The organism is Amycolatopsis regifaucium, from assembly GCF_001613935.1.
GTDB classification, from domain to species: domain Bacteria; phylum Actinomycetota; class Actinomycetes; order Mycobacteriales; family Pseudonocardiaceae; genus Amycolatopsis; species Amycolatopsis regifaucium.
On the sequence record NZ_LQCI01000008.1, the window covers coordinates 56,022 to 113,692 of the forward strand.

Here is a 57,671-nt window from a genome sequence, read left to right on the forward strand (position 1 = left end):
TGCCCGACCTGACCGCTGTCGAACTGGTCGCCCAGTACCGCGCCGGGACGCTGTCGCCGGTCGAGGTGACCGAAGCGGTCCTCGCGCGGGTCGAGACGCGCGAACCCGAGCTGCACGCGCTGTACGCGTACGACCCGGGCGCCGCGCGAGAAGACGCGAAGGCGTCCGAGAGCCGCTGGCACACTGGGGAACCGCTCGGGCCGATCGACGGCGTTCCCTTGACGCTCAAGGAGAACATCGCGACCCGCGGTACGCCGGTCCCACTCGGCACGGCCGCTTCTGAATTGACGCCGGCGTTTCAAGACGCCCCGGCGGCCGCCCGCGTGCGCGAGTCCGGCGGTGTCCTGCTCGGCAAGACGACCATGCCGGACTACGGAATGCTGACGTCCGGGCTGTCGAGTTTCCACACCGCGTCGCGGAATCCGTGGGACCTCGCGCGCACACCCGGCGGTTCCAGCGCCGGAGCCGGTTCCGCGGCCGCCGCCGGTTATGGCCCACTGCATGTCGGCACCGACATCGGCGGCTCGATCCGATTGCCCGCCGGATGGTGCGGGCTGGTGGGACTGAAGCCGAGTTTCGGCCGGGTGCCGGTGGATCCGCCGTTCCTCGGCCGCGTCGCCGGGCCGATGACGCGGACCGTGGCCGACACCGCGCTGCTGATGAGCGTGCTGTCCGGTGTGGACGGTCGCGACCACCTTTCGCTGCCACCCGCCTCGCTCGACTGGACCACGTTGTCCTGCGAGGTCAAGGGGCTGCGGGTCGGGCTGCACCTCGACCCGGACGTCGGACTCCCGGTGCTGCCGGAGACGATCGCCGCCGTTACCGAAGCCGCGAAGCTGTTCGAGAGCGCGGGTGCCGTGGTGGAGGAGGTTTCGTCGTTCCTGCGCCGCGAAATGCTCGACGGGCTCGACACCTTCTGGCGCGTCCGTGCCTGGTCGGACCTGTCGGAGCTGCCCGAAGAGCGCCGCGCGAAGGTGCTGCCGTACATCGCCGACTGGGCCGCCGGCGGCGCCGACGTCAGCGGCGTCGACGCCTACCGCGGCTTCGCGCAGATCGACGCCATCGCCGTCGCGACCCTGCGCGCCACCGAACGCTTCGACGTCGTCCTGTCGCCGACCTGCCCGGTCTCGGCCCCGCCCGCGGAATGGCCGTCACCGACCAACGACCCTCGGCGGCCTTTCGAGCACATCGCGTTCACCGTGCCGTACAACATGTCCGGCCAGCCCGCGGTCTCGATCAACTGCGGCTACACCGGCGACGACCAGCCCATCGGCCTCCAGATCAGCGGCCGCCGCTTCGCCGACCTCGACGTCCTACGCGCCGCTGCCGCCTACGAAACCCTTCGCCCCACACCCCGCCCCTGGCCCTGACCCCGTTTCGTCCTCTGAATGCGGTACTTGCGTGTGCAACTACCGCATTCAGAGGACGAAACGCGTCACGCCAGGGAGCCGAGCGTGGCCAGCCAATCGGCGAAGTGCGGGCACCGGGCTCGGAGGCCTTCGATGCCCAGATCGGCGATCGCCAGCGGTCCTTCGAGCGTCTTCGTATAGCCAGGGCAGTATCGGGCGAGGCGTTTCGAGGGTGCGTTCTTCGGGTCGTCGTTGACCAGCTCCGGCCCGCCGGATTCCGCGCAATCTCGAGTGATCCGCTCGGCCACCGTCGGGTCGTCGCGGAGTTCGGCGAGCTGGTCCCCGGCGGCGAAAACCCACGACTCCAGCTCATGCTGCACGAGGTGGGGAACGAATCGGTGATCGCCGATCTCGGTCTTCATCGCCTTTTCGACGTGCTCGACCTTGGCGGTGGCGGTTCCCGCCGGTCGAGTGGCCATTCCCGGTGCGTCAGTGGGGAAACCGTAGTAGTCGAACAGCGTCGTAAGGACGGTGAGGTGTGCGCTCGCGAGTAGTTCCTTGAGCTCTCGTCGTAGCTTCGGCCACGACGTGACCCCACCTCGATAGGTCTTGGACGATGTCTGCGTGCGGACGGTCGAGTAGGTGACGAGCCAGCCTTGGCGCTGTAGGTGGCCAGAGAGCACATCGCGGACGACGGTCGCCTCCGTCTGCCCCTCCACCAACAGGTGCAGACGCTTTTGGTCAGGCATCGAGAACGCTGCCCAACGATCCCGGCTGGCCACCGAGGAGGTTCTTCTCCCAGAGCTCACCGAGCGAGTACTCGTCGAGCCAATTCTCCAATGCCGCCTTGTTCGGCCGGGTGAAGACCGAGTTCCCGGCTCGTTGTTCGACGACGATCAGGTCTTCGGCGGAGAACTGGTTCATCAGCGTCACCGACTGGGTGGCGATCAGGACCTGACTGCGAGTGGATGCCGATCGCAGCATGTCCGCCAGTTGGACGATGGCGAACGGATGGAGGCCGAGTTCCGGCTCGTCGAGCACGACGAGTGCCGGAAGTTCCGGTTGCAGCAACAGGGTTACCAGGCAAACGAAACGAAGTGTTCCGTCGGACATCTGGTTCGCCGAGAAGATCGTCTCCGAACCTTGCCGATGCCAGCGAAGCAGAATGCGGTCGGTGCTGTCGGGCTGGAGGACGAAGTCGCGGAAGAACGGGGCGACCAGCCGGATCGCGCCGATGATCCGGCGGTACGCGGCCTTGTCCGCCGGATCTTCGCTGTCCCGGAGCCGCAGCAGAACCGCGGCGATGTTCGCCGCGTCCGCCCGCAGCGCGAGATCGTCCGCGGTCGGAGTCAGCCTTTTCACCGGCGCGTCAGCGCTTGTGTCGTGGAAGTGGTAGACGCGGCAGCCTTTGAGCAGCTCAGTGATGTGCGAAGCCACCGAGTTCGTCCCGCGCTCTTCAACGACCTCGCTAAGGCGGCTTTCCCGGTGTCCACGTCCGATCGATTTCGACCACGGCTGCTCGTGGCCAGGGCCGTGGTACGAAATCACTTCTTCGTCGAAGATCAGTTCTTCGCCGGGTGCCGCCGCCAGATGGGCTTGGTAGCTGTTGGGCGGCGCATCCAACTTGAGGCTGATCCGCATGGTGTCCGCGGCGTCGTTGATCAGCGCCGACGCGCCGCCGTTGCGTCCCACGAACAGGTTCAGCAGATCTTCGCTGATCCTGCCCAACAGCTCGAAGGCCTGGACGAAGTTGCTCTTGCCCGCGCCGTTCGCGCCGATGAGCACGTTCATCGCGCCTAGTTCGACGCGCGCCGAACGGATCGAGGTGAACCCCTCGATCTCGATCGACGTGAGCTGCTGGCGGGTCATGTGCACAGCTTAGGCAGGCGTCCATATGAGTTGCCTACTTGAACACGCAACTACCGCATTCAGAGGACGAAACGCGTTACTTGCCGATCGCGTCGGCGAGCGCCAGGATCCGCCGCGCGTTGTCCACGTGCAGGTTTTCGATCATCCGCCCGTCCACGGTCACGACGCCCTGTCCGGCCGCCTTGGCCTCTTCGAACGCCGAGATGATCTTCCGCGACCGTTCGATCTCCTCCTTCGACGGCGCGAAGATCCGGTTGCACGGTTCGAGCTGGGCCGGGTGGATCAGTGTCTTGCCGTCGAAGCCGAACTGGCGCCCCTGAACGCATTCGGCCTCGAAGCCTTCGAGGTCCTGGACGTCGTTGTAGACGCCGTCGAGGATCGCCTTGCCGGTCGCACGTGCGGCCAGCAGCGCCAGCGAAAGCCCGCCGAGCAGCGGCGCGCGGCCGGGGACGAACTCGGCATGCAGTTCCTTCGCCAGGTCGTTCGTGCCCATGACCAGCACGGTCAGCCGTTCGGACGCCGCCGCGATCTCCTCGGCGTGCAGCATCGCGACCGGCGTCTCGACCATCGCCCAGATCTTCGTGTGGTCGGGTGCGCCGCCGAGTTCCAGCGCGCGCTCGATGTTGTGCACCTCGGCGGCGGAATTCACCTTCGGCACCACGATCGCGGCCGGACCGGCCTGTGCGGCGGCACGGAGATCCGCGTCGTGCCATTCGGTGTCGAGGCCGTTCACGCGGATGGTCACCTCGCGCGAGCCGTACTCCTTCGACGACGCGGCCGCGCAAACGCGTTCACGTGCGGCTTCCTTCGCGTCGGGCGCGACGGCGTCTTCGAGGTCGAGGATGAGCGCGTCCGCGTCCAGCGTCTTCGCCTTCTCCAGCGCTCTTTCGTTCGCGCCCGGCATGTACAGCACCGAGCGGCGGGGCTTCAAAGCCGCGGAAGTCATGAGAGGGCCTCCTTGGTGGCCGCGTCGTAGGCGGCGGCGAGTTCGGGGTCGTCGGCGGCCAGTGCGTCGGCGAGTTCGGCGACCACGCGGCATTGCTTCACGGACGCGTCGTCCTGCATCTTCCCGTCGATCATCACGGCACCGGTGCCGTCACCCATCGCGGCGATCACGCGCCGCGCCCAGGCGACGTCCTCGGGGGACGGCGAGAACACCCTTTTTGCGATGTCAATCTGCACCGGGTGCAGGCTCCACGCGCCGACGCAGCCGAGCAGGAACGCGTTGCGGAACTGGTCTTCGCAGGCCACGACGTCGCGGATGTCGCCGAACGGCCCGTAGTACGGCAGGATCCCGTTCGCCGCGCAGGCGTCGACCATCCGCGCGACGGTGTAGTGCCAGAGGTCCTGCTGATACGTCGTGCGCCCCTCGTTCAGGTCTTCGCCGGTCGGGTCCGTGCGGACGAGGTAACCGGGGTGTCCGCCACCCACCCGGGTGGTCTTCATCCGGCGGCTCGCGGCGAGGTCGGCCGGGCCGAGGGAGATGCCCTGCATGCGGGGGCTCGCGCCGGCGATCTCCTCGACGTTCGCGACGCCGCTGGCGGTCTCCAGGATGGCGTGCACGAGCAGCGGTTTCGTCAGGCCGGCCCGCGCTTCGAGCTGCGCGAGCAGCCTGTCGACGTAGTGGATGTCCTGCGCGCCTTCGACCTTCGGCACCATGATCACGTCGAGCTTGTCGCCGATCTCGGTGACCAGGGTGATCAGGTCATCGAGCACCCACGGCGAGTCGAGGCTGTTGACGCGGGTCCACAGCTGCGTCTTGCCGAAGTCGGTCGACTTCGCGATGGAGACGAGCCCGTTCCGCGCGGCCTCCTTGCGGTCGGCGCGCACCGCGTCCTCTAGATTCCCGAGCAGGACGTCGACCTTCTTGGCGATGTCCGGGACCTTGGCGGCCATCTTCTCGTTGCTGGGATCGAAGAAGTGGATCATCCGCGAAGGAGGCACGGGGATCTGGCGGAGCGGTTCCGGCGCCCCCACCGCGAGCGGGGCGAAGAAATCCTTCGGCGAACGCATCGTTCCTCCATCGCAACGGGCCAAGTGACCGACGAGTAACCCTAAACCCGGAACCCGGGGAACCGCTGCGGCGCAGCTCACCTCCAAGGGGACACGATCGGGCATCGCGGAGGATTCTGTGGACGACTGGGCCTTGCCGGGTTTCACCGAGATGGGGTCGCTGGGCGAGGGCGGTTTCGGCCGGGTCGTGCTGGCGCGGCACGACGAATCCGCCCAGGTCGTGGCCATCAAATACCTGTACGCGAGGTTCGCGGCGGACCCACGACGGCTGGCTGAATTCCGCCATGAGGCGCAGATCCTGAGCCGCGTTTCGGGGCCGCACATCGCCCGTCTGCACCAGTTCGTGGAAACCCCGCAAGGTGCCGCGATCATCATGGAAGCGGTGCACGGGATCTCCCTGAAAGAGATCCTGGGTCGCCAGGAGAAGCTCGAACCCGAAGCCGCGCTGGCCATCCTCAAGGGTTCGCTGCTCGGCCTCGCGGGCGCGCACGCCGCGGGCACCGTCCACCGCGACTACAAACCGGCCAACGTCCTGGTCACCCGAGAGGGGCAAAGCAAACTCGTCGACTTCGGCATCGCCGTACTCGCCGGGCAGACCGGTGTCGCCGCGGGCACACCCGCGTACATGGCACCCGAGCAGTGGTCCGGCGGGGTCGCCACCCCCGCCACCGACGTCTACGCCGCGACCTGCGTGTTCTTCCAGTGTGTCGCCGGGCACCGGCCGTACGAGGCCGATCAGACCGAAGTGCTGCGCACGCTGCACGAATACGCGCCGATCCCGTTCGGTGAGGTCCCCGAACCGGTACGCGACCTCATCGCGCGCGGCATGGCGAAGGACGTCGCCCAGCGGCCGTCGGGTGCCGCCGAGTTCGTCACCGAACTGGAGACGTCCGCGCGGAAGGCGTACGGCGACGACTGGGAACGCAACGGCTGGCACTGGCTCGCCAAGGGCGCCGGTGTCCTGGTCGCCCTGTCCCCGCTGGCCTTGCTCGGGGCCGGGACCGCCGCCGCGCCGGTCATCGCGGGCGGCGCGGCGACCACCGGCGGCGGGATCGCGCTCGGGCTCAAGGTGACCGCCGCGATCGCCGCCGTCACCGCGGCCGCCGTCGGCACGGTCGTGGTGGTGAACGCCAACGGCGACGACCAGGCCTCCGCGCCGCCACAGACGACGACACTCGCCGCGATGCAGGTCGACCTGCTCACGCGCACCGAGAAACTCGACGGCTACGACTACAACGGCAAGTACGTCCGGATCAGCGGGTTGAAGGACAAGGCGGCGGAAGAGCGGGTCAACAAGGCGCTGATGGCGCCCATCGACGGCTGGCTCGAGAACTTCTGGCCGGACAGCTACCGGCCGCAGAAGGAACCCGACGGCGACATCCCGCACATGAAAACCGAGGCCGAGATCCTCCGCAAGGACGACAAAGTCCTCTCGGTCGTCTACAAACGCTCGATCGACTCCATCCAGTTCGGCAACCACGGCGGGTTCAGCATCCGCCCGATCGTCATCGACCTGACGAAGGGTGAGCAGATCTCCACCGCGCATCTCTTCGACAACGTCGACGGCACCGCCGCCCGGATGCGGATGGTGGAAGACCAGATCCTGGAGGCCGCGAAGCCGGGTGACTGCCTCACCGGGGCACGGAACGACGTCGAGCACCTCCCGGTGGACGCGATGTCGGCGCGCTACACCTTCGACTACGACTCCATCGTGCAGGCGGTGCCGACCGCGAACGGCATGCGGTTCTTCGTCTACGGTTCCGCGCTCGGCTTCCCGCGCGCCTGCGATCCGACAGAGGTCACCGTCGACTATGCCCGCCTGTCCGGTCTGTTGAGTCCGACCGTCACGAACCTGCTCGGCCTCACCGGCGGCGGCACGCAGGGCAAGCGGACCAAAGAGGACAACGTCGGTCCCTTCACCATCACCACGCCGGAAAAATGGTGGCTGCTCTCCAGCGCTCCCATCGAGCGTTACCTGGTGACCGACGATCAGTGCTCGAACAGCGGCACGCAGCCTTTCCACTGCGCGGGCGTCCTCTTCAGCGACAACTCGCGCGTGGACCCGGCCACTCCGGCGTATGAACCGGGCAAACCGTACAACCGCTCGTTCGGTCCGCGTCCGTGTCATTCGATCGGGGCGCCTGGCGAATCGCAGGGTTCACCCGTCTTGCAGAAGAAGGAGCTGCGGCCGGTAGGAACGAAGAGAGCCGCGTACGAGGAGTGGCGGCTCACGTGCACTGGCGGCGGTACCGTCACCCAGCGGGTCTGGTTCCTGCCGAAAACGCAGCTCGTGATCGTCGACGAGTGGAACACTCCAGGTCTCGACAAGATTCTGGAAGAGGCACGGTGGAACTGAGTGACGAGTGGAGACTGCCCGGCTTCACCGAGCTGGAGCAGCTGGGCACGGGCACCTTCGGCCGCGTGGTGCTGGCCCGCCAGGACAACACGGGTCATGTCGTCGCGATCAAGTACCTCTTCTCCCGCTTCGCCGCCGACCCCGCCTACCTGACCGCGTTCCGGCAGGAGGCACTGGCGCTGCACCGGGTGACGAGCCCGCACGTCGTCCGCCTGTACGAATTCTTCGAGACACCGCAGGGCGCGGCGATCGTGATGGAGGCGATCAACGGCGTCTCCCTGCTTTCCGTGCTTCGGGCCGAAGGCGCTCTCGAACCCGAAGCCGCGCTCGCGGTGCTGAAAGGTTCGCTGCTCGGCCTGGCCGCGGCGCACTCCGTCAACGTCGTCCACCGGGACTACAAACCGGGCAACGTCCTCGTCGCCGACACCGGCGAAAGCAAACTGGTCGATTTCGGCACGGCCGTCCTGGCGGGTGAACGGGGCCCCTCCGTCGGCACCCCCGCCTACATGGCGCCCGAACAGTGGGCAGGTGGTCAGGCCACTCCCGCCACCGACGTCTACGCCGCGACCTGCGTGTTCTTCCAGTGCGTCGCCGGGCACCGCCCGTACCAGGCCGAAGAAACCGAGATACTCCGGACGCTCCACCAGCACGCGCCCATCCCGTTCGGCGAGGCTCCCGACCCGGTGCACGAGATCATCGCGTTGGGAATGGCGAAGGACCCTTCGAAGCGGCCGGCCGACGCGCTCACCTTCGTCGGCGAACTGGAACGCGTCGCTCGCGCGGGTTACGGCGACGACTGGGAACGCAAGGGCTGGTCACGGCTGGCGAAGGCGACGGGCGTTCTCGTCGCGGCGACACCGCTGGTCCTGCTCGGTGCCGGGACGGCGGCCGCGCCCGGCGTCGCCGCCGCCGGAACGGGCGCGGTCGCCGCGTCGACCGGCGGGATCGCGGCCGGGCTGAAGATCGCCGTCGGCGTCGTCGCTGCGACAGCGGCAGTGGTCGGCTCGGTGGTCGTCTTCTCCGACGCGAGCACGCCGCCGCCATCGCCGCCGACCACCCAGCAGGCTGTCGCGCTGAAGGTCGCCATGAAGACCAAGACCGGGACGGTCCCCGGTACGAACATCGCCTACAGCGGCGACTACCCGGAAGTGACCGGGACCACCGACCAAGCCTGGTTGAAGCGGGTCAACGACGCACTGGCGGCCCCGATCGACGAATGGAACCGCAAAACCGGCCCCGGCGCCGCCAAACTGGAGCCGGAACGCGGTCCGTACACGCTCCTCACGAAGACCGACGTGCGCTCGCAGAACGAGCGGTACCTCTCGGTCCGCTACTCGCACGATCTCGCGAACAAACCGCATCCGACCTGGGGTTACGGCCGGGCCACGGTGACGATCGACCTGAAGGCGGGTAAGGCGCTCGCCCCCGAGGAGCTGTTCGCCCCCGGGAAGTTCACCGACGACGGCCTGCTGGCCCTCACCGAACGGATCTGGCCGGACAAGGAACAGTGCGGTCCCGTCAGCACCACCTTCCCGTACCGGCCGCTCAAGGCGGCGGATCTCACCGACCAGCGGAAGGCGTGGCTCGCCTTCACGCCGACGGCCGTCGAGGTCACCGTCAACCTGACCGATCTCGGCTTCTCCACCGCCTGCGCCGTTCAGGACTACTCGCTGCCCTACGACAAGGTGGCGGACCTACTGAACCCGGACCTCGTCGCGGGCGTGACCGGCGGAAAGCCGCTGAAGGCGACGTCGTCCGCGCCGCCCGCCCAAGGACTCACGGATGTCTCCGTCGGCGCGCTGACCCTGCACCTGCCGCCTGGGTGGTCGGTGCAGTCGCAGGGACTCGAGAAGGTCATCGTCGACTCGAGCTGCCCGGACTCGAAGAAGTACTTCAACTGCCGGTACTTCCTGGTCACCGACAACACGCAGGAGTCGGCGGAGCAGCCGTCGTATCGGCCGGGCGGGTTCTACCGCCGCAGCGCGGGAGGCCGCGCCTGCAATGCCGCCGGCCGCAAGGACCTCCGCCAAGAGGGTGACGCCGTGCCCACGGTTTCCGCCACCGCGCCGATCGGGACCGCGACGGCGACCTACGAGGAGTGGATCGTCAACTGTGTTCCTCGTGGACAGACCGGGGGGAGCGGCGAGGCGAAGGTGACCCAGCGGATCTGGTTCCTTACGGAGAAGCAGATCGTCGTCATGGACGAATGGCAGACCCCCGGGCTCGAAGAGCTCCTCCGGACCGCGACGGTCTCCTGAGGCTGACCTGCGACGGTCCACAGTGGAATGACCATTCACTGAGCCGAATGGCGCAAGGCACTACGTCCGTCGCCGCGACTGTGTTCGGTGGCGGCCTGTCCATACCTGTGACCGTTCGAAGACGCCGGGTAACACCACTTACCTCGCTCTCACTCGGTTGGCGGCACGGTCGGACTGAAGTCGGATGACCGCCCACCGACCGGTCACCGATCGCAAGGCGCCGCCGATCGCAGCCACTCCCGTTGTCCGGCGCCGCCGCCTTCCGGCCCTGTTAGACAGTTCATGTGCCGCTTCCATCGAGGTGGCACAGGATGAAGAGCCTTAGGGAAACCAGGTTCGAAGGAGGCGGAACGTGGCGGCTACACCGAACATGGAGAGCTCGACGGTCGCCGGTGGCGCGAAGCGCAGCCGGTCACTGCCGAGCCGGGTGGTGCCGCCGATCGAACTGCCCGCGAGCGTCGAGGAGCTTTCGCGCAAGGCGGCGGTCCTGCTCGGCTGGAACGGCATCGTGTTGCCGGAGACCACCGTGCTCGGCCGCAAGATCTGCGTGGTCGCCCGGCTCCGTACCGACGTGCACGCGGAGCGCATCGCGATGGGCATGGGTCCCGTCGTCGATCGCGCCACCGTCGACACCTGGACATGGCCAGAGCTGGCCGCGACCGCACCCGCGCCGGCCGCCGAGATCATCGGCGTCCTCGCGGTCGCCCGGCACTGGCGCACCGCGATGGCCTCCGCGGTCCCGTTCGCACGCTACGGCGAGGCCGCGATGGTGCTCCCATCGCCAGCCGTACTGACCGAGGACTACGTCGGCAACTGCCTGCCGCGTGCCCGCGCCTACGGGCTCGCCATCGTCAGCGCCGACCCCAACGCGGTCACCGACCTCGACCTCGAGGGCCACAACGAGCGCATGATCCTGGACGAGGACCCGGTCTCGCGCCTGGTCAACGAGATCGTCTACGACCAGCTGCTGCGTGCCACCGAGCTCCCTGCCGAAGTGGACTGAACGCACTACTCTCGGTGCCATGCGAGTCGTCATTGCGGGTGGACACGGACAGATCGCGCTGAAGCTGGAGAAACTCCTCGCGGCGCGCGGTGATCAGGCGGTGGGGATCGTGCGCAATCCCGATCACGTCCCCGATCTCGAGGCGGTCGGTGCCGAAGCCGTCGTCCTCGACCTGGAAAAGTCCGATGTGGACGCCGTCGCCAAGGTGCTCGACGGCGCCGATGCCGCCGTCTTCGCCGCGGGCGCGGGCCCCGGCAGCGGCACGGCCCGTAAGGACACTGTGGACAGGGCCGCCGCGGAACTCTTCGCGGCGGCCTCCGAACAGGCGGGGGTCCGGCGGCACATCCAGGTCGGCTCCATGGGCGCCGACAACTGGGAGACCGCGGACGTCCCGGACGATTTCCGCGTCTATCTCAAGGCCAAGAAAGCGGCTGAGGACGATCTGCGCGCCCGGGATCTCGCCTGGACGATCCTGCGACCGGGACAGCTCACCGACGACGACGGCACCGGCCGGGTCCGGATCGCCGAAGCGACCGGCCGCGGACCGATCCCACGGCAGGATGTCGCCGCGATCCTCGTCGCGTTGCTCGACGAGCCGTCGACGGCGGGGCGAGTCCTCGAAGCGATTTCTGGTGATACTGCTATCTCTCAGGCCGTTTCCGCTTTGTGAAACCATAGTGTGTGGACGTAATCCGTCTTTTGACTGAACGGAGTAGGTCCTTGCGCGAGGACATCGCGGTCTTCAGTGGCAGCGCACATCCCCAGCTCGCCGAAGAGATCTGCACTCATTTGGGTGTCCCGTTGCATCCCGTGCGGGTTCAGCGGTTCGCCAACGACTGTCTCGAAGTCCAGCTTCAGGCGAACTGCCGCGAGCGTGACGTCTTCCTGATCCAGCCGCTGGTGCGGCCGGTGCAGGAGCACCTCGTCGAACTGCTGCTGATGCTGGACGCCGCCCGGGGCGCGTCGGCGAAGCGGATCACTGTCGTCATGCCGCACTATTCGTACGCCCGATCGGACAAAAAGGACGCGCCGCGGATTTCGATCGGCGGCCGTCTCGTCGCCGACCTGATGGCGACCGCGGGTGCCGATCGCGTCCTGGCGATGACCCTGCACTCGCCGCAGGTGCACGGCTTCTTCAGCGTCCCGGTCGACCACCTGCACGCGTTGCAGGAGCTGGCCAAGCATTTCCGCCAGTACGACCTTTCCGCGACCACCGTGGTCTCGCCGGATCTCGGCAACGCCAAGGAGGCCGCGCATTTCGCCCGGCTGCTCGGGGTACAGGTCGCGGCGGGTGCGAAGCAGCGCTTCGCCGACGACAGGGTCGAGATCAGCTCGGTGATCGGTGAGATCACCGGCCGCGACGTGATCGTCCTCGACGACGAGATCGCCAAGGGCAGCACGGTGCTCGAACTGCTCACCAAGCTGCGGGAGCTGAAGCCGCGCTCGATCCGTGTCGCGTGTACGCACGGGCTGTTCTCCAGCGGCGCGCTCGAGCGGATCGGCAGCCAGCCGGACGTGCTGGAGGTCGTCTGCACGAACACGGTGCCGATTCCGCCGGAGGAGCAGAGCCCGAAGCTGCGCGTCCTGTCGATCGCGCCCGCGCTGGCGGAGGCGATGCGGCGGATCCACAACGGCGAGTCGGTCAGCGCGTTGTTCGAAACGGCCTAGACGGTGCCGAGCACCCGGTCGAGGTACGTGTTCGCGAAGACCCCGGCCGGGTCCACCTCCTTGCGGACCCGCGAGAAGTCGTCGAACCGCGGATAGCGCGAGCGCAGGGTCGCGGCGTCGAGGTCGTGCATCTTGCCCCAGTGCGGGCGACCGCCGACCTCGCCGACGATCGAGGCGAATCCGGCGAAGTACTCGCGGTAGGGCATGCCGACGAACTGGTGGATCGCGATGTAGGCGGAGTCGCGGCCGTTCGCGGTCGAGAGCCAGATGTCGTCCGCGGCGGCGACGCGCACCTCGACCGGGAACGCGACCGGATTCTCCAGTTTCGGTACCAGCGCGCGGAGTTCGGCGAAGACGTCGAGCAGCGATTCACGCGGGACCGCGAACTCGGACTCGACGAACCGCACCCCGCGATGGGTCACGAAGACGCGATGCGACGTGTCGCTGTACTCGCGGGCGGAGAGGACGTTCGAGGCGAACCCGCCGAGCGGTCGCACGAGTCTCGGCACCGCGCGGCCGAGGCGGCACAGCCCGCCGAACGCGACGTTCTCCGTGATCTCGTAGTCGACGAATTCCTTCAGCTTGCTCAGCGGACGGCGTGCGCTGCCCGCCGGAAGCCGGTTGTTGCGTTTGACCAGGGCGTTCTTGCCGTAGGGGAACCAGTAGAACTCGAAGTGGTCGTTCTCGTCGGCGAACTGGTCGAAGCCTTCCAGAACCTGTTCGAGCGGTTCCGGTCTTTCCTGCGCGGCCAGCAAAAACGACGGTTCACACTGCAGGGTGACGGTGCTGATGACGCCGAGCGCGCCGAGGCCGACTCGCGCGGCGGCGAAGAGCTCGGGCCGCTCGTCCGCCGAACAGGTGACCACGGTGCCGTCCGCGAGGACGAGTTCGAGGGCGGCGATCTGCGTGGCGATGCCGCCGAGCCGGGCGCCGGTGCCATGGGTGCCGGTCGAGATCGCGCCCGCGACGGTCTGCGCGTCGATGTCGCCGAGGTTGGTCATCGCCAGCCCCAGGGCGTCGAGTTCGGCGTTGAGCTGCTTGAGTGTGGTGCCCGAACGGACGGTGACCAGGCCTTTGGCGACGTCCGCCGACGCGATACCCGTCCAGCCGGTCAGGTCCATCGCGTCCGAATTCGCCGCGGCGATCGCGGTGAACGAGTGGCCGCTGCCCAGCGGGCGCAGGCGGCGTCCGTCCGCGACCGTACGGCCGATCGCTTCGGCGATGCCGTTCGTGTCACGCGGTCGATGCACGCGCAGCGGCGACGCCGTCGCGGTGCCGGCCCAGTTGCTCCACCGTGTCATGCGCCCACCTAACCCGTGGTGTTCTTTCGAGTGCCGAAACAGTAAGTGAATAGTATTCGCGTTTCAAGTCCTTCTGTCGTACCTTAGTTCGGGTGACCAGTGCGACGGTGTACGACTTGGCGACGAAGGACCTGGATCCTCCGTTCGCGGTTGTCGACTTGGATGCTTTCGACGCGAACGGCGCCGACCTGCTGCGGCGGGCGGGCGGTAAGCCGATCCGCGTGGTCAGCAAGTCCGTCCGCTGCCGGTATCTGCTCGACCGGGTGCTCGCACGGCCCGGCTTCGAGGGGCTCATGTGCTACTCGCTCGCCGAAGCCGTCTGGCATGTCGAGCAGGGGACGACCGATGACATCGTCGTCGCGTATCCGACCGCGGACCATGGCGCGCTGCGGCGGCTGGCGGCGAACGACCGCGCGCGGGCGGCGATCTCGATCATGGTCGACTCGCCGGACCACCTCGACCTGGTCGACGCCGCGCTCGGACAGGACCATCCCGAGATCCGGGTCTGCCTCGAACTCGACGCTTCGTGGCGGCCGTTGCCGGGCGTGCACGTCGGCACCAGGCGCTCGCCGGTGTTCAGCCCGCGGCAGGCGGCGGATTTGGCGCGAACCATTTTGTCCCGCAAGGGTTTTCGGCTCGTCGGGATGATGGCGTACGAAGGTCAGATCGCCGGGCTCGGTGACGCGGCGGGCAGCGGCGTCAAGAACTCGATCGTCGGCTGGATGCAGCGGAAGTCCATTGTGGAAATCGCGAAGCGCCGCGCGGCCGCTGTCCGGGCGGTGCGGGCGTTGACGGAGCTGGAATTCGTCAACGGCGGCGGCAGCGGCAGCGTCGAGTCGACCGGTGCCGAGGAAGCCGTCACCGAGATCGCGGCGGGCTCCGGCCTCATCGGGCCCACGCTCTTCGACGGCTACGCGCACTTCTCGCCGCGACCGGCCGCGATGTTCGCGCTCCCCGTGGTCCGGCGCCCCGCGCCGAAGATCGCGACGCTCTTCTCCGGCGGCTACATCGCTTCGGGCCCGGCAGAATCCTCGCGACTCCCGACGCCGTACCTGCCCGAAGGGCTTTCACTGCTCGGCTTCGAAGGCGCCGGCGAAGTCCAGACCCCCGTCGCCGGCGAAGCCGCCCGCCACCTGCGGCTCGGCGACCGCGTCTGGCTGCGCCACGCGAAAGCCGGCGAACTCGCCGAACGCTTCACGCACTACCACGTCGTCATCGGCGACCGCGTCGACCGGACCGTCCCCACCTACCGAGGCGAACACCAAAACTTCGGCTGACCCGCGCAACCCCACCCCCCACCCATCCCTGGGGGGCGCGCCCCGCACCAGCGTATCGGGAGGGGGCGTCGGGGAGCGGGTTTCCGAGGAGTGCGGGGCGAGGTTGTCCACAACTGTGGGTGGGTGTGGACAACTTATGTGGACAACCCCATAGGCGCAGGTCAGAGCCCGTCAGGTCGAGGCTGTTGGGGGTTGTGTGACTGCTGGGGCACCGGATTCTGTCGTCGGCGGACACGAATGGAGTAGGGGACATCGGTGACGCGAAGGCCCCTTGGAGGACTCCGGTGTGGGGTTGCCGGTGCGAGCTTGATCAACGGAAGATTGGGGACGTTGAGTGTCCCGGATCTTCCGTTGATCAAGGTGTGAGACCGGGCGATGACGCTCGCGGAACCGCCACCCTCGTGCAGGTCAGGCGTAGGTACGACAGAGAAGCCGCACTGAGTCTTGACTGTCCACAAGGGATGGTGGCGACCGATCGTCCGGTCCGCGCGGGGTTCGGGTTATCGAGCGGACGGTCGAACGTGTCGTGCACAAACGCGGGACCGTCAGTCCTCTCCGCTGTCGGCTCAGGCCTCGCCGAACTTGCTCGCCAAGTACCCCTTCACCACCGACTTCGCCTCCGCGACGATCCGCTCGTCCCCGCGCGGATCCCGACGGAACGCGAGCTTCAACAGCGCGTCGGCGGTCTCGTTCGCGATCGTCAGCGCGAACCGGATGTCGTCCAGCGGCGACGAGATCCGCGCCGAAAGCACCTTGGTGAGCTCGTCGACGATGACGGCGTTGTTGTCGCGCGTCTCGTCCAGGAGCTGCCGGTCCACGACGTCACCGAAGTGGACCTTCGAGAATCCGGGGACCTCGCGGTGCATGGTGAGGTAGATGTCGAGGATCGAGTCCACGACGTCCCACCAGTGCTCGGGCGCCAGCTGGTTCAGCGTCTCCGACACCGAGGCGACGAACCGTTCGAGATTGCGCTGCGTCAGCGCCTGCACCACGGCCCGTTTGTCGGGGAAGAACTGGTACAGCGACCCGACGGCCACTCCGGCGCGCTTCGCGATCAGTGTGGTCGTCAGTGCGTCGTAGCCGAGTTCGTCGATCAGCTGTGCGCTGGCGTCGAGCATCTGCTCCACCCGCTTGGCGCTGCGTTGCTGAACGGGCTGCCGCCGGAGCGGAGTCGTCTCCGCCGGCGGTTTCGCGGCCTGGATGTCGGACACTCGGGCTCCTCCTTCGCTGATCTGCGACTTTATCGTGCCGACGGGGTTCCCCACGCTCGAGTGAAGGCATAGTATCTGAGAACTTTTCATGTTCGGCCGTGTCTCCGGAGAAAGGTGCGTAGCCGGTGGAAAAATCGATCTTCCCGTCCGAATTCCTCTGGGGTGTTTCGACCTCCGCCTTCCAGATCGAGGGGGCGACCGGGGAGGGCGGCCGAGGACAGTCCATTTGGGACACATTCACCGAAACGGAGGGAAAGATCGCGCGGGCTGAGCACGCAAAGGTAGCCGCCGATCACTTCCACCGCTACTCCGAGGACATCGCGCTGATGGCCGACCTCGGTGTCGGCGCCTACCGGATGTCGTTCGCCTGGCCGAGGATCCAGCCCGACGGCGCCGGAAAGCCCAACGCCGAAGGCCTTGCCTTCTACGACAAGCTCATCGACGAGGTCTGCGCCGCCGGAATCGATCCGGCGGGGACGCTCTTTCACTGGGACCTCCCGCAGGCGCTCGAGGACAAGGGTGGCTGGCTCGCCCGTGACACCGCAGAGCGGTTCGGCGAATACGCCGCCATCGTGGGTGAGCGATTCTCCGATCGGGTGAAAATGTGGATCCCGCTCAACGAGCCCATGGTCATGTCGATCTTCGGCTACGCGATCGGCGAGTACGCCCCCGGCAAGACCCTCCTGCTCGACGCCCTGCCCACCGCGCACTACCAGAATCTCGCCCACGGTCTCGCCGTCCAGGCCCTGCGCGCGGCAGGCGCCCGCAACGTCGGCACCGCCAACAACCATTCACCCATCTGGCCCGCCTCCGATTCTCCAAAGGACAAGGCCGCGGGCGAATGGATCGACGCCCTCATCAACCGGACGTACGCGGACCCCGTGCTGCTGGGCCGTTATCCCGAGCAGGTCGTCCCACATCTCCCGGCGGGCTTCGCGGAAGATCTCGCCACCATCGCGCAGCCGCTCGACTTCTACGGGGTGAATTACTACGAGCCGCAGGGGGTCGCCGCGCCGGGTGAAGGCAATCCGCTGCCCTTCGAGCTTCGCGCGATCGAGGGATTTCCCATGACCACCAACGATTCGCCGATCGTCCCGCAGGGCTTGCGCGAACTGCTGGTCGGCTTCCACGAGCGCTATCGGGAACATCTCCCGCCCGTCTACATCACCGAAAACGGCTGCAGTTTCGACGACGTCGTCGCCGAAGACGGTCGCGTGCACGACCAGGAGCGCATCGACTTCCTCGAAAGTCACCTTGTCGCGGTCCGCGAAGCGATGGACGCCGGGGTCGACGTCCGCGGGTACTTCGTCTGGTCGCTGATGGACAACTTCGAATGGTCGAAGGGCTACCGGCCGCGGTTCGGCCTGGTGCACATCGACTACGGGACACAGCGGCGGACCCCGAAGGATTCCTTCGGCTGGTACCGGAAACTGATCCGGCATGAGTGAGGTCAGGGAGCTGCCCGAGGCACTCGCCGAGCCGGTCGCCAGGGTCCGCGCGGGCTGGATGAGCCTGTTGTTCTTCGCGAACATCGCGCTCTGGCTCGGGGTTTACGCGCCCATTCAGGTTCTCCTGCCGAAACAGGCCGAGATTCTGGACGCCGCCGGCAAGGAGGCCGTGTTCAGTCTGGTCACCGGGATCGGCGCGCTCGTCGCGCTGATCGCCAATCCCGCCGTCGGCCTGCTCTCGGACCGGACCTGTTCTGTCCGCGGCCGCCGTCATCCGTGGACGGCGGCCGGTGCGGTGGTCGCCGCGGCCGGGCTGCTCGTCCTCGCGTTCGCGCCGAACATCGCGGTCATGGTGCTCGGCTGGTGTCTCGTGCAGGCCGGGCTGAACGGGATGCTCGCGATGCTGGTCTCGGCCATCGCGGACCGGGTGCCCGTGCCCCAGCGGGCACAGGTCGGCGGGCTGGTCGGCATCGCCCAGATGCTCGGGACCGTGCTCGGCGCGGTGGTCGTCGTCGTGCTGCTCGACGTCGCGGGACTGCCGCTGGGCTACGCGGTGTGCGCGGCCATCGTGCTCGCGGGGGCGGCGGCGTTCGTCCTGCGCACGCCGGACGCGCGGCTGCCGGTCGCGTTCCGGCCGTCCGTCCGGACCCGGGACGTGCTGGCGAACCTGTGGATCTCCCCGCGTAAGCATCCGGACTTCGCCTGGGCGTGGGGCTGCCACTTCATGATCAACCTCGGCAACGCCTTCGGCACGCTGTACCTGTTGTTCTTCCTCAAGGACGCGGTGCGTTACGAAGATCCGGACACCGGACTGCTGATCATGATGGGGCTCTACGGGGCGGCGCTCATCGTCGGCGCGCTCATCGCCGGGCATTTCTCCGACAAGTCCGGACGGCGTAAACCCTACGTCCTGGCGGCGTCGGTGGTGATGGCGGTCGCCGCGCTGCTCCTGGTGATCTGGCAGAACTGGACGGCCGCGCTCGTGGCGTCACCGCTGTTGGGCATCGGCTTCGGTGCGTACATGGCCGTCGCGCTGGCGATGCTCACGCAGGTGCTGCCCGCCGCGCAGGACCGGGCGAAGGATCTCGGGGTCATCAACATCGCGAACTCGCTGCCGCAGGTGGTGGCGCCGATGCTGACCGCGCCGATCCTGGCCTACCTGGGCGGCTACCCGAGCCTCTTCGCGGCGTCGGCGCTGTCCACCGTTCTCGCCGCGGTGCTGGTCACGCGGGTGAAAACGGTCAGCTGAGAGAAGGTTGGAGACCGCGGACCGGTGCCGGTCGGGGGAGGGGAGTGCAACGGCACCGGCCCGCGGGGTTCGGGGGATGGCAGCGCGGAACCGAAGGAATCTCGCGTTGCGTTTGTGATCTTCAACTTAGCGACCGATTACAGCGTTCGCTGGGTGTTCTGCTGACAATTTTCGATTAATCGCGGTGGGGACCGGGGTGATTACCGAGAGCCGCTCGTCACGTTCGGGGGTACGGACGAACCGCTTGCGGCGGAGGCGAGATCGTGGCGTGGTTGCCCGAGAGGGCGCTCGGACCGCCGTTCACTCGCCGACATCTTCTACGCTGTATTTCTCAAGCCGAGTCAGGTTGCGGCATTCTTTCAAGCGTGCACGCCACCGATGGCGGGCCTGCGCGGGTTGACCAGCGCGTGCCTGCCGGTGGTTTCGGCGGGAGTCGGGTGCGCGCCGCGGGCCTGGCCGGGGACGAGGCGACGGCTCTGCCGCCGGTGGTCCTGGGCGGCCGCGGTCTGCTGGGGGGCGAGGCCGCCGGCGACCAGATGCTCGTGCGCCACCTGCCAGACCGAGCAGGGGGCCTTGCACTTGTGCCAGCGGGTCGAACAGGTGGGGCAGTCCCCGCGCTCGTCGGGCTCGTGCGCCTGGAGCATGGCGCGCCAACCCTCGGTCAGCCGGGGGAGCTCCGAGCGGGCGACCGACACGAGCGACTGCGCGTCGGCCCGGTTCGCGAGATCGGAGAGCATGTCGAGGCGTTCCCAAACCGCGTTGCGGAGGACTTGCCCTAGGACCTGATCCACGGAGAACTCACCGTTACCTTTCCGCCATCTTGGCGGCTTCGTTGAGCGCGGCCCTGAGCTGTCCGAGCTGGCCGGACGTCAGGCGCGCGGTCTCTCCTGGCGGCGAGACGAGAACCACCTGGTTGTCTTCGACGAACACGGTGACGGCACGCTCGCGGCTGATGAGATCGCCGCACTGCACCCGCCAGACCAGTTGTCCGCCTTCATAACGGCGCACGCTCGCGGTACGGGGGTCGACCGGGGCGGACGGGGAGACCGGACGGTTGGCACCGGGGACGACGGCGACCGCCTGCTGACCGGCGGGGCCGGTCGCACGCAGGTGGCGCGTGGCCATACCGGGCCGTCCCGCGGTGATGGAGCCTGTTGCGATCGAGTCCACGAACTCCACTGGCTCTTCTCCGCTCTCTCGTTCCACGTCGTCTTCGTAACCGCGTATCCGCACCTGTAGGGGGTCCGGAGACTGGTAGCTCTCTGTGATCGGTGCCGGTGGCCGGTAGGTCACGGAGATCTGACAACTACAGTGATGTGAAACGGAGTTCGATAGAAGGTCGATCCGCCGTCATAGCGGTGACCGGACGAGGTTTCACGGTGAGCGGTCAACCGACTTCTGCCGGGCCGATCACGACGGGCATTCCGGTGTTTCGCGCGGTTGAATAGGTATGCCTACGCTGTTTCTCGACCCCAACGGAACTGTGAGGGGGCGCAATGGACGCCAGTATCGGTGGCGGCGCTGTCGCCGGCTCGGACACGAGTGTCAAGGGCCGCCAGAGCCACCCCGTGCCGCCGGATGCCTGGGAGCAGCCGGAGATGCGAGCCGCACTGGCCAGCCGGGAGATCTCTTCGGTGTACCGGCTGTTGCGCAAGCACGGTGTTTCGCAGCGCCAGATCGCCGCGATGACCGGCCAGTCGCAGTCCGAGGTGTCCGAGATCCTCAAAGGTCGCCAGGTGATGGCGTACGACGTGCTCACCCGCATCGCTGATGGCCTTGGTGTCCCCCGGGGATACATGGGTCTCGCCTACGACGAGGCGACAGCGATAAAGGTCGTCGGCGCTGCCGACGGCCAGCAGGCGGAGGAGGACGAGTCCGTGAAGCGACGGAGGTTCCTCGCGCACGCCGCCCAGGTCACGATGGGGGCGGCGGTGTTCGGTCCGGAATCGGGTACGTGGTCCGCGGGACCGGCGAAGACGCCCGCACCCGGGCGGATCGGCATGACCGACGTCCGCCAGGTGGAAGCCGCGACCAGGGCGCTCCGGTCCCTCGACTACCAGTACGGCGGCGGTTTCTGCCGCGACGCCGTGGTCGCCCAGCTGTCCTGGGGACAGCAGATGCTCGAGTCCAGCGGCACCGAAATGGTCAAGAACCGCCTGTACGTCGCGCTGGCCGACCTGCACAGCCTGGCGGGCTGGACCTCCTTCGACACCGGCCTCATGGACTCCGCCCGCGGACATTTCGCGAACGCGCTCGACCTGGCCAAACAGGGCGACAGTCACCCGCTGGTGGCCAACGTGCTGTACCGGATGGGCCGGGTCTACCTGCACAACGACGCTCCCAACGACGCGCTGAAACTGTTCCAGCTCGGCCAGATCGCCGCCCAGGAATCGGGCTCCGAACTGGCGGTCGCCGTGCTCTGCGCCAACGAGGCGTGGGCCTACGCGATGATGGGCAACGAGGAGCAGGCCACGAAGCTGCTCGGCCGGAGCAAGGACGAGTTCGCCCGCGCCGATCTGGCCGAGGCCGAGTCCTGGGTCAAGTTCTTCACCGAGACCGACGTCTACGCCATGATCGGCACCGTGCACACGGTGCTCGCCGCGAAGAACGCCGAGCACACCAAGTACGCGATCCCGGCGCTGACCAAGGCCGTCGAGTCCTACGACGACGACATGGCCCGCAGCAAGACCTTCATGCTCAGCGCGCTGGCCACGAATCACCTGCTCGAAGGTGATCTCGATCATGGCTCCAAGGTGGGCTCGAAGGCCGTCGACTGCGCCGAAGGCATCAAGTCGGAGCGGGTGAAGGACCGGATGCGGCCACTGCAGGTCGAGGCGGAGCGCCGTCGGAACAACGCCGACGCCCGTGACCTCGCCGATCGCCTCAATTCCTTCTACGCCGCCTGAGCCGACCGGTTTGGACGGCCGGTTCACGCCCGGCAAACTGCACGATGCCCTGCGGCGGACATGCGAACTGCTGGGCGTGGACGCCGAAGGCGCCCGGCTGCTGAGGTTCACCAACAACGCCGTCTACGAACTGGCGAGCGCGCCGTTCGTCGTCCGGATCGTCGGCTCCACCCTGCTACGGCACCGCGTCGGCACGGTCGTGCGGGTCGCGCGTCATTTCGAACGGCACGGGGTGCCTGCCATCCGCCTGCTTCCCGGCTTCGAGCAACCCATCCCGGTCGGCGGACATCTCGTGACGGTGTGGTGGAAAGTGCCGCCCACCGGCCGGATGGCCAGCTCTTCGGACCTCGCCGCGTTGCTGCGCCGGGTCCACGCGCTCGAGCCGCCCGACGGGCTTCCCGAATGGGCGCCGTTCGCCGCGGTTCGTGCCCGGGTTTCGGACGCGGAGGAGCTGGCCGACGGCGACCGGCGGTTCCTGCTCGAACGCTGCGCCGAGGTCGAGTCCGCGCTCGCGACGCTCGACTTCCCGCTGCCGAGGGGCCTGATCCACGGCGACGCGCACACCGGGAATGTGATCACGGGACCGGGCGGACCGGTGCTGTGCGATTTCGATTCCTCCTGTGTCGGACCGCCGGAATGGGATCTGACCCCGCTCGCCGTCGGCCGTGAACGGTTCGGTGATCCGCCCGCCCGCTATCGCGTGTTCGCCGAGCGGTACGGATTCGACGTGACCACGTGGTCCGGTTTCCCGGTGCTGCGGGCGATCCGTGAACTGAAGCTCACCACGAGTGTTCTCCCGATTCTCCGCAGTCATCCCAACGTGCGGGATGAGCTGCGGAAACGGTTGGACGATCTCCGGAACGGGCGCACCGGTGCCCGGTGGAACCGGTATCGGTGAGTCAGTAGGAACGGCCGACTTGCACGTGCATTCGCCGACGGCAAATGACCGTTCGTCGCTTGCCCGAAATGGCTCATCAATGAGTGACTAATTCGGTTCCGCTAATCACTTCCATTGGCTCAGCGCTCCCCCGAATGTGCAAGTTGCAGCTACGCTCCGTTATTCGGCACCCCGGACTCACCTCGTCGTGGTGCTCCATGGTGGCGCGGGCGGGTTCGAGTTCGGCGATCGCCGCTTCGGGCTGTCCGGCCTTCGCGAATTCGACCAAATGCGGCCAGATGGAGCAAGGTGGGTAACAGCTAGCTGGTCGGCACCACCGGCGCGCGAGTCAGGACGACGGCGAAACCGAACGCCAGCCCCATCACGGTCAGCTCCAGCGTCGCCCAGGCGGCCAGCGCCGTCCGGTTGTGCCGGATGATCCGCGGCATCAGTTTCCACCGTGTGTAGCCGCCGAGTCCCGCGATCACGCCGGTGCACGACAACTTGAGCAGCACCAACTGCCCGTACGGCGTGGTGAACAGGCCTTCCCAGAAGCCGAGCGACGGGTTGAGCGTGATCTCGATCAGCCCGTTGAACAGTCCGGTCGCCGCGCCGAGGAGCAGGCACAGCGTCGCCAGTTTGGAGAATCGCGGCAGCGCGTGCGCCAGCAGCGTCCGGTTCCCGATGAGCAGCACCGTCATCGCGCCGAGTCCGCCGGTCCAGGCGACGGCGCTCATCACGTGCAGCTCCATCGAGATCATCGTGTAGTCGTGGTAATTCCAGTTCGACGCGTGCCCGGTGACCGGCAGCGGGAGCAGCGCGAACAACCCGAGTCCGACGCGGACCTCGGCGGGCACCTTCTCGCCGTGCTTCAGCGCCAGGATGCCGAGTCCCGCGTGCAGCAGCGCCAGTACCGCGACGATCAGCAGGGCCTTCCCGGCGCCGACGTCGGCGATGTAGCTCCCGACGTCCGACATCGACAGCGTGCTGGAGCCAGGCCGGTACTCGGCGGTCTGGAGGATCAGCGCGACGAGCGCGGTGGTCGCCCAGACCAGCGCGGCCGCGACGCTCGCGGGCCGCGCGATCCGCATGATCGGCTCGGAAAGCTTCGGCCGGTCGTAGCCGACCAGTACCGAAAGCAGCGCCAGTCCGATGGTGACGACCGCCGAGATGTCCAGCAGCACCCGCACGATCGGAATGGAGACCGAGACCACCTCGCTGACCTGCGCGACCCCGGGGACCGGGGCGGTCGCCGTCAGCGCGACGCCGATCAGGACGCCGACCATCGCCGCCGTCGCCACGCAGAACAGGACGGCGACGCGGGCGCGCGAGGTGGTCTCGGCCTGTGTCATGACCCGCTCTTCTCCTTGTCGCCCGCGCCGGTGCGCAACGCGACGGTCAGTCCGACGGCGAGCAGCACGACGGCACCCGCGATCCACACCCAGATCGGCACCCCGGACGAGCCTTCGCCGCCGGTCGCCGGGGTGTTCGCCGATTCGCCGCCACCGCTCCTGGCGGCGTCGACGGACGCCGGAGTCCCGGTGCCCGCGGCGGTGAGGGTGAACGGCACCTCGCCGGTCACGGCGTGCCCGTCCGCGGACAGGATCCGGTAGCCGATCTTGTACTCGCCGGCCGGGCCGAGCGGACGCAGCGGCACGGACACGACGCTGTCGCGGACCTCGACCTGTCCTTCGGCCCACTGACCGCCGCCCGGTCCGATGACCGCGATCTGATTGACGTTCGCGTTCTGGACGTACTGGTCGAACGTGAGCGTGATCTTCGCCGGCCCGGCGGCGAGCGAAGCGCCCTTCGCCGGGTCGGACGAGATCAGCACGTTGTGCGCCAGCGCCGGGGTGGCGGTGGCGAGCCACGCCACCCCGGCGATCGCCAGCGCGATGAGCGCCTTACGCATTTACTTGGTTCCCTCGGTGTTCTTGGTGGCGGCGGCCGCGGTGGCGCGACGGGCGCGCAGGGTGGCCCCGGCGCCGACGCCGAGTCCCAGGGCGCCGACGACCAGACCGGCGCCACCCAGCCAGCGGGCGGTGTTGTCGGACGACGAAGAAGCGTGCGATTCCTCGGAGGTCTTCGCGTCGGAGCCGTGGCCGCCGCCGTGCCCGTCACCGCTCTTCTCGGCGAGCTTCACGCTCGGCGCGGGGTGTTCCGGCTCCTCACCCGAGGCCGGGGTCGGCTGGTTCCAGTCGACGACCTTGCCGTTCTCATACGTCTGGGTGGCCGGGAACTCCAGCGCGTCGACGTTGGTGGGGAACTGGCCCGCGCTGATCTGGAACTCCTGGAATTCGGTCGAGCCGGCGGCGATCTTGGTGCCGGGCTCCGCGGTCCAGGAGACCTTGGTGACGGCCTCGGTGATCTGCGTGCCGGACGCGGTGGTCACCGGGGTGGGCAGCTTCGACTTGACGACTTCGGCCTTCCAGCCGGGGATCGGCTTGGTGCGCACGGAACTGAGCGCGTACTCGGGTTTCACGGCGACCTCGACCTTGATCGTGCCGGCGTCCTTCTCCTCGTTGGGGACGCGGAAGAAGATCGACCCGTAGCCGCCCTTTTCGGGCTGGGGGCCGTAGACGTTGGCGGTGACGTGGGCCGAGGCGATCCCGGCCGAGAGCAGACCGGTGATGCCGACGGTGGCGGCCAGGACACCGGCGCGCTTGAAGACGTGCTTGGACACGAAAACTCCTGAACGTGACTGTGACGGCGGGTTCGGGGACCTCGCCGGAGTACGGGGGATGAGCGGGGGTTCAGGAGAAGAGCGGCGGGCCGCGTCTGCCGTGCACCCGGCGGAGGTCCACGCGGACGAGGTGACCGGGGCCGGCGGGACGGGCGAGCACCGGCGCCGCCGGACGGGCGGGCACCGGGAGCGCGTTGAGGATGAAGGGGACCAGCGCGCGCAGGCAGGCGAGGACGCCGAGCAGCAGTCCATCGGCCTTGGCCAGCAGCAACGCGGTGACCAGCGTCGCCACGACGTGGGCCGCGGTCATCGCGAGCCCACCCGAAACGGGGGCGGGTCCGCTGTGCGGTTCGTGACTGCTCAGCGAGCTGAGCACGAGATGCATCACGACCTGACCGGCGCCGAGATCGACGATCGTCGCCAACGGTCCGCGAGCCTTCGCGGCGAGCGCGGCGGCGTTCCAGCCGATCAGCACGGTGAGCAATACCGTCATCGCCGTATCGGGGAGGTCGCCGTCCCCGATCATGTGCGCGGTCACGGCCAGCGCCGCGGAACTCACGCCGAGCAGCCCGCCACGTACAGCGCGTAATGCGCTTCGGTGGTGGCTGCCTTTACTCACGGGTGAAGCGTATGCGACGTACTGGCGACTGGTCGATCTCCTCCCGGCTGTTGAGCAGTGGGAAAGACACCGTTGGGACGGCGCGTGCGTTTGCCCATTTAGGCCGAATGGGGAACGGTTGTGGGAAAGAAGCGGTAAACCGGGGTTTGACCGCACACTTTTTGGGTAGTCAGGCTCCCGATACAGCTACTCCGAATGGGTGAGGACTCTCACTCAGAGGCGGCGGGAGAACCAGCACGCGATGAACCTCTTCGAGTACATCTCGGATCGGTGGGACAGACTCGCCCTCCAAGGGCTTCTCCATGTCAGCGCCGTCGTGCAGTGCACGATCCTGGCCGCCGTGCTCGGCGTGCTGATCGGCGTCGCCGTCTATCGCAGCCCGATGGGGTCCGCGGTGGCCACGGCACTGGCGAGCACGATCCTCACTGTCCCGTCCTTCGCCCTCCTCGGCCTTCTCATCCCGGTCTTCGGCCTCGGCGCGAACACCACCGTCATCGCCCTCGTGCTCTACGCGCTGCTGCCGATCGTGCGGAACACGATCGTCGGGCTCAGCGGCGTCGATCCGGCGGTCAGCGACGCGGCGCGCGGGATCGGCATGAGCCGGTTCGGTGTGCTGACCAGGGTGGAGCTGCGGCTCGCCTGGCCTGCCATCCTCGCCGGGATGCGGGTCGCGACGCAGATGCTCATGGGCATCGCGGTCATCGCGGCCTACGCGAAGGGCCCCGGCCTCGGCTCGGAGGTCTTCTCCGGGCTCACGAACGCGGGGAGCACGAACTCCCTCAACCAGGCATTGACCGGGACGCTCGGCGTGGTCGTCCTCGCGCTGGTCCTCGACGCCGTTTACGTCCTGATCAACCGTTTGACCGTCTCAAGGGGTGTCCGTGGCTGACCACGCTGAAACCGTATCCGGCGTCGAAATCGAGCTGGAGAACGTCACGAAGCGCTACCCCGGCACCCGTGAGCCCGCGGTCGACGACTTCTCGATGGTGGTGCCCGCCGGCAAGATCGTGGTCTTCGTCGGTCCGTCCGGCTGCGGCAAGACCACGACGATGCGGATGATCAACCGGCTGATCGAGCCGACGTCGGGCCGGATCACCATCGGCGGCGACGACGCGCTGAAACTCGACGTCGACACCCTGCGCCGACGCATCGGCTACGCGATCCAGCAGGCAGGTCTGTTCCCGCACTTCACCGTCGCGCAGAACATCGCGGTGGTGCCGGGGCTGCTCGGCTGGGACAAGAAGAAGGTCAACGACCGGGTCGAGGAGATGATGGACCTGGTCGGGCTCGACCCGGCCGACTTCCGCGACCGCTTCCCGCGTCAGCTGTCCGGTGGACAGCAGCAGCGCGTCGGCGTCGCGCGGGCGCTCGCGGCGGATCCGCCGGTACTGCTGATGGACGAACCGTTCGGCGCGGTCGACCCGATCACCCGCGGCAACCTGCAGGACGAACTGCTGCGGCTGCAGACCGAGCTGAAGAAGACGATCGTCTTCGTCACCCACGACTTCGACGAAGCCGTGAAGCTCGGCGACAAGATCGCGGTGCTCGGCAACCAGTCGAAGATCCTCCAGTACGACACCCCGGACGCGATCCTCGCGAACCCGGCCGACGACACGGTCGCCGGTTTCGTCGGCGCCGGAGCCTCGCTGAAGCAGCTGACCCTGCTGCGGGTCCGCGACGTCGAGCTGAAGCAGGACGCGCTGACGGCGACCGTGAGCGAAGCGCCGTCGGAGGTGCGCGACAAGCTGATCAAGCAGCGCAAACATTTCGTGCTGGTGCTCGATCAGCGCCGTCGTCCGATGCGCTGGGTCCACGTCCGCGAGCTGACCGCGGCCACGTCGCTGGCCACCGCGGGCAAACCGCTGCGCGACTCGGTCAGCCTTCAGTCGACGCTGCAGGACGCGCTCGAAGCGATGCTCGCCGAGGGCGGCAGCGTCCCGGTGACCGGTGCGCGCGGTGAGTACGCCGGGACGATCGAACTCGACACCGTCATCTCGACGATCCAGCAACTGCGCGAGGAGCACTCGGACGACAACCCGGCGGAAGGTGTGACCGCATGACGGCCGTCGATACCGGGTTCTCCACCGAATCCTCGTCGAGAAGCGCCGAGCGGGTCCGGCTGTTCGCCCAGCCCGCGGTGGTGCTGCTGATCGTCGCCGGGGTGCTGATCTGGGTCTTCGCCGGCGACCTGACCGCGACGGAGAAGGAGACGCTCAACGCCGCCGGGTTGCTCGCCGCGCTGCGCGACCACCTGGCGATGACCATCGTGGTGACCGCGATCGTGGTCGCCGTCGCGGTGCCGCTCGGGGTGCTCGTGACGCGGCCGTGGGCGAAGTGGGCGGCGCCGGTGTTCCTGGCGGTCGCGAACATCGGCCAGGCCGCACCCGCCCTCGGTGTGCTGGTGCTGTGGTTCATCGTCACCGGCGCCACCGGCGGGCTGTGGGTCGCGGCGCTGCCGCTGGCGTTCTACTCGCTGCTCCCGGTGCTGCGGAACACGATGGTCGGCCTGCAGCAGATCGACCCCGCCCTGATCGACGCGGGCCGCGGCATCGGCATGTCGGCGTCCGGCGTGCTGTGGCGGGTCGAATTCCCGCTGGCCATTCCGCTGATCCTGGCCGGTCTGCGGACGTCGCTGGTGCTGGCGGTCGGCACGGCGACGTTCGGCATGTTCGTCAACGCCGGAGGCTTCGGCCTGCTCATCGACACCGGCTACAAGCTCAACCTGACGAAGGTGCTGATCACCGGCTCGGTGCTCGCCGTCGCGCTGGCACTGCTGGTGGACTGGCTCGGCGCGGTCGCGGAACAGTTCTTCGGACCGAAGGGACTGCGCTGACATGCGAGTGAAGGCCATTCTTGGCGCGATCCTGTTGTGCGGCACGCTTTCCGCGTGCGGACTCGAGGTCAACACCGCGCTGCCGTACAAGATCGAACCCGGTTCCATCCAGCCCATCGAATCGCTCAAGGGCGTCGAGGTGACGGTGGGGTCCAAGGACTTCACCGAGAACATCATCCTCGGCTACATGGCCGAAATGGCGCTTTCCGCGGCGGGCGCGGACGTCATCGACCTGACCGACATCAAGGGCTCGAACTCGTCGCGGCAGGCACTGCTCGCCGGCCAGACGGACGTCACCTGGGAGTACACCGGCACCGGCTGGATCAACTACCAGGGCAACGAACTCCCCGTCCCCGGCGGGGAACAGGCCCAGTACGAAGCCACGAAGGCGGCCGACGAGGCGAAGTACGGCGTCACCTGGCTGAACTACTCGCCGCTCAACGACCAGTACGCCTTCGCGGTCACCGAGGCCTACGGCGCGGCGAACAACCTGAAGACGACGTCGGATCTCGCGGAGTTCCTGAAGCGGAAACCCGACCAGAACGTGTTTTGCCTGGAAACCGAATTCACCAGCCGCCAGGACGGTTTCCCCGCCGCCGTGCGGGCGTACGGGTTCCAGAACCCGGTGATCAAGAACTTCGGCATCGGCACCATCTACTCGGCCGTGGCGAGCGGGACCTGCCCCATCGGCGAGATCTTCACCACCGACGGCCGCATCGCCGGACTCAACCTGCGCGTCCTCGAAGACGACAAGAAGGCATTCCCGCAGTACAACGCCGTGCCGACGCTGCGGACGGACTTCCTCAAGCAGCACCCGGAACTCCGCGGCCCGCTCGACGCCGTCAGCGCGGCGCTCGACAACGAGCAGATGATCGAACTGTGCAAACAGGTCGACGTCGACGGCCGTGACCAGGGCGAGGTCGCCTACGAGTGGATGAAGAAGAAAGGCTTTATTTCTTGATCGAGCGCTGACGTGAACGTGCCGAAGGGGCGTGCCGCTTCCACCTCACGGTGGAAGCGGAGGGCGCCCTTGGGGAGACCTCTCGGCTGAGTTCGCCGCCGTCCCTGTCCGCTTCCGGCCTCGGCTTCGGGCCCCGCGCGTGCAATGAAAGCGTCCTTCATTGCAAAATTTGCTATGAAAGGCCCCTTCATTGCGCTTGCGGGGCACCGAACCGCAGCCCGTTCACACGGATGCGTCAGACGCCCAGGCGGTGCAGCAGCTTCCCCTCCAGCTGGTCCAGCTCCCCGGCAACGGCCCGATGCGCCGCCTTGCGCCGCGCGGCGGGCATCCGCTCCGCGGCACGGACGGTCGCCGAAAGCTGCTCCAGCGTCCCTTGGGTGTCCTTCGCGAAGCTCACGTCGGCGTCGGTCGCCTTCGCGGACTTCTTCAGCTCCGCGAGCCCCTGCGTCAGCCCCGCGATCCGCGCGTGCAACGCGGCACCGCGTCCGCTGAACTCGCTGAGCTGGTCGACGGCGACGCCGAGCTTCTTCGCCTGATAGCGGTCGTATAGCTCCCGCGCGGCACCCGCCGCTCGAACGGCGTACGGCGCGATCACCGGCAGTACGGCCGGTCCGAGTACTTTGGCCACCGCGACGGCGTTTTTCGCCTTCTTCGGGGTGAACCTGCCTTCGCCCTCGATGGCTTTGGCCTTGCGCGCCATGGCACCTCCCACGCTGTGTCACAGACGAACTTACTGGTCCCCGAAGTGGCGGGCATGTCGGCTTGCCGGTCGCCTTCTAGAGTGTTGTCTGTGAGTAACGAGGTGCTACTGGACGCGGGAGCGGTGAGCCGCTGCCGGCGTCGCGTGCACCTCGAACACGATCCGGCGATGCGCGAGGTTCCGCTCGCCCCGCCCGACCCCGCCGCGCAGCAGCGGATCGCCGACGCGTCGGCCCATCGCGAGGCCATTGTGCAGCGCTTGATGGACGCGACCGGCCCGGACGCGGGCTGGGTCAAGATCGCCCGCGACCTCCCGGCCGCCGAGCGCGTGCAGCTCACCGAAGAGGCCCTTGCCGCCGAAGCGCGCTACATCTGGGGCGCCCTGCTGCCGGTGGATCACGCCGGTCATCGGCGTGGCGGCTCCGAACTCCTGGTCCACACGGGCGCGGGGTACGTGCCGGTGCTGGTCGTACGGCACCGCATCACCGATCGCGGCGCGGGCGCGCCGACCACGGTGATGACCGACCTCGATCCGGCGAACCGGCTGCCCGACCCGACGCGAAAGGTCCGCTCGCAACCGCGGGACCAGATGCGGCTCGCGCACCTCTATCGGATGCTCGAAGCGCTGGGGAAGAGCGAGGGGCATCGCGCGATCGGTGGCGTCATCGGTCTCGACGCGGACGTCGTCGTCTGGCACGACCTGTCCGCGGGCACCTGGCCGGGCGGCCGAAGCGCGCTGACGGAGTATCAGAGCCGCTTCGCCGACAGACTCGCCATCGCGACCGCGGCAGCCGAAGGCGAAGAGCCGCTCGCCGAACCGTCGCGTGTCCTCGAATGCCGTCGCTGTCCCTGGTGGCCGACGTGCGAGGTCATGCTCACCGAGACCCGCGATGTCAGCCTGGTCGTCCGCGGCGAGGACGCGATGGAACTCCGCCGCGCGGGGGTGTCCACAGTGGACAAGCTGGCGGCGCTCGACCCGGCCGCCGAGCCCCCGCCGATGAACTGGACCGGTGGCACCTTCGCCGACGCGATCATCCTCGCGCGTGCCTGGCTCGCCGATCTCACGCTGGTGCGCAAGGTCGACCGCGTCGAGGTCTCCCGCGGCGACGTCGAGGTGGACGTCGACATGGAGAGCTTCGGGGATTCCGGCGCGTATCTGTGGGGTTCGCTGCTGACCGGCGCCGACATCGGGATGGAGCAGGGCTACCGGGCCTTCGCGACCTGGGAGCCGTTGCCGACCGCGGACGAGGCCCGGTCGTTCGCCGAGTTCTGGGCCTGGTTCAAGGAAGTCCGGGAGCGCACCCTCGCGGCCGGGCTGACCTTCCGCGCCTACTGCTACAACGCGCTCGCCGAGAACCGCTGGCTGTTCGGCTCCGCGGAACGGTTCGGTGACTACCCCGGCGTTCCCACGAAGGCCGAGATCGCGTCCTTTGTGGACTCCGAGGAATGGATCGACCTCTTCCGCAGCGTCACCGACCAGTTCCTGTGCTCGCACGGCAAGGGACTCAAGGTGATCGCCCCGGTCGCCGGTTTCGCCTGGCGCGATCCGGAAGCGGGCGGCGAGGCGTCGATGAGCTGGTATCGCGACGCCGTCGGCATGGACGGCGGCATCCCGGACGACGTCCAGCGTGAGCGTCTGCTGCGCTACAACGAGGACGACGTACTGGCCACGCACGCGCTGCGGAACTGGATGACCGACCACGCGCAGACGTCCGTGCCGTACATGAACGACCTCTGAGCTCAACTCATGAACGGGACTTTCCTCGCGAAATTTGCGAGGAAAGTCCCGTTCATGACACGGCGAGGCTCAGCGAGGAGCCATGCGCAGTGAGCCGTCCATCCGGATGACCTCGCCGTTCAGGTAGTCGTGGTCGATCAGCGACAGCGCCAGCTGCGCGTACTCGTCCGGCCGCGCGAGCCGCTTCGGGAACGGAACGCCTTCGGCCAGCGAAGCGCGGAACTCCTCGCTCACCGTCGCCAGCATCGGGGTGTCGACGATGCCCGGCGCGATGGTCAGCACCCGGATCCCGTGCGACGCGAGGTCGCGCGCGGCCGGCAGGGTCATCCCGACGATGCCGCCCTTGGACGACGAGTACGCCACCTGCCCGATCTGGCCGTCGAAGGCCGCGACCGACGCGGTGTTGATGATGACGCCGCGCGCGTTGTCGGCGAGCGGTTCCGTCTTCGCGATGGCCTCGGCGGCCAGCGTCAGCACGTTGAAGGAGCCGATCAGGTTGATCTGGACGACCTTCGCGTACAGGGCGAGGTCGTGCGGGCCCTTCTTCGAAAGGATGCGGGCGGACGGCCCGATCCCGGCGCAGTTCACCACGGTCCGCAGAGGCACGCCGGACTCGGCGGCGGTCGCGACGGCGGTCCGTACCTGCTCCGGATCGGTCACGTCGGCCTCGACGTAGGTGATGCCCTCGACCTGCTCGGCGTTGGCGATGGCACCGGCGAGGTCCAGCGCGAAGACCCGCGCGCCCTTCGCCGCGAGCGCCTTCGCGGTCGCACCGCCGAGCCCGGACGCGCCACCCGTGACGAGCGCCGCGGTATCGGTGATCTGCATGTTCTCCCTTTCGTCGACAACCGGGTCCAGGTTAACGCTCGTTCGCATCGGTGGGGTGGGTGTGCTGGCTCACGTCGGTGCGAAGCATGTCGTGAGGAGTATTCGGGCCTGAAGCGTTCCGTTCGCTTCCAGGTCAACTCCGGCTGTCACCTTCAGCAGCATGAGCACTGCTCGGATCGTGGTGGTGGGGACCGGTTACGTCGGATTGACCACGGGGGCCTGCTTGGCCGGCCTGGGGCATCGAGTCACTTGTGTCGATGTCGACCAGGCGAAGGTCGCAAGGCTCTCCGCCGGACGGGTGGACATCCTGGAGCCGGGATTGTCCGAGCTGGTGTCGAGGGGGCTGACCAGCGGAAGACTCACTTTCGTGGTCGGCGCGCGCGACGCGGTTCGCGACGCGGAGGCCGTCTTCCTCTGTGTGCCGACGCCGATGGGGGCGGGCGGCTCGGCGGATCTGCGCGCGGTCGAAGCGGTGACCAACGAGATCGGCGACGTCATCCCGCCGGGGTGCGCGCTGATCACCAAATCCACCGTTCCGGTGGGCACGTCGAAGCGCATCCAAGCGACGCTCGGCCGCCCGGACGTGCCGGTCGTGTCGAATCCGGAGTTCCTGCGCGAGGGCACCGCGGTCGAGGACTTCCTCGGCCCGGACCGGATCGTCGTCGGCTCCGACGACGTCGCGGCCGCCCGCTGGGTCGGCGATCTCTACGCCGATCTGGCCGCCCCGGTCGTCATCGCCGACGCGGCCAGCGCGGAACTGGTGAAGTACGCGGCGAACTGCTTCCTCGCGATGAAACTGTCTTATGTGAACTCGATCGCCGAACTGTGCGAACGCCTCGGCGCGGACATCGACCTGGTCACCGAAGGCATGGGCTACGACCGGCGGATCGGCCGTTCGTTCCTGAAGCCCGGCCCGGGTTGGGGCGGCTCTTGCCTGCCGAAGGACACCAGCGCGCTGGTCAAGGTCGCCGAATCCGTGCAGTACGACTTCACGCTGCTGACCTCGGCGATCGAGGAGAACATCGCGCAGCGGGACCGGATCGTCGCGAAGATCGCCGGCGCCGTCGGCGGCACGCCGGCCGGTGCGCGGATCGGCATTCTCGGCCTGGCGTTCAAGGCCGGGACGAACGACCTGCGCGACTCGCCCGCGCTGGCGGTCGCGTCCGTGCTGGGCGCGCTCGGCGCGGAACTGACCGCTTACGACCCGGCCGTCGGCGGCCAGATCGCCGGGATGACCGTGGTCGACGACCCGTACCAGGTCGCGAAGGCTGCCGACGCCGTCGTCGTGCTGACGGAATGGGACGAGTTCAACCGACTCGACTGGCACTACATGGCCGAGCAGATGGACGGCGACTCGGTCGTCGACACGCGCAATCTCCTGGACCCCCAGCGGATCCTGGGCGCCGGTCTGTCGTGGCAGGGCGTCGGGCGGCCGCGGGCGGCGCTGCGGCGGAAGGTCGCCGTCTCCTGACCCACCTGACCTCCCGCGCGTGCAATGAAAGGTCCTTTCCTTGCGAAATTTGCAAGGAAAGGACCTTTCATTGCACGAGGGAGACCAGCTTCATCAGCCCGTCCACGACCTCCTCGGCCGTCGGAGCGTTCTCCGGGTCGAGCATGTGCTGCAGCATGATCCCCGAGTTGAGTGCCGTGGCCACCGCGCCGATGCGGCGCTCGTCCGCCTCGGTGAGGTTGTCCTCGTCGATCCCGAGTACTCCCGCCGCCATCCCGCGACGACCTTCGCGCTGCGCCGCGGCGAGTTGTCTCCGCAGCTCAGGGTGATGCTCGGACTGCACGAACGCCTCGATCGAGGCAATCCACAGCTGCCGATTGCGTCCGTAGGAGTCGATCATCGCCCGCCACGAGGCCCGGTACTGCTCGGACGGCGACGCCCCCGGATCGATGGCGCTCATCATCTCTCGCTGGACGTCCCTGCCCCACTCGTCCATCGCCTGGGAGAACGCCGTCAGCAGCAGTGCTTCGCGGGAGCCGAAGTGGTAACCGATCGCCGCGTGGCTTACCCCGGCCGCCGCCGCGATGTCCCGCACGGTGGTGCGTGACCAGCCCTTTTCCTTCAAGCACTGGATGGCGCCCGCCATCAGGTCTTCGCGATTACCCATGCCCGGCATCCTAGACCATGTGGTTTATCCGCTTGGTTTAACCAAATGGATTGACCAATTGTGCAAATCTGCCGTACGGTCGCTCTCACCACCCGAGAACAACGAGGAGCAGCCATGACGACCACCGTTCTGATCTCCGGCGCCGGCATCGCGGGACCGGCCCTGGCCTTCTGGCTGCGGAAGCGCGGTTTCGCGCCGACCGTCGTCGAGCGCGCCCCGGCCCTGCGCGAAGGCGGCAGCGCGGTCGACTTCCGCGGCGAGCAGATGACCCTGCTGAAGCGCATGGGGATCCTCGAAGACATCCGCGCGAAGGAAACCGCGATGGGCTCGCAGGTCATCGTCGACCCTGAAGGCAAGAAGGTCGCGGAGATGCCGTCGGTGTTCTTCAGCGGCGAAGTCGAGATCGAGCGCGGAGACCTGACCCGAATCCTTTACGAGCACACGAAGGACGACGTCGAGTACGTCTTCGGCGACTGGATCACCGGATTGGATGAGCACGGCAACGGCGTCGACGTCACTTTCGCCGCCAACGAACCACGCGGATTCGACCTGGTCGTCGGCGCGGACGGGCTGCACTCGGGTGTCCGGCGACTGGTGTTCGGCGAAGAAGAGCGGTTCCGCACCGATCTCGGCTTCCACACCGCGGGCTTCACCGCGCCCAACCACCTCGATCTCGACCACCTCGGTCAGATCTGCAGCGTCCCCGGCCGGACGGTGATGGTCGCCAGCGGACGCGACCGCTCCGCGCTCAACGTCAGTTTCGTCTTCGCTTCCGGGCCGTTGGAGGTCGACCGCCGCGATGTCGAGGCACAGAAGAAGGTCCTCACCGAGCGCTACGCCGACTTCGGCTGGGAAGTCCCGGCGCTGCTGGAAGGTCTCGCTGACGTCGACGCGCTGTACTTCGATTCGCTCAGCCAGATCCACCTCGGCAAGTGGTCACAGGGCCGGGTCGTGCTGCTCGGTGACGCCGCCTGGTGCGCGGGTCCGGGCGGTTCGGGAACCGGTCTCGCGATGATGGGCGCGTACGTCCTGGCGGGTGAACTCGCCGCTGCACGGGGCGACCACGAAGTCGCCTTCGCGCGCTACGAGGAGAAGCTCCGAGGTCCGGTGAAGGTCTCGCAGAAGCAGGCGGCCGGGATCGGCACCTTCCTCGCGCCGAAGACGCGGTTCATGGTCGGCTACCGGAACTTCCTGTACCGGGTGCTGGGCTCGCGGCCGATGACGAGGGTGTTCACGTGGTTGACTTCGCGTGCCGCCAACGCGACGACGCTCGAAAACTATGACGCCCCGGTCGCCGCGCGGGGATAGTTTGCCGAGATGGACCAGAAGGAGTTTTGTGGACCCGGGACTGGGGCGAAGTCGCGACGTGGCATGGGCTCGGCATCGCCGCGACTCCGGTGGAACCCGGTTCGCTCGTTTTCGTCGACGAGCCGGGGTTGCTGGCCGTCCTCAAGGAGCTTCTCCCCACGTGCCGGTTCTTCACCCGCGCCGAGGTCCGGGGCCGTTCGAACAGGCCGCGTGGCCCTGGGTCGATGAAGACAACGTCAGGTACTGGCGTCCGGACAATCTCGGTGAAGCCCTCTTCAACTTCTGGGACTGAAAAAGTAGTTAGCAACGCGTAGTATCGGCCGGGTGTTCACGACCAGGCCGGAGCTGGCCGGCACCCACGGCATGGTGGCATCGACACACTGGCTGGCCTCGGCCACCGGCATGGCGGTGCTCGAAAACGGCGGCAACGCCTTCGACGCGGCGGTCGCGGCCGGGTTCGTCCTGCAGATCGCCGAGCCGCATCTGTGCGGTCCGGCAGGGCAGGTTCCCGGCATTTTCGTCACCGCCGCCGATCGAACCCCGCGAGTGCTCGCGGGCCAGGGCGTCTCGCCCGCTGCGGCGACGCCGGAGCAGTTCGCGGACCTCGGACTCGACCTGATCCCCGGGAGCGGTCTGCTTCCCGCGACCGTTCCCGGGGCGTGGGACGGCTGGCTGCTGCTCCTTCGGGATCACGGCACGAAGTCTCTGCGCGATGTCCTCGGTTACGCGATTTCTTATGCGCGCCACGGAATTCCGCTGGTCAGCCGGGTCGGTGACACGATCCGTGCGGTGCGGGACCTGTTCACCGAACATTGGCCGACGTCGGCGGCGCTGTGGCTCGCCGACGGCAAACCCGTCGAGGGCCTGCATCGCAACCCGGCGCTCGCGGACACCTGGGAGCGGTTGCTCGCCGAGGCCGAATCCGTCAGCGGGCGCGAGGCGCAGATCGACGCCGGCCGCCGTGCGTGGTCGCAGGGCTTCGTCGCCGAGGCCATCGATTCGTTCAGTCGCGGCGCCTTCCGCGACGACTCCGGCCGCGATCACGCCGGACTCCTCACCGGCGAGGACCTCGCGGGCTGGGAAGCGACCTACGAGGACGCGCTGCAGGTCGACTTCGGTGACTGGGGCCTGGTGAAGATGGGCGCCTGGACCCAGGGGCCCGCCTTGCTGCAGCAGGCGCGGTTGCTGGACGGACTGCGCGCCGAACTGTCCTATGTGGATGGAATCCCGACCGAGCGTACGGTGCATTTGGCCGTCGAGGCGGCGAAACTGGCGTTCGCCGATCGCGAGGCCTGGTACGGGGATTCGCCCGATGTGCCGATCGAGTTGCTGATCTCCCGCGAATACGCGGAAACCCGCCGCGCCTTGATCACCGAAGAAGCGTCCGCCGAACTCCGGCCGGGCGGCCCCTCACCGCGGCTGCCCGCGATCCTCGAAAAGTTGCGCGGTCTCGAGTCCGGCTCCGGTGCGACGGGGGAGCCGACGGTCGGGCCGCTGGGTGAGACCCGCGGCGACACCGTGCACATCGACGTCGTCGACGCGGCCGGGAACATGATTTCGGTGACGCCGTCGGGTGGCTGGCTGCAGTCGAGCCCGACGATCCCCGAACTCGGGTTCTGCCTCGACTCGCGTGGACAGATGTTCTGGCTGGAACAGGGGTTGCCGAACTCGCTGGCGCCGCGGAAACGGCCGCGGATCACGCTTTCGCCGTCGATGGGCCTGCGCGACGGCGAGCCGGTGCTGGCCTTCGGGACGCCCGGCGGGGATCAGCAGGACCAGTGGCAGCTGTGTTTCTGGTTGGCGCACACGCTCGGCGGGCTGAACCTGCAGGAATCGATCGATTCGCCCGCTTGGCATACGACGGCGTTTCCGAGTTCGTTCTATCCGCGTTCGTGGACGCCGCGGGAACTCGTGGTCGAATCCCGGCTCGGACAGTCCACAATGGACGCTCTGGCCGCACGCGGACACCACGTCGTCGATGCCGGGCCTTGGGCGCTGGGGCGGCTTTCGGCTGTGTCGCGTTCCGGCGGAGTCCTCCGCGCCGCCGCGAACGCGCGCGGCATGCAGGGCTACGCGGCCGGTCGCTGACCTGCCGTGAAGGCCTCCTTCCCTACCCTCAAGGTAGCGAAGGAGGCCTTCACGGCATGGACCCCGAGGCGTCCGCAACCGTCCCCCCTAAGCGATAGACTGGCTTCGGGGTCGCGGTTTTCTCAGCTCCGCGGATCCGGCAGCCGCCGCGCCACCGTGATCACGCCGATCGTCAGCACCGCCTGGATTCCGATGACCAGCGCGAACGCGCCCTTCATCCCCAGCGGCCCCGCGCCGACGGCGGCGAACAACGTGCCCAGCGTCGCCACCCCCAGCGCCATCGCGGCCTGCTGAGACGTCGTCAGCATCCCGCTGCCGACCCCGGCGATCTCCGGCGGCACCTTGGACAGCACGATCCGGAACACCGTCGTCATCGCGAGTCCCTGACCGAGCCCGCACAGCAGCATCCCCGGCGCGAAATCGAGCACGCCCAGGTCCGGCCACTCCAGCAGCACGGTGCCGATCAGCACCAGCAGCCCCAGCAGCTGGACCGAGAGCCCCGCCGCCACGACCCGCTGCCCGAACCGCGTCACCAGGCGGCTGCTGACCAGGCACATCGCGAAGAACGCGAGCGAAAGCGGCGCCGTCACCAGTCCGGAACCCAGTGGGCCGAGGTGCAGGCCGTCCTGCAGCGTCACCGCGAACACGAACATGAACGCGCTGAAGCCGATGAAGAACGGCACCCCGACCAGCAGCCCCTGCCGCACGCTCGGCATCCGCAGCACCGACGGCGGCAGCAGCGGGATGCCGCCGTGCCGTTCCATGCGGCGTTCGACCTGGACGAACCCGGCCGCGGCGAACGGGAAGACCACGAGCAGCGCGACCGTCCACAGTGGCCAGCCCAGCACCGGGCCTTCCGCCAGCGGCAGCAACAGCGACACCAGAGCGATCGCCAGGAGAACGGTGCCCCAGCGGTCGATGCCGATCGGGTCGGTGGAGCGGCTCTCCGGGATCAGCCGTCGCGCGATCACCAGTCCGGCGATCCCGACGGGCACGTTGACCAGGAAGATCGGCCGCCAGCTCGTGCCCAGGAGGTCGAGGGCGACCAATGCCCCGCCGAGGAACTGGCCGAGCACCATCGAAAGCCCGGCGGTCGCACCGTAGAGACCCAGCGCCTTGGACCGGCGTTCACCGGTAGTGGTCGCCTGGATGATCGACAGCACCTGCGGCAGCATCAACGCGGCCGCCGCCCCCTGCGCGGCCCGCGCCAGTACGAGCGTCAACGCCGTGGGCGCGATCCCGCAGAGCAGGGAGGTCACGGTGAACGAAGCCAGTCCGATCAGGAACAGTTTGCGACGGCCGAAGGCGTCACCGAGGCGGCCGCCGACGACCAGTAGCACGGCGTAGGCGATCCCGTAGGCAGCGACCACCAGTTCCAAGGTGGCCGACGACGTGCGGAGATCGGCGCCGATGGCAGGCAGGGCGATGTTGACGATGAAGAAATCGATGAGGGGGAGTGCCGCCCCCAGCAGCACGGTGACCAGGCCCGCCGAGGTCAGGGCCGGTCCGGTGGCGACGCGGGTTGGCGTCGCCGGAACTTGCGTCGAAGTCATGGGTACTACGATCAAGCGAAACCCAGCCTGGTACCAGGAGTGTATTTATCCTGGTACCAGCACTACCTGGTAACCGGCTGGGAGTTTTGCGAACCTGATGAGGTGACCATGACCGTCGATTCGCGAGCGGCCGACGTGCGACGGCACGAATTGGCCGCGTTCCTGCGCAGCCGCCGCGAGCGCATCACGCCGGATCAGGTCGGCCTGCCGATCAGCGGCAGGCGCCGCACACCCGGACTGCGCCGCGAGGAGGTCGCGCAGCTCGCCGGGGTCGGGGTCACCTGGTACACGTGGCTCGAACAGGGCCGCGACATCAACGCCTCCGAGCAGGTGCTGGAAGCGATCTCCCGCACCCTGCGGCTCGACCCGCACGAGCACCTGCACCTGTTCACCCTCGCCGGCGCCCCCGAACCGCCGCTGGAGAAGGACTGCAAGCTCCTGAGCCAGAACGTCTACCGGATGATGGCGAAACTGGAGCCGTTCCCGGTCTGCGTGCGCAACGCGCGCTGCGACATCCTCGCCTACAACCGGGCCTACAACTGGCTGATGGGCGACGTCGACGCGATCCCGTTCGAGGACCGCAACACGATGGTCCAATGCCTGACCAACCCCGAGTGGCGGCGCAGACTGCCCGATTGGGAGACCAACCTGCCCCGCGTCGTCGCCGGTTTCCGGGCGGCGATGGCCGAACATCTCACCGAACCGGCGTGGAAGAACCTGGTCAGGCGGCTCCGGCAGGAGTCCGAGGTCTTCGAGCGGATGTGGAAGGAACACGACGTCTCCGGCGAACGGATCGTGCTCAAGCGGTACTTCCATCCGGATGTCGGCCTGCTGCGGTTCGAGTTCTCCTACCTGTATCTCGGGCGGCGTTCGGAGATCTCGCTGGCGACGCTCACCCCGGCGGACGAGGAAACCGCGGCGAAACTGCCCAGTTCCTTCTGAAGAGGGAGGCGGACCAGGCTTCCGAGGGAGTCTTTCCGCGGTGTGGACGCCGAAGCTGACCGCATGACCGCAGCAGTCGCCACTCCCAAGATCTCCAGCGCCCGCCTGATCGTCTGCTACGCCGCGATCCTGGGCACGCTGCCCTATCTGATACTCAAGGCCTCCTGGGTCACGGGAGGCAGCATCGGCCTCCGCGATCCGTCCTTTGTGGACTCCGAGCTGATGCTCTTCGCGAACCTGCTCACCGGCGGGATGGACGTCGTCGCGGCGGTGCTCGCGTTGGCGTTCACCTATTCCTGGGGTCGCCGGATCCCCGCGCCGCTCGTGCTCTTCCCCATCTGGATCGGCACCGGACTGCTCGCGCCGATCGTGCTGAACCTTCCGGTGATCGTCGCCGACCTGATGCGGCCGCAGCCGGCCGAACTGCCCTTGGAGAACTGGGTCTGGGCCGTCGTCTACGGCGGTTTCGCCTGGCAGGGTGTCCTGCTGCTGACCGCGTTCGTCCTCTACGCCCGCGATCGCTGGTGGTTCGTCGTCACCGGCACCGCGCGCCCGGGAAAGATCGGCGCGGCGGGCGCGCTCGGTATCGCCGCCGCCCTCGGTTCCGCGATCGGCCACACGATCTGGGCGTTCGGCTCCGGCGGGATGTCGGCTCGCGGTCAGGACGTCGTGATCGCGCTGCTCGGCGTGCTCGCCGGGGTGGCCTTGGCGACCGTTTCGCGGGGACGGTTCTGGCCGCGGCTGGTGCTGGTGTGGACCGGTGCCGGGGCGATGGCGGGTTCGGGGGCGTGGGGCCTGTTCAGCGCGTTCGCCATGACCTCCTCCGGGCGGGTGCCGGTGCTGATCGTGCAGGTGATCGGCGGGGTGCTGATGATGACGTCGGTCCCGCGGCGGCTACCGCACGCGGCGTAGGCGAGAAGCCGCTTTTCAACGGACGCGATCCGCCCCCACCCCCGGTAGCTTTCGTCCTGTGCTGCTGAAAGAACGGTATCCGTGGAGCCCGTGGGTGGGCCGAGTACTGCGCGTGGTGCTGCCACTGGGGTTCGTCCTCGGCGCCACGAGCAGCGCGGCCCGCTGGCAACCGGGCGCTCCGCCGCTGACCGCGTTCGGCGCACTGTGGCTGGTCGCCATCGCCCTGCCGCTACTGCTGGCCCACCGGTATCCGTTGCCCATCTTTCTGCTGACGGCCGCGCTGACGCTGGGCTACTACGCCTCGGACAATCCCGGCGGGCCGGTGATCGTGCTCCCGACGATCGCGTTGTTCGTGCTCACCAAGATCCGCGGGCCGCTGGTCGCCGGCAGCACCGGTGGATCGCTGCTCGTGGCCGCCGGTATCGCCCTGTTCGCCCGGCACGGGTTGGCCGGTTTCGATCTCCGGACCGGACTGGGGCTCGTCTGGGTGATCGCGGTCGTCGGGATCGGGACGGCGGTACGCAACGGTGTGGCCGCGGCACGGGCCCGGCGCGAGCAGGCCGACGAACATCGGCACCGGATGGCCGAGCAGGAGCGGCTCACCATCGCTCGCGAGGTGCACGACGTCGTCGCGCACAGCCTCGCGATGATCAACGTGCAGGCCGGGGTCGCCGCGCATGTCGCCGATCGGCGTCCTGAGCAGGCGAAAGAGGCTTTGCTGAACATCAAGGAGGCGAGCGCTTCGGCGCTGAAAGACCTCCGCGCGACGTTGGCGGTCCTGCGTTCCGGCGAGGACAAGGCGCCCGCGCCCAGTCTCGCCCAGGCAGGCGAGCTGTTCGACCACGCGCGGGCCGCGGGGTTGGCGGTCCGCGTCGACGGCGAGCCGGGTGAGCTGCCCGCGCCCGTCGACGGCGCCGCGTACCGGATTCTGCAGGAATCGTTGACGAACGTGGTCCGCCACGCGAATCAGGCACGCGGAGTCGACGTCAGGTTCGAGCGGAAAACCGGTGCGTTGACCCTGCTCGTCCGCGACGATGGTCGCGACGCCGTCGAACCCGCGCCCGGCCACGGGCTGCGCGGCATGTCCGAACGGGCGGCCGCGTTGGGTGGCGCGCTCACGACGTCCGTCGTGGACGGCGGCTTCCAGGTTCGCGTCGATTTGCCGATCGAGGGGGAACTATGACGATCCGGGTGGTCCTCGCCGACGACCAGGTGCTGGTGCGCGCGGGTTTCCGGGTGTTGCTGGAGACCGAAGACGGCTTCGAGGTCTGTGCCGAGGCCGGTGACGGCGAGCAGGCCGTCGCGGTCGCGGTCGAGTACCAGCCGGACATCGTGGTGATGGACATCCGGATGCCGGGCGTCGACGGACTCGAAGCGACCAGGCGGATCACCGCGAATCCGGAGCTGACCGGGGTGAAGGTCCTGGTCCTGACCACTTTCGACGTCGACGAGTACGTCTACGAGGCGTTGCGCGCCGGTGCGAGCGGGTTCCTGCTGAAGGACACCGACCCGGTGGAACTGCTGCGGGCGCTGAAGGTGGTCGCCGCGGGCGAGGCGCTGCTTGCCCCCACCGTGACCCGGCGGCTGATCGCGGAATTCGTCGACCGCCCGGAGAACCGCCGCATCGACGTCAGCGCCGTCCGCGAGATCACCGACCGGGAGCGCGAGGTGCTCGGCCTGGTCGCCGGCGGTATGTCGAACGACGAGATCGCCGCGCACCTGGTGATCTCCACGGCCACCGCGCGGACGCACGTCAGCCGGATCATGACCAAGATCGGGGCGCGCGACCGGGCGCAGCTGGTGGTGCTCGCGTACGAATCCGGCCTGGTCAGCCCACGCCGGACGTGATCGGGAACCTCTACCGCGTTAGCCGGGTGGTGGGGATTCCCCCGAAAAGATGAGATTTGCGGGAAAGACCCCCGAATCACGCGGGGTGACCGAGGTCGGGGGATCGCTGACCCTCCGTTAAATCGGTGAGATGCACGTGCAGATGCACAACCTTCGGCGGCTCAAGCGGATCGGATCCGGAGTGGACACCTTCACTTCTTCTGCATTTCTACCTGGGGAAACAACCGGCCCCGCAGAGTGATCGACGACGCACGGCAATCAAGCCGAAGCCATCTGCACGTACGGCTAACCCTGATTTCCCGGTATTTTCACCCGTGACTTCGCCGAAACTTACGGCGACTTCGGGCACGGTCCGTGATTTTCCGCTTCCGGCCCTGCGGAAATTGCCGTCACTTTCTGTCGTGAAATGGTCGGCTTTAGGCGCCCTGTCCGGGTGCGGGCGGCGCTGAGTTGCTTTCACGCAACGACTCTGAGCACTAGTCTTCGGTGCTACGGCCGCGCGGCGTAGTCACCTACTGGACGTGATTCTCACCCGGCCGGGCAGGTTCGATAACACTCCAAGATCGCCTTTCTTCTCACTGGGAGTCACCATTGACGACAAATACACCTGACCCCCTTCTGGTGGTCACCGCGGGCGTCGTCGTTCTCGCCTACATCGTTTTCGCCGCGATCCTCACCCGGCTTCTGCTCGCCAAAAAGGTCGCGCAGCCCGCCAAGGTGATCGGCTCGGTGGCGGCGTTGGTGGCCGGCCTGCCAGCCATCCTCTACGCGTTCGCGGCGGTGGTCGGCTGATGGGCGGATCTTTCCTGGAGGCGCTCACCGAGCGGCAACGGCGGCGGCTGACCGACCTCGCCAGACATGTCGACTACTCCGCCGGGTCGACCCTGGCGAACCAGGCGGACCCGGTTCCGCCGGTGCTCATCCTGCAGACGGGTTTCGTGAAAGCGCTGCGTACGGCACAGGGCGACACGCCGCCGATGATCGTCGACCTGTTCGGCGCGGGTGACGTACTCGGGCTCGAAGACTGCCTGATCGGAGGGTCGAGCCACCTCGCCTACGTCGCCACGAAGCCGGTCCGTGTCCTCGAAGTCCCGCAGAAGGCCTTTCGCCGCTTTCTCCACGACAACAAGCACGCGATGAGCGCGGCCGTCGAAGCACTGGCGTTCCGGCTGCGCCGCCGTGCTGCCGCGCTGGGCTTCGCGCCCGCCAAGGTCCGGAGCAGATTGACCGCTTTTCTGACCCGGTTGCAGGTGGTCTACGGAATTCCCGGTGAAGGCGGCGTGGTGATCGACGTGGGCCTCAACCACGCGGACATCGCGTCCGCGATCGGGGCGTCGGCCGCGTCGGTGAACTCCGAGATGGCGAAACTGAAGAACGAGGGCTATCTCACGACGGGATACAAGACGATTCACGTCAAGAAACAACTGCGGGAAGACGGCCCTCCGCTTTTCCCGGCCCCAGCCAGGGCAAGGCGGCTTCCGCAGATGAAGCTGGGGCGCCGTGAGCTCAGCCGCGTTTCAGCTGAAGCGCCAGCCGTATGACGAACACGACGGCCAGCGCGGCGACCAGGGCGATCTCCCAGGCCATGGTGGCTCCTCCTCGTCCGGCATCGAACGCTCCGATGCTCTGCCCATAAGGCGCACGACCGGGGGAGGACGTTCACCGACACGGCCTAACTCACACTAATGGGGCAACGGAACGTCAGGCCCCCGTGCAATGAAAGGCCCCTTCATCGCAAAATTTGCGATGAAGGGGCCTTTCATTGCACGGGAAGACCTACAGCGCGCTGCCGACCGCCGCCCACACCCGGTGCGGGTCGAGGTCCATCGGCCGTGAGTCCGGATCCGGTCGCAGCCGCCGCAGCAGCACCTGCTGCACCAGCGCCGTCGGCTTCGCCGCCGAAACCACCCGCCGCCAGAACAGGTGATCCTCCAGGCCCTCGAACAGCACCTCGGAGTTCCAGCCGCCGAGTTCGTCGATCAGCGACCGCCGCACCAAGTACCCGCTGCCGAGGTACGGCAGCGTCCGCAGCCGCCGCTCCTCCGGCGGCAGCGCGCCGACCAGGCCGTCCACCGGATCCGCGACCGGGCAGTGCACGACGTCGACGTCGTCGGAAGCGGCCAGCAGACGCTCCAGCAGGAATTCCGAAGCGCGCATCCCGCCGTCGAGCACCAGCAGCCACGACGCCGTCGAGCGCTCGAGCAGCGAGTTCCTGGTGAGCCCGCGGCCGAGCGGGGTGTCGTGCAGCAGGACGTCGTACGGGCGCGGACGCGGCCACGGGTGGACGCCGTCCTCGCCGACGAGCACCTTCCGCGGCAGCACGCTGCCGGTGAGCAGGTCGTTCGCCAGATCGTCCGGATCGACCTCGCCGGTCCGGCGCACGATCAGCACGTCGACGTCGGCCGAGCCCGGCACCGAAGCCGCAGCGGGCTCCCAGCGCCGCGAAGCGACCCTTCGCGCACCTGCCGCGCGCTGAGCGATTCGTGCCGACAGCGCCGTACCGCGTGCCGAAGCCGGGCCGGCGGCGGACCGGTCGCCCGCGAACCGCGCGTCGAACGACGGGGTGTCGACGGCGAGGGCGTCCTCCGGGTTCCGCAGGCTCGCCGCCAGCGCCCGTGCCGGCGCGATGTCCGCGGCAGGGGCCGAGCCCAGCGACGACGCCAGGTCGATCAGCCGCCGCGCGGACGCCGTCATGTCCAGCGACTTCACGAAGCCGTAGGCGGCCGAACGCAGGTGCCGTTCACGCTCGGGCTCGTCGGCCAGCGCGGCGACGACCGCGCCCAGCGCCTCCGGCCGGGCCAGCACCAGATGCTCGCCGGGGACCAGCGGTTCGACGTCGGCGGAGGTCTCGCTGACCACCACGCAGCCGTTGGTCATCGCTTCGAGGGTGCGTACCCATTCCAAGGTCTGCTTCTGCTCGCGGTGCAGGTTCAGCAGGAACCGCGACCGCGCGAGGTGCTCGAACTTCGCCTTGCCCGGCAGGAAGTCGACCCGGGCGCCGGTCATCGGCTCGTGCGGCGGGGTCAGCAACCGCGTCCGCAGCCCGGCGAGATCCCGCGCGTACGAGCCGAGCAGCACCGAACGCCGCCGTTCGGCCGTGCCGAGGTAAGTGACATCGAGGTCCCGGGGGCTGTCGAGGTCACCGCCCCACAGATCCCACAGCGGGCTGTAGCCGAGCTGGAAATGCTCGACGGAGATCCCGCGCCGCCGCAGTTCGGCGGTCGAATCGTGGTTGATGTCGACGGCGCCGCCCAGGATGGAGAGCAGTTCGGCGTTGCGCTCGAAGGTGGCGGTCCCGGGATGCTCCACACAGAACCCGATGGTGCGGCGGCACTGTTCGGCGGTCGGGAAGGCGGCGTCCGGGACGGTCACGAAATACTCGTGGGGGACGACGACGTACACCGTGTCGGCCCCGCCCTCGGGATAGTCGCCGACCGCGGTCCTGGCCTTGCCGCCCGCCGTACGCACGGCGTCGGCGATCACTTCGAGCAGTTCCTCCATGAAGGCGGAACCGCCCTCGGCGGAGACGAAGCAGAGTTCGGTCACGGCCGGTCCATCTTCTTCCGCACGACACGCAGCGGCGCGGTGACCCGCCAGCTGACGGTGCGGCGCGTGGCGTCGAGTTCGCGGGCCATCTCGGCGGCGAGCCGTTCGGCGTTGAGCAGCCGCTGCCGGTCCGCCGATGGCTCGCCGCCGGGCAGGATGTCCGCGTCGACGACGCCCGCCGAAACAACGAGTTCGGCGTCGAGCAGCGCGAGCCGCAGCCTGTCCCGCTCTTCACGGCAGGTCTTCAGCTCGGCGCGCAGTGAGTCGCGCTGCTGGTGGGCGAGCAGGACCTCGGCCTCCAGCGCGCGCAGGCGTGCCTTCGCGACGTTCAGTTCTTCCTGCTGAGAAGCGAGCTTCTGGTTCAGCTCGGCGGAGTCGCCTTCGTTCGACGAAGCCCCGGCTGTCGCTTCGCGCAGCTCGTGCTCCGTCTCGGCCAGCTTGGCCTTCAGCCGGTCCTGCTCGGCGGTGAACACCTGCCGCTCGGCACGGAGCCGGGTCAGTTCGGCCTGGACGCGGCCGGGAATTTCGTCAGACATGGACGCCCCCACTCTGGTGCCCGTGCCGGGCCAGTTCGGTCAGGATTTCGGAGTATTCGCGCGCGTAACCCGCCGGGTCGAGCCACGGCAGCAGCTTTTCGTGCGCGGCCTTCGCCATTTCACGGCGACGCGTGGCCGGCGTGCCGAGTGCGCGCAGCAACGCCGCTGTCAGCGCGTCGACGTCGTTGGTCTCGAACAGCCAGCCCGTCTCGCCGTCGACGATCATCTCCCGCGCGCCGAACACGTCGGTCGCCGCGACCGGGACGCCGCAGCACACGGCTTCGAGGATCGACCGCGGCAGCGATTCGATGTCGGAGCTGTTCACGAAGATGTCCGCGGCCTGCAGCCAGCGCAGCGGATCCGGCTGGATCGGCACCAGGCTGACCGACTTCTCCAGTCCGGCGCGCTCGACCGATTCCTCCATCGCCAGCCCGTACGGCGACGGGTGCAGGCCGACGACGGCCAGCTTGGCCTCGGGCTGGACCTTGTGGATCCGCTCCATCGCCGAGATCAGCGGTGCCTGCCCCTTGCGGGATTCCGCGATGCCGATGTTGACCAGCACGATGTCGTCCGGCGCGTAGCCGAGCATATTCCGTGCCTGCCGCCGGGTTTCCGACCGCGTGCGACCGCCGAACTTGTGCATCGGCGTGCCGTAGCGGACGGTCTGGCAGCGTTCCGGCTTGCTGTACGGCAGGAACATCTCGCGCGTCGCGTCCGCGACGAACAGCAGCTTGTCGACCTCGGCGAGCGTGCTCTCCCAGCGCTGCCAGACCGCGGCGGGCGGTTTCACCGGGCCCCAGTTCTGGTAGGCGAACGCGGGGAGCGAGAAGCTCTCGTGGATCACCCACGCCGTCGGCATCCCAGCGCGCTTCGCGGCATCCGCACCGACGAAGCCACCGAGTGTGTTGACGAGCGCGACGCCCGCTCCGGAGCACTTCGCGAAGCGCGCCAGCTCGGCGACGTGACCTTCGTAGGCCGGGACCGTCTGGTTCCGGTAGTGCGTCGTGACGTGCACGGGGATGCCGAGTTCGTGGCAATCCGCGCGCAGCGGGCCGTCGGTTTCACTGACGAGGCTGACCTGCCAACCGTGGTCGGTCACCATCCGGCTCAGCAGTTCTTGCAGCCACAGCTGTCCGCCGCCGACCCCGAGGCTGTGCGTGAACACCAGCACGTGCCTCGGATCTGTCGGGATGTTCACCCGCGCCATCGCCTTCGCCGTGTCGCTCGCCAGTTCGTCGGCGAGTTCGGCGTCGTCCGGGTCCGAGACAGGGTTGCGAAGGGTGAAAGTGCGCTTCGCCGACACGACCTCGCCGACGCCTTCGGTGCGGTACCGGACGCGAAGCGACAGCGTCCGCTCTTCGCCGTACGGAAGGTCGACGGGCACCCAGGCCTCGAAACCGCTGACAGCGGCGTCGTCGAAGCCGGGGAATTCCTTCGGCACGTCCTTGCGCGGCAGGCGGGTGCGGGCACTGACCGTGCCGCCGCCCTCGACCATGACCTCGATCAGGCTCGGCGCACGGCCCTGAAGCATCGCCCAGCCGGTCACGTAGACGACGTGCCCTTCGGCGACCTTGCCCTGCTTCGGCGCTTCGAGTTCGCCCAGCCACAACGGTTCTTCACCCGGCAGCGTGCCGACGTGGACGGTCGCCTGGTTGAGCACGCGCTCGTCCGGGCCGGTGACGACGATGTCCTGGGTACCCGCGGGAACCCAGGTGGCGGGGACGGCACGCCAGCCGAAGGTGCCTTCGGGCGCGCCCGGGCACGGCTCGGGGAACAGGTTCGCCTCGACGTCCGCGATGGTCAAGGACATCTCGCCGATCCGGCTGATCCCCGTCGTCCAGCCCCGGAGCTCGAACAGGTGCCCGACCGGCCGGTCCGGGGTCAGGATGCCGGCGGTATGCAGGCTCGTCATCGCTTCGCTACCTCGTCTTCGTTCGCCGCCACACCGGAACGGTACCGGTGGACGGGCCGCGCCAACCGCGATCGCCAAATCTCGGCGATCGCCGCGTGTATTTCGTCCGTGCCGTGCGTGGTGCCGCACGAGCCGATCGTGGAGAAAGCGACCTCGCGCGCCAGCGCACTGTCCACAAAGGAGGGATGGAGGCCGATCAGCACACCGAGCCAGCCGGCCAGCTCGCGCGTCGAGCCGCCGTCCGCGGCCGCGGACCAGCCCGCGTCGGCGAGTTTGTCGGCCAGCACGAGCACTCCGCGCTCGACCACCTCGGAGAAACCGGCGCCCGCGTTCCGCCACTCGAGGTCGATCGGGCGCAGCGTCGCGCCGTCGACCAGCACGTTGTGCGGCACCAGATCCCACAGCGCCTCGACCCCGCGTGCGGCCTCCGCGCGCAGGAGATCCCGCCAGCCGGTGAGCAGTTCCGCGACTCGTCCCGGCTCGTCGAGCAGGACTTCGACCATCGTCGGGGCGTCGTACACCTTGTCCGTGCACGGTCCCACCGAGATCCCGGCGACCGGCGGCGACGGGGCGAGCGGCGTGCGCCGGACTTCGGCGCCTTCACCGGTGCGCACGACGTCGGCGCGCGTGCAGGCGAACGCGGCGCGCTCGGCGGTGTTGAAATACGTCGCGAGCCGGTACGGGGGCCAGAGCGCGGCGGCGCCGGGTCCGCACAGCAGGGCGAGGCCGTTCGCGGGACCGCCGGTGATCGCGGCGGACAGGCGGGGGAGCTCGGTGTCGATCTGTGCCCCGCGCACCGCGCGGGCGACTTCGTGGCCGGGGGAGCAGAGCAGCTCACGCCGGACTTCGAACCCGGCCGCCGCGAGCGTCTTGACGACACCGCGCGAGGCGGTCAGCACCACGAGTGCACCTGTCGGCGACAGCCGTTCGCGAACCACGTCCAGCAGGCTTCGCGTCGCGTAGGGCTGCTGGACGACCACGAGGTCGTAGGTGCCCGAAGCAGGAGGCCGGTCGTGCACCGTGACCGTGTCGAGGTCACGCGTGCGGAAGCGGACCGCGGCGGCATGGACCGGCTCGGCCTCGACGGCGTCCACCGTCGCCGAAACCTCACCCAGATACCGGGTCAAACCGCCGAAACCGGCCCCGACCTCGAGGACTCGCGCCGCCTTCGGCAACACGAGCGCCCGGAGGACGTTGGCGGCGCCGTGGTCGAGCGGAACGCGCTCAGTGGCGTCCCACCCGGCGAAATGCAGTTCGTCGGACAGCGACCCGGTGTCCTCGGCCAGCGAAAGCAGAGTCGTGAGCAGCCGGGCCTTCTCGCCGATCATCGGATCAGCTGGTGACGGCGTAGTTTTCCAGCGTCTTCTTCACCGCACGCTGGTACGTGCCGCTCAACGCCTTCTCGCCCTCTTCGCCGCCGAGCGGGTTCTGCAGCACGTCCACCCGGACGATGTTGTTGCCGCTGATCCACGTGCCGCGGTAGGTGCCCTTGTCGCCGTCGATCTTCTTCTGGAAGTTCAGCTTCGGCGGCATCCCCGGCAGCGGCTCGGTGATCTGCACGAACCCGTTGCTCGTCTGGTACTGGCGCAGCTGCTTGACCAGGTCACCGGCGGCACCGGGACTGGTCAGCGGGATGACCGTGACCGAGATCTTCGCCGGCTGCGGGCCGGTCTCGTCCGGCTGCTTCTGCGAGCCGCGGTACGCGACCTGCTTCACGCCGGCGGCGATGACCAGATCGGCCTCGCCCTTCTCCATGCCGGTGATCTCGGCGAGCTGCGCCGCGGTGAGCACACCGCTCTTCGCGTCTTCTTCGCCGGACTGCTCCGGGATCTTCTCGAACAGCAGCTCTTCGGGCGTCTTCGGCTTGGCCGACGACGGCGGGGGCGCGTTCTGCGACTGGGTCGGCTGCGGCTGAGCCGTCGGATCCGCCGGGTCGTCACCGCCCCCGGAAAAGGCGAAGTAACCGCCGACGCCGAGACCGGCGAGGACCAGCACCGCGACGATCGCGATGATCGCGATCTTGCCGCCCTTGCCCTTGGGCTTGTCTTCGAACAGCTCGGGGCCCTGCTTGACCCACTCCGTGCTGCCGACCGGCGAGATCGGCGGGAAGTCCGAACCACCCCATGGCGGGCTGGCGTCGGTGTCGGTCCAGCCCTGCTGCTGCGGCTGTTGCTGCTGCGGGTAACCCTGCTGGGGCGGCTGCTGCGGGAAACCACCCGCGGGCGAAGCCTGACCCTGCTGGGGGAAACCGCCTGCCGGGGATGCCTGGCCCTGCTGCGGGAAACCACCCGGCGGCGACGCGACCGGCGGCACGACCTGGGTGCGGTTCGGGTCGGCCTGCTGTTGCTGCCAGTTCGGCACGACCTGGGTGCGCTCGCCCTCGCCGTTCTGCGGGGGCTGGCTCACCGGCGCGATGATCTGGGTCGAGTCGGCACTGTTGGACTGGCCGGCCTGCGGAGGCTGCTGGGGTTGCTGCGGCGCCTGCGGAACGGACGGCTGCTGGAACGGCTGCTGCTGGAAGGGCTGCTGCGGCTGCTGGCCGGGTTGCTGGACCTGCTGCTGAGCGGGATCACCGTAGGCGACCGCCGAGGACAGCACCTGGTCGCGGCGGATCCGGTAGTCGTCCGCTGAGAGGCGTCCAGACGCGAGCTCCTCGTCCAGATTGCGCAGCTCTTCCTGCCAGGACACCACCAGCCCCCTTAATTCGATTCAGGCGGGAAAGTACGCTCCCGGCCGTCGCGATACCACCCCTGCGGTGACCTCGCACATTCTGCACTGCCCGGCCACGTCACGCCCTCGCGGGTCGAATCCGTGATCTCCCCGCGACCTGCGCTTCTCAGGTCGCCGGGAGGACCGTGTCCAGCGAGGTCAGCGTCTGCTCCAGACGGGTGTCGAGCGCCTGTGAATCCCCGCCGAGCGGCTGCGAGACCCACGTCGTCACGGCCATCGTCCCGGACACATAGCCGATACCGCTGAGCTGGCCGTTCTTATTCGCGCCGACGAGGGCGAGCCGGTCGCCGACGCGCTGCTCGCGCAGGCCGGCGTTGAGCGAATTCTCCCGGAAGTAGTTGACGATCGCGGCCGCGTCCTTCGCGTCGTTCGCCGGGATCACCAGGACGAGGTAACCGTTCGTACCCTCGTTCGATCCCTGGTAAGTGACCGACGCGATGCTCTTCGACGTGAGGTAATCGGCGGCGGCCTTCGAATAGAGGTTGAGCTCGACACCCTTCGCGACCGACATCGTCGAGTTGTCCTTCGACGGGGTTCCCGGCAGCGTGGGCAGCCGGTCTTCCAGCGGCGTCTGGGCGCTGTCGGGCGGGCTTGACGGCGCGAGCCCGGAGAGCCCGTCCGGCGGCTGCGCCACGCTCGGCTGTTCGGCGACGTTCGAGGACGGCGACGAACCCAGCCACAGCGTCCCGCCGATGATCAGCGCCAGCACGACCAGCACCCCGGCGCCGATGAACAGCCAGGTCGGCTTGCGCTTGCCGACGACCTCGTGGTCCTCGGCCGGCGCGCTGTGGTGTGGGCCGGGTTCCGGGGCGAGCGGCGGAAGCGGACGGTTCAGCTGCCGGGTCGACGGCTTGTGCTGGGCCTGAGGTGGCTCGGCGCGCAGGTAGACCGTCGGATTGATGTCGGCGGGCGAAGGCGCGGTCGTCTTGTGGTCCGCGATGCGAGGGATGGCCGCCTTCTTTTCCTCGCGCGGCTTCGGTTTCTCGGTTTCGAGAGGCTGGGTGCGTTGTTCCGGCGGCGGCGCGTAAGGCTGCTGATACGGCTGCGGCTGCTGGACCGTGACCGTCGGCAGCTCGACCGGCCGCGCCGCCGGATTGGTGCTGTGCCAGGCGCCGCCCGGCTGTCGCAGCGGTGAGGGGACCGGCGACGGCATCGTCCCGCCGGAGGCCTCCGCCAGGAGTTCGTCCCGCTTCTTGCGGTGTGCGGCGTGCCCGATACGACCCGCGGCCAGCTCGACGTCCAGCTGTCGAAGCTCGTCCTGCCAGCTCATGTAGCCCCCTGCCGCCGGGTGTGGGCAGCCAGTGTTGCATGCACCCTTATGGGTGGTTGATGTGGTCTTTCCACATTCTTGCGTCCACAAGTGACCCGGTCCAGCACTGATCGCGTCGTGACTGATCCGGGCCGTCAGCAAGACCGAGTCGCTTCTTCCGGTCTCGCCGGTACCGTGACTGACGTGGGAAGTGCCGGATGACGGAAATCGACGAGTGTCGTAGCGCGCTGCGCGAGCTGGCCATCGGCAGGCTCGCCGGTCGGGACGTTCGCACGTCCCATTTGGTCGAGGCCGGTCTGGACGCGATCGTCGCCGGGCTCGACGCCCCTTCACTCGGCCTGCTGGCCGGGCTGGAGTGCGCGGGCGAAGACGCCGTCGACAGGGCGCTCCACCAGGTGGTCGACGAACTCGGTATCGAACTGCCCGCCGACGCGACGGCCGCGCGGTGGCTGCTCGTCCACGGCTGGCTCACCGCCATGGTCAAGGGCGATCTGTCACCCGCGACCGGTGGTGCCCTGGTCAGCGAGGTCAGCGAGCTGCTCGGGTCGCCGCCGTCGTTGCGGGGGATCACGCGCTGGTCGGCGATGCTCGACAACTGGATCCCCACCGATCTCACCCCGCGTGACGTCTGCGAGGTGCCGATCCTCGAAGAATCGGCCGCGCTCCTCGAAGGGCCTTGGCCTCCTCGCCCGCGTCACCCGTAAGGCGCCGGTTTCTGTCGTACATGTGTTCTAAAATTGGCGTTGTACAGCAGGAACAGCGGCGAAAGGCAGACACGGATGGCCTACATCACCCTGCCCACGTTCGTGGGATACAGCACGAGCTCGGGTCCCTCGCGTTCCTCTTTCGTCCGGCGCTGGCGCCGCCAGTACGAGGATCCGGCGCGGGGCGGCTTCAACTTCTATCTCCGGGCCGCGAACGCGATCCGGGCCGGCCGCGTCTCGGGGCAGGACCGCGAGGTGATGCGGGCACTCGTCGAGAACGCCGACGAGCGCACCCGGCCGCATTACGCCGAGATCGCCAACGGCTGGCTGCGTTATCTGGGGCGGCGTGACCTGCGGCTGGCCGAGGTCGGCCGGTCCCGCTGGCGGCTCGGCGCGCTCGAAGTGGGTATCAATCCGCACCTCGGGCTCCGCAAGGGCGACGGTCCTGTCCACGTGACCTGGCTCTACTTCAAGGAGGAGCCGTTGAGCCGGGACGCGGCGCAGATGGTGCTGTGGCTGCTCGAACAGACCATGGACGAGCTGCGGCCGGGCGGCCGTCCGCTGGTCGTCGATGTGCGGCGCGCGAAGGAGTTCGCGCTGTCGCCGCGCGATCGCGACAAGGTCAAGCCGTGGGTGCGGAGCGAGGCGTCGGCCTTCATGAGCCTTTGGGAGGCAGCCGCATGATCGAGCGACGGCGAGCCCGCATTCCGTGGGCTCGCCGTTCACGCCCCGCCATTCTCACGATTCCGGCAGCGGCGCAAGACACCTGATCAGGTGACAGTTTCACTGAGTATTCCCGCGAGCTGGACAACTTGGGCCCCGAACACGAAGCTTTCCCAGTCATAATCGGCCGAACCACCGAGGGTCGCTCGTGAACAACGCTTGGGAAGCCATCTCCAGGGTCGTAGATGAGCCCGCTTGGTACTGGGTCTACGACAAGCTCGCGTTCTGGCCGAGCACCTACTCGCATGCCTGGCCGGGGTTCCGTGAACCCGCGCCTTCCGTCGCCTGGGACCTCGCACCCCGTGGGCTCGACCGATCGTCCGCCGAGTTCCGGCTCGGTCCCTACGCCGTCGAGCAGAACGACGTCGCCCGCGTGGCGCTCGCGGCGTTGAAGGACTGCGTGGCCGAGGACGAGTGGGTGTGGGTACTGCACTGGCAGCACCAGTCGTACCGCTTCTACCCGCATCGCCACGCCGCCCTCGACCCGTGGCCGGTCCCCGTTTTCCCGCGCACGGATTACCACCTGTTCCTGGCGAGCGACTTCCGCTTCGGCACGCTCGGGCATCCGTGGGAGCGAACCCTGTGCGTCTACGGCGAGAAGCTCGTACCTGCCTTCGAACGGCACGGCGAGCGAGTCTTCAAGAACGTGCTCCGACGCGACGGGTCACCGGTCGCGATGGCGGGCTGACCACCGTCCGGCGGGCGGACCTGCCTAAACTCAGGCCGGTGTTCGAATATCACGGGTGGGTGACCATCCAAGCGAGCCCTTCCGGCGACGATGACGCGGCGCTGCTCGAACGGATCGTCGAGCGGGTGCGCCGCGCCGTCCGCGACTTCGACGACGGCGACCTGGTGGACCTCCGCTGGTCCGCCGGGGTGCCGGTGCTGCACCTGGGTGGCATGGACAAGCACGGCACGACGATCGGACCCGAGCTGGTGGACCTGTTCACCCGCGTCGGCGACCTCGCGCCCGGCTCGTACGGTCTCCTGCACGTCTGGGACGACCAGGACCCCGAGCACGACAACGAATTCAAGGTCTACCGGATGGCACGCGGCCTGGTCACCGAACGCGGCGACGACCACCTGTCCCCGGTCGCGCCGACGGTGCTGGACGGCTACGAGCTCTGAGCCGTCTGCCTGCGGTTTCGTCGATGATCGAATTAGGCTGTTCGGCTGCTTTCCCCGCCCGTCCGAATAGGACAGAGTTCAGTTGGGCGCGGGCGGCACTTCCCCGCGGAACGAGGGGGAATCGCCGTGAGATCGTCGTGCCTGAGACCGCGTCTCGGTGTCGTCGTGGTGGTGTTGGCCGTGGCTTTCGGGGTATTCCCGGCCACGGCTTTCGCATCTTCGGGGGACACCGCGACACCGGCCGTTTCGATGGTGCCGGACTCCGCTCCCGACAGCGCGGCCGCGGCGCGGTTCGCCAAGCAGGGCCGGAAGAAGGTCCGGGTCGACGACCTGACCTCCGAGCGTGCGGAAACCGTCGCGAACCCGGACGGCTCCATGACGCTGACGCAGAGCACCCGGCCGGTTCGGGTTGCCCGTGACGGTGGTTGGGTTCCCGCGGACTCGACGCTGAGTCCTGGACCGAACGGCGCGCTGTCGCCGAAGGCCGCGATGGCCGACATCTCGCTTTCCGCAGGTCGCCGCGGTGATGTCCAGACCGCAGGGGCCGCACCTCTGCTGCACTTGAGCGCCAAGGGCACCTCGGTGGGCCTGGATTGGCCCGGTGTCCTTCCCCGGCCGGTGGTGTCGGGCGCCACCGCGACCTATCCCGACGTGCTTCCCGGCGTCGACCTCAAGGTCGAGGTGGACGTGGACAAGGTCCACGAGGTCGTCGTGGTCAAGACGCCGGAGGCGGCGAAGAACCCGGCCATCGCGAAGATCAAGCTGGGTCTGCCGGTGAAGAACGGCAAACTCACCAAGGACGCGGACGGTGCTCTGCGGGTCAAGGACCCCAAGGGAGCCGATGTCTTCCTGGCCAAAGCGCCCTTGATGTGGGACTCGTCGGGAGCGGAGCCGGGCGCGACGGATTTCGTCCGGGGTCCGGCGGCCGGTGGTCGTCAGGCCAAGGTGTCGACCGAGATCTCGGGCAAGTCGCTGGTCCTCACACCGGACACGGACCTGATGGCGAACGCCGTGTACCCGGTCTACGTCGACCCGACATGGCAGACGAACTACTGCTCCAACTGCGGCCGTAACCACTACCTGGTCCAGTACGCCTGCGGCGGCTCGAAGACGCCGGCAGACGCGGCCTGGGATTCGGATGACCAGCTCAGAGCCGGGTACATCTACGACTCCAGGTCGAGTTGTGCGGGGAAGCTCGTCACCGCGCG

52 protein-coding genes (2 of these 52 cut by a window edge) are annotated in these 57,671 nt (G+C 68.2%); 30 read left to right on the forward strand and 22 right to left on the reverse strand.

Annotation, left to right across the window (positions count from 1 at the left end; all coding sequences use genetic code 11):
• On the forward strand, positions 1–1,370 hold the 3' portion of the coding sequence (locus AVL48_RS09710; protein ID WP_061980511.1) for an amidase. Its footprint begins 10 nt before the window's first position; the window shows 1,370 of its 1,380 coding nt (coding positions 11–1,380); the start codon falls outside the window, past its left edge; its stop codon occupies positions 1,368–1,370.
• Positions 1,371–1,435: 65 nt separating this feature from the next.
• Here AVL48_RS09710 and AVL48_RS09715 read toward each other — a convergent pair whose 3' ends face one another.
• From AVL48_RS09715 to AVL48_RS09730, 4 genes are all read right to left on the reverse strand, one after another.
• Complete coding sequence (locus AVL48_RS09715) at positions 1,436–2,098, reverse strand: DUF4276 family protein (protein ID WP_061980510.1); 663 nt, start codon at positions 2,096–2,098, stop codon at positions 1,436–1,438.
• Positions 2,091–3,218 (reverse strand): AAA family ATPase, encoded by a 1,128-nt coding sequence (locus AVL48_RS09720; protein ID WP_061980509.1) that lies wholly within the window; start codon positions 3,216–3,218, stop codon positions 2,091–2,093. Before AVL48_RS09720 ends, AVL48_RS09715 begins: the two co-directional genes overlap by 8 nt.
• 76 nt (positions 3,219–3,294) lie before the next feature.
• Positions 3,295–4,149 (reverse strand): HpcH/HpaI aldolase/citrate lyase family protein, encoded by an 855-nt coding sequence (locus tag AVL48_RS09725; protein WP_061980634.1) that lies wholly within the window; start codon positions 4,147–4,149, stop codon positions 3,295–3,297.
• Between the two features lie 11 nt (positions 4,150–4,160).
• Complete coding sequence (locus AVL48_RS09730; RefSeq protein WP_061980508.1) at positions 4,161–5,231, reverse strand: HpcH/HpaI aldolase/citrate lyase family protein; 1,071 nt, start codon at positions 5,229–5,231, stop codon at positions 4,161–4,163.
• 118 nt (positions 5,232–5,349) lie between these two features.
• Between AVL48_RS09730 and AVL48_RS09735 the strand changes: the two genes are divergently transcribed.
• The 5 genes from AVL48_RS09735 (at position 5,350) to AVL48_RS09755 (ending at position 12,516) form a co-directional block, all read left to right on the forward strand.
• Positions 5,350–7,587 (forward strand): protein kinase domain-containing protein, encoded by a 2,238-nt coding sequence (locus AVL48_RS09735; protein WP_061980507.1) that lies wholly within the window; start codon positions 5,350–5,352, stop codon positions 7,585–7,587.
• On the forward strand, positions 7,578–9,845 hold the full coding sequence (locus tag AVL48_RS09740) for a serine/threonine-protein kinase (protein WP_061980506.1): 2,268 nt from the start codon (positions 7,578–7,580) through the stop codon (positions 9,843–9,845). Before AVL48_RS09735 ends, AVL48_RS09740 begins: the two co-directional genes overlap by 10 nt.
• Positions 9,846–10,197: 352 nt before the next feature.
• The gene (locus tag AVL48_RS09745) at positions 10,198–10,848 is read left to right on the forward strand and encodes a hypothetical protein (protein WP_061980505.1); all 651 of its coding nucleotides are present in this window, start codon (positions 10,198–10,200) and stop codon (positions 10,846–10,848) included.
• A gap of 19 nt (positions 10,849–10,867) precedes the next feature.
• Positions 10,868–11,518: an NAD(P)H-binding protein gene (locus tag AVL48_RS09750; protein ID WP_061980504.1), complete on the forward strand. Its 651-nt coding sequence runs from the start codon at positions 10,868–10,870 to the stop codon at positions 11,516–11,518.
• Between the two features lie 50 nt (positions 11,519–11,568).
• Positions 11,569–12,516 (forward strand): ribose-phosphate diphosphokinase, encoded by a 948-nt coding sequence (locus AVL48_RS09755; protein WP_061980503.1) that lies wholly within the window; start codon positions 11,569–11,571, stop codon positions 12,514–12,516.
• Here AVL48_RS09755 and AVL48_RS09760 read toward each other — a convergent pair.
• The gene (locus AVL48_RS09760) at positions 12,513–13,817 is read right to left on the reverse strand and encodes a D-arabinono-1,4-lactone oxidase (protein WP_061980502.1); all 1,305 of its coding nucleotides are present in this window, start codon (positions 13,815–13,817) and stop codon (positions 12,513–12,515) included. The genes AVL48_RS09755 and AVL48_RS09760 overlap by 4 nt on opposite strands.
• Positions 13,818–13,909: 92 nt before the next feature.
• On the opposite strand from AVL48_RS09760, the gene AVL48_RS09765 reads away from it, so the two are divergent.
• Positions 13,910–15,094, forward strand: a complete 1,185-nt coding sequence (locus tag AVL48_RS09765; RefSeq protein ID WP_061980501.1) for an amino acid deaminase/aldolase — start codon at positions 13,910–13,912, stop codon at positions 15,092–15,094.
• A 566-nt stretch (positions 15,095–15,660) separates the two neighbouring features.
• On the opposite strand, the gene AVL48_RS09770 is transcribed toward AVL48_RS09765, so the two are convergent.
• Entirely contained in the window at positions 15,661–16,305 is a 645-nt protein-coding gene (locus AVL48_RS09770; RefSeq protein WP_061980500.1) for a TetR/AcrR family transcriptional regulator, read from the reverse strand.
• A 125-nt stretch (positions 16,306–16,430) separates the two neighbouring features.
• On the opposite strand from AVL48_RS09770, the gene AVL48_RS09775 reads away from it, so the two are divergent.
• Positions 16,431–17,753, forward strand: a complete 1,323-nt coding sequence (locus tag AVL48_RS09775; protein ID WP_061980499.1) for a GH1 family beta-glucosidase — start codon at positions 16,431–16,433, stop codon at positions 17,751–17,753.
• On the forward strand, positions 17,746–19,002 hold the full coding sequence (locus AVL48_RS09780) for an MFS transporter (RefSeq protein WP_061980498.1): 1,257 nt from the start codon (positions 17,746–17,748) through the stop codon (positions 19,000–19,002). The genes AVL48_RS09775 and AVL48_RS09780 overlap by 8 nt, the downstream gene beginning before the upstream one ends.
• Before the next feature lie 359 nt (positions 19,003–19,361).
• Here AVL48_RS09780 and AVL48_RS09785 read toward each other — a convergent pair whose 3' ends face one another.
• Positions 19,362–19,793 carry a hypothetical protein gene (locus AVL48_RS09785; protein WP_061980497.1) on the reverse strand — a complete coding sequence of 144 codons (432 nt, stop codon included), beginning with the start codon at positions 19,791–19,793 and terminating at the stop codon, positions 19,362–19,364.
• Between the two features lie 13 nt (positions 19,794–19,806).
• A complete protein-coding gene (locus AVL48_RS09790) occupies positions 19,807–20,181 on the reverse strand; it encodes a hypothetical protein (protein ID WP_061980496.1) in 375 nt (124 codons plus the stop codon).
• A 317-nt stretch (positions 20,182–20,498) separates the two neighbouring features.
• Between AVL48_RS09790 and AVL48_RS09795 the strand changes: the two genes are divergently transcribed.
• Positions 20,499–21,908, forward strand: coding sequence for a helix-turn-helix transcriptional regulator (locus AVL48_RS09795; RefSeq protein ID WP_061980495.1), 1,410 nt, complete (start codon positions 20,499–20,501; stop codon positions 21,906–21,908).
• Between the two features lie 10 nt (positions 21,909–21,918).
• Entirely contained in the window at positions 21,919–22,806 is an 888-nt protein-coding gene (locus tag AVL48_RS09800; protein WP_061980494.1) for a phosphotransferase enzyme family protein, read from the forward strand.
• Between the two features lie 299 nt (positions 22,807–23,105).
• Here the strand turns inward: AVL48_RS09800 and AVL48_RS09805 are convergent, their stop codons facing one another.
• The 4 genes from AVL48_RS09805 to AVL48_RS09820 form a co-directional block, all read right to left on the reverse strand.
• Positions 23,106–24,137, reverse strand: coding sequence for a copper resistance D family protein (locus AVL48_RS09805; protein WP_061980493.1), 1,032 nt, complete (start codon positions 24,135–24,137; stop codon positions 23,106–23,108).
• Positions 24,134–24,697, reverse strand: a complete 564-nt coding sequence (locus AVL48_RS09810; RefSeq protein ID WP_061980492.1) for a copper resistance CopC family protein — start codon at positions 24,695–24,697, stop codon at positions 24,134–24,136. Before AVL48_RS09810 ends, AVL48_RS09805 begins: the two co-directional genes overlap by 4 nt.
• Positions 24,698–25,468: a YcnI family copper-binding membrane protein gene (locus AVL48_RS09815; RefSeq protein ID WP_061980491.1), complete on the reverse strand. Its 771-nt coding sequence runs from the start codon at positions 25,466–25,468 to the stop codon at positions 24,698–24,700.
• Positions 25,469–25,538: 70 nt separating this feature from the next.
• Positions 25,539–26,027 (reverse strand): hypothetical protein, encoded by a 489-nt coding sequence (locus AVL48_RS09820; RefSeq protein WP_143105011.1) that lies wholly within the window; start codon positions 26,025–26,027, stop codon positions 25,539–25,541.
• 301 nt (positions 26,028–26,328) lie between these two features.
• On the opposite strand from AVL48_RS09820, the gene AVL48_RS09825 reads away from it, so the two are divergent.
• Genes AVL48_RS09825 through AVL48_RS09840 form a run of 4 tightly spaced genes read left to right on the forward strand, consistent with a single transcriptional unit; the run spans position 26,329 to position 29,881 of the window.
• Positions 26,329–26,976 carry an ABC transporter permease gene (locus AVL48_RS09825; RefSeq protein WP_061980490.1) on the forward strand — a complete coding sequence of 216 codons (648 nt, stop codon included), beginning with the start codon at positions 26,329–26,331 and terminating at the stop codon, positions 26,974–26,976.
• Positions 26,963–28,147, forward strand: coding sequence for an ABC transporter ATP-binding protein (locus AVL48_RS09830; RefSeq protein WP_208616245.1), 1,185 nt, complete (start codon positions 26,963–26,965; stop codon positions 28,145–28,147). The genes AVL48_RS09825 and AVL48_RS09830 overlap by 14 nt, the downstream gene beginning before the upstream one ends.
• Positions 28,144–28,920: an ABC transporter permease gene (locus AVL48_RS09835; RefSeq protein WP_061980488.1), complete on the forward strand. Its 777-nt coding sequence runs from the start codon at positions 28,144–28,146 to the stop codon at positions 28,918–28,920. Before AVL48_RS09830 ends, AVL48_RS09835 begins: the two co-directional genes overlap by 4 nt.
• A 1-nt stretch (position 28,921) precedes the next feature.
• A complete protein-coding gene (locus AVL48_RS09840) occupies positions 28,922–29,881 on the forward strand; it encodes a glycine betaine ABC transporter substrate-binding protein (RefSeq protein WP_061980487.1) in 960 nt (319 codons plus the stop codon).
• 235 nt (positions 29,882–30,116) lie between these two features.
• On the opposite strand, the gene AVL48_RS09845 is transcribed toward AVL48_RS09840, so the two are convergent.
• Complete coding sequence (locus AVL48_RS09845) at positions 30,117–30,581, reverse strand: DUF6474 family protein (RefSeq protein ID WP_061980486.1); 465 nt, start codon at positions 30,579–30,581, stop codon at positions 30,117–30,119.
• Positions 30,582–30,635: 54 nt separating this feature from the next.
• Between AVL48_RS09845 and AVL48_RS09850 the strand changes: the two genes are divergently transcribed.
• Positions 30,636–32,318, forward strand: coding sequence for a TM0106 family RecB-like putative nuclease (locus tag AVL48_RS09850; protein WP_425319913.1), 1,683 nt, complete (start codon positions 30,636–30,638; stop codon positions 32,316–32,318).
• A 69-nt stretch (positions 32,319–32,387) separates the two neighbouring features.
• Here AVL48_RS09850 and AVL48_RS09855 read toward each other — a convergent pair whose 3' ends face one another.
• Positions 32,388–33,146, reverse strand: a complete 759-nt coding sequence (locus tag AVL48_RS09855; RefSeq protein WP_061980484.1) for an SDR family NAD(P)-dependent oxidoreductase — start codon at positions 33,144–33,146, stop codon at positions 32,388–32,390.
• A gap of 160 nt (positions 33,147–33,306) precedes the next feature.
• Here AVL48_RS09855 and AVL48_RS09860 point away from each other — a divergent pair, with 160 nt between their 5' ends.
• Positions 33,307–34,617 carry a UDP-glucose dehydrogenase family protein gene (locus AVL48_RS09860; RefSeq protein ID WP_074038228.1) on the forward strand — a complete coding sequence of 437 codons (1,311 nt, stop codon included), beginning with the start codon at positions 33,307–33,309 and terminating at the stop codon, positions 34,615–34,617.
• A gap of 67 nt (positions 34,618–34,684) precedes the next feature.
• Here AVL48_RS09860 and AVL48_RS09865 read toward each other — a convergent pair whose 3' ends face one another.
• On the reverse strand, positions 34,685–35,263 hold the full coding sequence (locus tag AVL48_RS09865) for a TetR/AcrR family transcriptional regulator (RefSeq protein ID WP_061980482.1): 579 nt from the start codon (positions 35,261–35,263) through the stop codon (positions 34,685–34,687).
• Between the two features lie 114 nt (positions 35,264–35,377).
• Between AVL48_RS09865 and AVL48_RS09870 the strand changes: the two genes are divergently transcribed.
• Complete coding sequence (locus AVL48_RS09870; protein WP_061980481.1) at positions 35,378–36,571, forward strand: FAD-dependent monooxygenase; 1,194 nt, start codon at positions 35,378–35,380, stop codon at positions 36,569–36,571.
• Between the two features lie 324 nt (positions 36,572–36,895).
• Positions 36,896–38,659, forward strand: a complete 1,764-nt coding sequence (locus AVL48_RS09875; protein ID WP_061980480.1) for a gamma-glutamyltransferase family protein — start codon at positions 36,896–36,898, stop codon at positions 38,657–38,659.
• Between the two features lie 122 nt (positions 38,660–38,781).
• Here AVL48_RS09875 and AVL48_RS09880 read toward each other — a convergent pair whose 3' ends face one another.
• Positions 38,782–40,212 carry an MFS transporter gene (locus AVL48_RS09880; protein WP_061980478.1) on the reverse strand — a complete coding sequence of 477 codons (1,431 nt, stop codon included), beginning with the start codon at positions 40,210–40,212 and terminating at the stop codon, positions 38,782–38,784.
• 108 nt (positions 40,213–40,320) lie between these two features.
• Here AVL48_RS09880 and AVL48_RS09885 point away from each other — a divergent pair, with 108 nt between their 5' ends.
• From AVL48_RS09885 to AVL48_RS09905, 6 genes are all read left to right on the forward strand, one after another.
• Positions 40,321–41,154, forward strand: a complete 834-nt coding sequence (locus AVL48_RS09885) for a helix-turn-helix transcriptional regulator (RefSeq protein ID WP_143105008.1) — start codon at positions 40,321–40,323, stop codon at positions 41,152–41,154.
• A 63-nt stretch (positions 41,155–41,217) separates the two neighbouring features.
• Positions 41,218–42,066: a hypothetical protein gene (locus AVL48_RS09890; RefSeq protein ID WP_061980632.1), complete on the forward strand. Its 849-nt coding sequence runs from the start codon at positions 41,218–41,220 to the stop codon at positions 42,064–42,066.
• Positions 42,067–42,124: 58 nt separating this feature from the next.
• On the forward strand, positions 42,125–43,249 hold the full coding sequence (locus AVL48_RS09895; protein ID WP_082857597.1) for a sensor histidine kinase: 1,125 nt from the start codon (positions 42,125–42,127) through the stop codon (positions 43,247–43,249).
• Positions 43,246–43,914 (forward strand): response regulator, encoded by a 669-nt coding sequence (locus AVL48_RS09900; RefSeq protein ID WP_061980474.1) that lies wholly within the window; start codon positions 43,246–43,248, stop codon positions 43,912–43,914. The genes AVL48_RS09895 and AVL48_RS09900 overlap by 4 nt, the downstream gene beginning before the upstream one ends.
• A 621-nt stretch (positions 43,915–44,535) precedes the next feature.
• Positions 44,536–44,706, forward strand: coding sequence for a hypothetical protein (locus tag AVL48_RS38975; protein WP_156515764.1), 171 nt, complete (start codon positions 44,536–44,538; stop codon positions 44,704–44,706).
• Positions 44,706–45,455, forward strand: coding sequence for a Crp/Fnr family transcriptional regulator (locus AVL48_RS09905; protein WP_061980472.1), 750 nt, complete (start codon positions 44,706–44,708; stop codon positions 45,453–45,455). Before AVL48_RS38975 ends, AVL48_RS09905 begins: the two co-directional genes overlap by 1 nt.
• 235 nt (positions 45,456–45,690) lie before the next feature.
• Here AVL48_RS09905 and AVL48_RS09910 read toward each other — a convergent pair whose 3' ends face one another.
• From AVL48_RS09910 to AVL48_RS09935, 6 genes are all read right to left on the reverse strand, one after another.
• Complete coding sequence (locus tag AVL48_RS09910) at positions 45,691–47,460, reverse strand: glycosyltransferase family protein (protein ID WP_061980470.1); 1,770 nt, start codon at positions 47,458–47,460, stop codon at positions 45,691–45,693.
• A complete protein-coding gene (locus AVL48_RS09915) occupies positions 47,457–47,996 on the reverse strand; it encodes a hypothetical protein (RefSeq protein ID WP_244162529.1) in 540 nt (179 codons plus the stop codon). The genes AVL48_RS09910 and AVL48_RS09915 overlap by 4 nt, the downstream gene beginning before the upstream one ends.
• Positions 47,989–49,908, reverse strand: a complete 1,920-nt coding sequence (locus AVL48_RS09920) for a glycosyltransferase family 4 protein (RefSeq protein WP_061980467.1) — start codon at positions 49,906–49,908, stop codon at positions 47,989–47,991. The genes AVL48_RS09915 and AVL48_RS09920 overlap by 8 nt, the downstream gene beginning before the upstream one ends.
• Positions 49,905–51,236 (reverse strand): hypothetical protein, encoded by a 1,332-nt coding sequence (locus tag AVL48_RS09925; RefSeq protein ID WP_061980465.1) that lies wholly within the window; start codon positions 51,234–51,236, stop codon positions 49,905–49,907. The genes AVL48_RS09920 and AVL48_RS09925 overlap by 4 nt, the downstream gene beginning before the upstream one ends.
• Positions 51,237–51,240: 4 nt before the next feature.
• Entirely contained in the window at positions 51,241–52,599 is a 1,359-nt protein-coding gene (locus AVL48_RS09930) for a flagellar basal body-associated FliL family protein (RefSeq protein ID WP_061980463.1), read from the reverse strand.
• A gap of 145 nt (positions 52,600–52,744) precedes the next feature.
• A complete protein-coding gene (locus AVL48_RS09935; RefSeq protein ID WP_061980460.1) occupies positions 52,745–53,908 on the reverse strand; it encodes a hypothetical protein in 1,164 nt (387 codons plus the stop codon).
• A 197-nt stretch (positions 53,909–54,105) separates the two neighbouring features.
• Between AVL48_RS09935 and AVL48_RS09940 the strand changes: the two genes are divergently transcribed.
• The 5 genes from AVL48_RS09940 to AVL48_RS09960 form a co-directional block, all read left to right on the forward strand.
• The gene (locus tag AVL48_RS09940) at positions 54,106–54,612 is read left to right on the forward strand and encodes a hypothetical protein (RefSeq protein ID WP_061980458.1); all 507 of its coding nucleotides are present in this window, start codon (positions 54,106–54,108) and stop codon (positions 54,610–54,612) included.
• A gap of 75 nt (positions 54,613–54,687) precedes the next feature.
• Complete coding sequence (locus tag AVL48_RS09945; protein ID WP_061980456.1) at positions 54,688–55,296, forward strand: class I SAM-dependent methyltransferase; 609 nt, start codon at positions 54,688–54,690, stop codon at positions 55,294–55,296.
• Positions 55,297–55,483: 187 nt separating this feature from the next.
• Positions 55,484–56,023 carry a DUF2716 domain-containing protein gene (locus tag AVL48_RS09950; protein WP_061980454.1) on the forward strand — a complete coding sequence of 180 codons (540 nt, stop codon included), beginning with the start codon at positions 55,484–55,486 and terminating at the stop codon, positions 56,021–56,023.
• A 38-nt stretch (positions 56,024–56,061) separates the two neighbouring features.
• On the forward strand, positions 56,062–56,463 hold the full coding sequence (locus AVL48_RS09955; RefSeq protein ID WP_061980451.1) for an immunity 7 family protein: 402 nt from the start codon (positions 56,062–56,064) through the stop codon (positions 56,461–56,463).
• A gap of 180 nt (positions 56,464–56,643) precedes the next feature.
• Positions 56,644–57,671, forward strand: partial view of a LamG domain-containing protein gene (locus tag AVL48_RS09960; RefSeq protein ID WP_143105009.1) — the 5' end (the start) only. It continues 3,121 nt past the right edge of the window; only the first 1,028 of its 4,149 coding nucleotides appear in the window; its start codon is at positions 56,644–56,646; its stop codon lies off the right edge, out of view.

Bases quoted from the DNA above. Each gene is read 5' to 3' on its own strand.
- AVL48_RS09835 (WP_061980488.1), top strand. From the start codon at position 28,144: ATGACGGCCGTCGATACCGGGTTCTCCACCGAATCCTCGTCGAGAAGC.
- AVL48_RS09925 (WP_061980465.1), bottom strand. From the start codon at position 51,236: ATGATCGGCGAGAAGGCCCGGCTGCTCACGACTCTGCTTTCGCTGGCC.
- AVL48_RS09795 (WP_061980495.1), top strand. From the start codon at position 20,499: ATGGACGCCAGTATCGGTGGCGGCGCTGTCGCCGGCTCGGACACGAGT.
- AVL48_RS09865 (WP_061980482.1), bottom strand. From the start codon at position 35,263: ATGGGTAATCGCGAAGACCTGATGGCGGGCGCCATCCAGTGCTTGAAG.
- AVL48_RS09860 (WP_074038228.1), top strand. From the start codon at position 33,307: ATGAGCACTGCTCGGATCGTGGTGGTGGGGACCGGTTACGTCGGATTG.
- AVL48_RS09905 (WP_061980472.1), top strand. From the start codon at position 44,706: ATGGGCGGATCTTTCCTGGAGGCGCTCACCGAGCGGCAACGGCGGCGG.
- AVL48_RS09715 (WP_061980510.1), bottom strand. From the start codon at position 2,098: ATGCCTGACCAAAAGCGTCTGCACCTGTTGGTGGAGGGGCAGACGGAG.
- AVL48_RS09780 (WP_061980498.1), top strand. From the start codon at position 17,746: ATGAGTGAGGTCAGGGAGCTGCCCGAGGCACTCGCCGAGCCGGTCGCC.
- AVL48_RS09845 (WP_061980486.1), bottom strand. From the start codon at position 30,581: ATGGCGCGCAAGGCCAAAGCCATCGAGGGCGAAGGCAGGTTCACCCCG.
- AVL48_RS09935 (WP_061980460.1), bottom strand. From the start codon at position 53,908: ATGAGCTGGCAGGACGAGCTTCGACAGCTGGACGTCGAGCTGGCCGCG.
- AVL48_RS09890 (WP_061980632.1), top strand. From the start codon at position 41,218: ATGACCGCAGCAGTCGCCACTCCCAAGATCTCCAGCGCCCGCCTGATC.
- AVL48_RS09940 (WP_061980458.1), top strand. From the start codon at position 54,106: ATGACGGAAATCGACGAGTGTCGTAGCGCGCTGCGCGAGCTGGCCATC.
- AVL48_RS09900 (WP_061980474.1), top strand. From the start codon at position 43,246: ATGACGATCCGGGTGGTCCTCGCCGACGACCAGGTGCTGGTGCGCGCG.
- AVL48_RS09750 (WP_061980504.1), top strand. From the start codon at position 10,868: ATGCGAGTCGTCATTGCGGGTGGACACGGACAGATCGCGCTGAAGCTG.
- AVL48_RS09720 (WP_061980509.1), bottom strand. From the start codon at position 3,218: ATGACCCGCCAGCAGCTCACGTCGATCGAGATCGAGGGGTTCACCTCG.
- AVL48_RS09850 (WP_425319913.1), top strand. From the start codon at position 30,636: ATGTCGGCTTGCCGGTCGCCTTCTAGAGTGTTGTCTGTGAGTAACGAG.
- AVL48_RS09915 (WP_244162529.1), bottom strand. From the start codon at position 47,996: ATGTCTGACGAAATTCCCGGCCGCGTCCAGGCCGAACTGACCCGGCTC.
- AVL48_RS09945 (WP_061980456.1), top strand. From the start codon at position 54,688: ATGGCCTACATCACCCTGCCCACGTTCGTGGGATACAGCACGAGCTCG.
- AVL48_RS09880 (WP_061980478.1), bottom strand. From the start codon at position 40,212: ATGACTTCGACGCAAGTTCCGGCGACGCCAACCCGCGTCGCCACCGGA.
- AVL48_RS09885 (WP_143105008.1), top strand. From the start codon at position 40,321: ATGACCGTCGATTCGCGAGCGGCCGACGTGCGACGGCACGAATTGGCC.
- AVL48_RS09840 (WP_061980487.1), top strand. From the start codon at position 28,922: ATGCGAGTGAAGGCCATTCTTGGCGCGATCCTGTTGTGCGGCACGCTT.
- AVL48_RS09810 (WP_061980492.1), bottom strand. From the start codon at position 24,697: ATGCGTAAGGCGCTCATCGCGCTGGCGATCGCCGGGGTGGCGTGGCTC.
- AVL48_RS09870 (WP_061980481.1), top strand. From the start codon at position 35,378: ATGACGACCACCGTTCTGATCTCCGGCGCCGGCATCGCGGGACCGGCC.
- AVL48_RS09730 (WP_061980508.1), bottom strand. From the start codon at position 5,231: ATGCGTTCGCCGAAGGATTTCTTCGCCCCGCTCGCGGTGGGGGCGCCG.
- AVL48_RS09805 (WP_061980493.1), bottom strand. From the start codon at position 24,137: ATGACACAGGCCGAGACCACCTCGCGCGCCCGCGTCGCCGTCCTGTTC.
- AVL48_RS09855 (WP_061980484.1), bottom strand. From the start codon at position 33,146: ATGCAGATCACCGATACCGCGGCGCTCGTCACGGGTGGCGCGTCCGGG.
- AVL48_RS09920 (WP_061980467.1), bottom strand. From the start codon at position 49,908: ATGACGAGCCTGCATACCGCCGGCATCCTGACCCCGGACCGGCCGGTC.
- AVL48_RS09825 (WP_061980490.1), top strand. From the start codon at position 26,329: ATGAACCTCTTCGAGTACATCTCGGATCGGTGGGACAGACTCGCCCTC.
- AVL48_RS09760 (WP_061980502.1), bottom strand. From the start codon at position 13,817: ATGACACGGTGGAGCAACTGGGCCGGCACCGCGACGGCGTCGCCGCTG.